The organism is Cupriavidus sp. FW305-3-2-15-C-LB2, from assembly GCF_058787575.1.
On the sequence record NZ_JBYSZW010000045.1, the window covers coordinates 1 to 57671 of the forward strand.

47 protein-coding genes and 1 other RNA gene are annotated in these 57671 nt (G+C 67.6%); 36 read left to right on the forward strand and 12 right to left on the reverse strand.

What is annotated here, in order from left to right; genetic code table 11:
* Positions 1-139 precede the first annotated feature (139 nt).
* From AC3WRR_RS26455 to trxA, 6 genes are all read right to left on the reverse strand, one after another.
* Positions 140-1492 (reverse strand): MATE family efflux transporter, encoded by a 1353-nt coding sequence (locus tag AC3WRR_RS26455; RefSeq protein ID WP_010814270.1) that lies wholly within the window; start codon positions 1490-1492, stop codon positions 140-142.
* Positions 1493-1604: 112 nt separating this feature from the next.
* Positions 1605-3392, reverse strand: a complete 1788-nt coding sequence (locus AC3WRR_RS26460; protein ID WP_492298571.1) for an ArnT family glycosyltransferase — start codon at positions 3390-3392, stop codon at positions 1605-1607.
* Between the two features lie 246 nt (positions 3393-3638).
* Entirely contained in the window at positions 3639-3899 is a 261-nt protein-coding gene (locus AC3WRR_RS26465; RefSeq protein ID WP_010814268.1) for a type B 50S ribosomal protein L31, read from the reverse strand.
* Between the two features lie 201 nt (positions 3900-4100).
* Entirely contained in the window at positions 4101-4952 is an 852-nt protein-coding gene (locus AC3WRR_RS26470; RefSeq protein ID WP_010814267.1) for a M90 family metallopeptidase, read from the reverse strand.
* A 125-nt stretch (positions 4953-5077) separates the two neighbouring features.
* On the reverse strand, positions 5078-6340 hold the full coding sequence (gene rho, locus AC3WRR_RS26475) for a transcription termination factor Rho (protein WP_010814266.1): 1263 nt from the start codon (positions 6338-6340) through the stop codon (positions 5078-5080).
* 179 nt (positions 6341-6519) lie between these two features.
* On the reverse strand, positions 6520-6846 hold the full coding sequence (gene trxA, locus AC3WRR_RS26480; RefSeq protein ID WP_010814265.1) for a thioredoxin TrxA: 327 nt from the start codon (positions 6844-6846) through the stop codon (positions 6520-6522).
* Positions 6847-7289: 443 nt separating this feature from the next.
* Here trxA and AC3WRR_RS26485 point away from each other — a divergent pair, with 443 nt between their 5' ends.
* The 3 genes from AC3WRR_RS26485 (at position 7290) to AC3WRR_RS26495 (ending at position 14179) form a co-directional block, all read left to right on the forward strand.
* Positions 7290-7568 carry a hypothetical protein gene (locus AC3WRR_RS26485; RefSeq protein WP_010814264.1) on the forward strand — a complete coding sequence of 93 codons (279 nt, stop codon included), beginning with the start codon at positions 7290-7292 and terminating at the stop codon, positions 7566-7568.
* A gap of 138 nt (positions 7569-7706) precedes the next feature.
* Positions 7707-10574 carry a PD-(D/E)XK nuclease family protein gene (locus AC3WRR_RS26490; protein ID WP_439668044.1) on the forward strand — a complete coding sequence of 956 codons (2868 nt, stop codon included), beginning with the start codon at positions 7707-7709 and terminating at the stop codon, positions 10572-10574.
* Positions 10571-14179, forward strand: a complete 3609-nt coding sequence (locus AC3WRR_RS26495; RefSeq protein ID WP_492298574.1) for a UvrD-helicase domain-containing protein — start codon at positions 10571-10573, stop codon at positions 14177-14179. Before AC3WRR_RS26490 ends, AC3WRR_RS26495 begins: the two co-directional genes overlap by 4 nt.
* Before the next feature lie 159 nt (positions 14180-14338).
* Here AC3WRR_RS26495 and ffs read toward each other — a convergent pair.
* Positions 14339-14437, reverse strand: an RNA gene (ffs, locus tag AC3WRR_RS26500) — signal recognition particle sRNA small type.
* Between the two features lie 167 nt (positions 14438-14604).
* On the opposite strand from ffs, the gene AC3WRR_RS26505 reads away from it, so the two are divergent.
* From AC3WRR_RS26505 to AC3WRR_RS26555, 11 genes are all read left to right on the forward strand, one after another.
* Positions 14605-17088, forward strand: coding sequence for an adenosylcobalamin-dependent ribonucleoside-diphosphate reductase (locus AC3WRR_RS26505; protein WP_058697194.1), 2484 nt, complete (start codon positions 14605-14607; stop codon positions 17086-17088).
* Between the two features lie 120 nt (positions 17089-17208).
* Positions 17209-19491, forward strand: coding sequence for a DNA polymerase III subunit gamma/tau (locus tag AC3WRR_RS26510; RefSeq protein WP_041687440.1), 2283 nt, complete (start codon positions 17209-17211; stop codon positions 19489-19491).
* A gap of 70 nt (positions 19492-19561) precedes the next feature.
* On the forward strand, positions 19562-19894 hold the full coding sequence (locus AC3WRR_RS26515; protein WP_010814258.1) for a YbaB/EbfC family nucleoid-associated protein: 333 nt from the start codon (positions 19562-19564) through the stop codon (positions 19892-19894).
* Between the two features lie 8 nt (positions 19895-19902).
* On the forward strand, positions 19903-20517 hold the full coding sequence (gene recR / locus AC3WRR_RS26520) for a recombination mediator RecR (RefSeq protein ID WP_010814257.1): 615 nt from the start codon (positions 19903-19905) through the stop codon (positions 20515-20517).
* 76 nt (positions 20518-20593) lie between these two features.
* On the forward strand, positions 20594-21499 hold the full coding sequence (locus tag AC3WRR_RS26525; protein ID WP_010814256.1) for a LysR family transcriptional regulator: 906 nt from the start codon (positions 20594-20596) through the stop codon (positions 21497-21499).
* A gap of 178 nt (positions 21500-21677) precedes the next feature.
* Entirely contained in the window at positions 21678-22874 is a 1197-nt protein-coding gene (locus AC3WRR_RS26530; RefSeq protein WP_010814255.1) for a CaiB/BaiF CoA transferase family protein, read from the forward strand.
* Positions 22871-23839, forward strand: coding sequence for a hydroxymethylglutaryl-CoA lyase (locus AC3WRR_RS26535; protein WP_492298576.1), 969 nt, complete (start codon positions 22871-22873; stop codon positions 23837-23839). Before AC3WRR_RS26530 ends, AC3WRR_RS26535 begins: the two co-directional genes overlap by 4 nt.
* A 48-nt stretch (positions 23840-23887) precedes the next feature.
* Positions 23888-24904, forward strand: coding sequence for a Bug family tripartite tricarboxylate transporter substrate binding protein (locus AC3WRR_RS26540; protein ID WP_011615631.1), 1017 nt, complete (start codon positions 23888-23890; stop codon positions 24902-24904).
* A gap of 180 nt (positions 24905-25084) precedes the next feature.
* On the forward strand, positions 25085-26128 hold the full coding sequence (locus AC3WRR_RS26545; protein WP_492298577.1) for an ABC transporter substrate-binding protein: 1044 nt from the start codon (positions 25085-25087) through the stop codon (positions 26126-26128).
* A gap of 133 nt (positions 26129-26261) precedes the next feature.
* On the forward strand, positions 26262-27074 hold the full coding sequence (locus tag AC3WRR_RS26550) for an ABC transporter ATP-binding protein (protein ID WP_010814251.1): 813 nt from the start codon (positions 26262-26264) through the stop codon (positions 27072-27074).
* A gap of 30 nt (positions 27075-27104) precedes the next feature.
* Positions 27105-27896: an ABC transporter permease gene (locus AC3WRR_RS26555; protein ID WP_010814250.1), complete on the forward strand. Its 792-nt coding sequence runs from the start codon at positions 27105-27107 to the stop codon at positions 27894-27896.
* Positions 27897-27974: 78 nt separating this feature from the next.
* On the opposite strand, the gene AC3WRR_RS26560 is transcribed toward AC3WRR_RS26555, so the two are convergent.
* On the reverse strand, positions 27975-29393 hold the full coding sequence (locus AC3WRR_RS26560; protein WP_010814249.1) for a sensor histidine kinase: 1419 nt from the start codon (positions 29391-29393) through the stop codon (positions 27975-27977).
* A complete protein-coding gene (locus AC3WRR_RS26565) occupies positions 29390-30064 on the reverse strand; it encodes a response regulator (RefSeq protein WP_010814248.1) in 675 nt (224 codons plus the stop codon). The genes AC3WRR_RS26560 and AC3WRR_RS26565 overlap by 4 nt, the downstream gene beginning before the upstream one ends.
* 220 nt (positions 30065-30284) lie before the next feature.
* Between AC3WRR_RS26565 and AC3WRR_RS26570 the strand changes: the two genes are divergently transcribed.
* Positions 30285-31343, forward strand: a complete 1059-nt coding sequence (locus AC3WRR_RS26570; RefSeq protein ID WP_037024946.1) for a porin — start codon at positions 30285-30287, stop codon at positions 31341-31343.
* Positions 31344-31539: 196 nt separating this feature from the next.
* Here AC3WRR_RS26570 and AC3WRR_RS26575 read toward each other — a convergent pair whose 3' ends face one another.
* Entirely contained in the window at positions 31540-32514 is a 975-nt protein-coding gene (locus tag AC3WRR_RS26575) for an NADPH:quinone oxidoreductase family protein (protein ID WP_010814246.1), read from the reverse strand.
* A 207-nt stretch (positions 32515-32721) separates the two neighbouring features.
* Between AC3WRR_RS26575 and surE the strand changes: the two genes are divergently transcribed.
* Genes surE through AC3WRR_RS26600 form a run of 5 tightly spaced genes read left to right on the forward strand, consistent with a single transcriptional unit; the run spans position 32722 to position 37310 of the window.
* On the forward strand, positions 32722-33474 hold the full coding sequence (gene surE / locus AC3WRR_RS26580) for a 5'/3'-nucleotidase SurE (protein ID WP_010814245.1): 753 nt from the start codon (positions 32722-32724) through the stop codon (positions 33472-33474).
* A gap of 28 nt (positions 33475-33502) precedes the next feature.
* The gene (locus tag AC3WRR_RS26585) at positions 33503-34423 is read left to right on the forward strand and encodes a protein-L-isoaspartate(D-aspartate) O-methyltransferase (RefSeq protein ID WP_058697190.1); all 921 of its coding nucleotides are present in this window, start codon (positions 33503-33505) and stop codon (positions 34421-34423) included.
* Between the two features lie 8 nt (positions 34424-34431).
* The gene (locus AC3WRR_RS26590; protein ID WP_058697189.1) at positions 34432-35292 is read left to right on the forward strand and encodes a peptidoglycan DD-metalloendopeptidase family protein; all 861 of its coding nucleotides are present in this window, start codon (positions 34432-34434) and stop codon (positions 35290-35292) included.
* Positions 35293-35298: 6 nt separating this feature from the next.
* The gene (rpoS, locus tag AC3WRR_RS26595; RefSeq protein ID WP_011615628.1) at positions 35299-36477 is read left to right on the forward strand and encodes an RNA polymerase sigma factor RpoS; all 1179 of its coding nucleotides are present in this window, start codon (positions 35299-35301) and stop codon (positions 36475-36477) included.
* Entirely contained in the window at positions 36474-37310 is an 837-nt protein-coding gene (locus AC3WRR_RS26600; protein WP_058697188.1) for a 3'-5' exonuclease, read from the forward strand. Before rpoS ends, AC3WRR_RS26600 begins: the two co-directional genes overlap by 4 nt.
* Positions 37311-37340: 30 nt before the next feature.
* On the opposite strand, the gene AC3WRR_RS26605 is transcribed toward AC3WRR_RS26600, so the two are convergent.
* A complete protein-coding gene (locus tag AC3WRR_RS26605; protein WP_492298581.1) occupies positions 37341-38195 on the reverse strand; it encodes an endonuclease/exonuclease/phosphatase family protein in 855 nt (284 codons plus the stop codon).
* Between the two features lie 227 nt (positions 38196-38422).
* On the opposite strand from AC3WRR_RS26605, the gene rlmD reads away from it, so the two are divergent.
* Entirely contained in the window at positions 38423-39751 is a 1329-nt protein-coding gene (gene rlmD / locus AC3WRR_RS26610) for a 23S rRNA (uracil(1939)-C(5))-methyltransferase RlmD (RefSeq protein WP_041687438.1), read from the forward strand.
* A 69-nt stretch (positions 39752-39820) separates the two neighbouring features.
* Here the strand turns inward: rlmD and AC3WRR_RS26615 are convergent, their stop codons facing one another.
* Positions 39821-40525, reverse strand: coding sequence for a Bax inhibitor-1/YccA family protein (locus tag AC3WRR_RS26615; RefSeq protein WP_010809421.1), 705 nt, complete (start codon positions 40523-40525; stop codon positions 39821-39823).
* A gap of 372 nt (positions 40526-40897) precedes the next feature.
* Here AC3WRR_RS26615 and ndk point away from each other — a divergent pair, with 372 nt between their 5' ends.
* From ndk to AC3WRR_RS26690, 15 genes are all read left to right on the forward strand, one after another.
* Complete coding sequence (gene ndk, locus AC3WRR_RS26620) at positions 40898-41323, forward strand: nucleoside-diphosphate kinase (RefSeq protein ID WP_010809422.1); 426 nt, start codon at positions 40898-40900, stop codon at positions 41321-41323.
* A 53-nt stretch (positions 41324-41376) separates the two neighbouring features.
* Entirely contained in the window at positions 41377-42531 is a 1155-nt protein-coding gene (gene rlmN, locus AC3WRR_RS26625) for a dual-specificity RNA methyltransferase RlmN (protein WP_010809423.1), read from the forward strand.
* A complete protein-coding gene (gene pilW, locus AC3WRR_RS26630) occupies positions 42528-43307 on the forward strand; it encodes a type IV pilus biogenesis/stability protein PilW (RefSeq protein WP_010809424.1) in 780 nt (259 codons plus the stop codon). The genes rlmN and pilW overlap by 4 nt, the downstream gene beginning before the upstream one ends.
* Positions 43300-44265: a RodZ domain-containing protein gene (locus tag AC3WRR_RS26635; RefSeq protein WP_492298583.1), complete on the forward strand. Its 966-nt coding sequence runs from the start codon at positions 43300-43302 to the stop codon at positions 44263-44265. The genes pilW and AC3WRR_RS26635 overlap by 8 nt, the downstream gene beginning before the upstream one ends.
* A gap of 38 nt (positions 44266-44303) precedes the next feature.
* Positions 44304-45596 (forward strand): flavodoxin-dependent (E)-4-hydroxy-3-methylbut-2-enyl-diphosphate synthase, encoded by a 1293-nt coding sequence (gene ispG, locus AC3WRR_RS26640; protein WP_058697184.1) that lies wholly within the window; start codon positions 44304-44306, stop codon positions 45594-45596.
* Between the two features lie 39 nt (positions 45597-45635).
* A complete protein-coding gene (gene hisS / locus AC3WRR_RS26645; protein WP_010809427.1) occupies positions 45636-47006 on the forward strand; it encodes a histidine--tRNA ligase in 1371 nt (456 codons plus the stop codon).
* A gap of 68 nt (positions 47007-47074) precedes the next feature.
* Positions 47075-47707 (forward strand): tetratricopeptide repeat protein, encoded by a 633-nt coding sequence (locus AC3WRR_RS26650; protein WP_010809428.1) that lies wholly within the window; start codon positions 47075-47077, stop codon positions 47705-47707.
* A 68-nt stretch (positions 47708-47775) separates the two neighbouring features.
* Positions 47776-48951 (forward strand): outer membrane protein assembly factor BamB, encoded by a 1176-nt coding sequence (gene bamB / locus AC3WRR_RS26655; RefSeq protein WP_011615625.1) that lies wholly within the window; start codon positions 47776-47778, stop codon positions 48949-48951.
* Positions 48952-49171: 220 nt separating this feature from the next.
* Positions 49172-50515, forward strand: coding sequence for a ribosome biogenesis GTPase Der (gene der, locus AC3WRR_RS26660; RefSeq protein ID WP_010809430.1), 1344 nt, complete (start codon positions 49172-49174; stop codon positions 50513-50515).
* A 211-nt stretch (positions 50516-50726) separates the two neighbouring features.
* Positions 50727-50966: an RNA chaperone Hfq gene (hfq, locus tag AC3WRR_RS26665; RefSeq protein WP_010809431.1), complete on the forward strand. Its 240-nt coding sequence runs from the start codon at positions 50727-50729 to the stop codon at positions 50964-50966.
* Between the two features lie 225 nt (positions 50967-51191).
* Complete coding sequence (hflX, locus tag AC3WRR_RS26670; protein WP_010809432.1) at positions 51192-52454, forward strand: GTPase HflX; 1263 nt, start codon at positions 51192-51194, stop codon at positions 52452-52454.
* A 152-nt stretch (positions 52455-52606) separates the two neighbouring features.
* Positions 52607-53968, forward strand: coding sequence for an FtsH protease activity modulator HflK (gene hflK, locus AC3WRR_RS26675; RefSeq protein ID WP_010809433.1), 1362 nt, complete (start codon positions 52607-52609; stop codon positions 53966-53968).
* Between the two features lie 10 nt (positions 53969-53978).
* Positions 53979-54887 (forward strand): protease modulator HflC, encoded by a 909-nt coding sequence (hflC, locus tag AC3WRR_RS26680; protein WP_010809434.1) that lies wholly within the window; start codon positions 53979-53981, stop codon positions 54885-54887.
* A gap of 200 nt (positions 54888-55087) precedes the next feature.
* A complete protein-coding gene (locus AC3WRR_RS26685; RefSeq protein ID WP_010809435.1) occupies positions 55088-56239 on the forward strand; it encodes an ATP phosphoribosyltransferase regulatory subunit in 1152 nt (383 codons plus the stop codon).
* Positions 56240-56324: 85 nt separating this feature from the next.
* Positions 56325-57665 (forward strand): adenylosuccinate synthase, encoded by a 1341-nt coding sequence (locus AC3WRR_RS26690; RefSeq protein WP_010809436.1) that lies wholly within the window; start codon positions 56325-56327, stop codon positions 57663-57665.
* The last annotated feature ends 6 nt before the right edge of the window (positions 57666-57671 follow it).

Sequence of the window (57671 nt, forward strand, 5' to 3'; positions counted from 1 at the left end):
TGCAAGCGCAGCCGCGGCCCGCGGCATGTGGGCGAGTCCCGTCCACTCCGCCAAATTAGAACGCCCGCGCAAGCGGGCGTTTTTCTTTTCCGGTTACTGAAGATGCGGCCGCCGCCCTTGAGAGCGGCCAGTGCCAGAGTCAGTTTTCCGGATCCTTGCTGACCCGGCTGAAATACCGCACCAGCAGCACGCCTGCAATCGCCAGGCTGATGCTGTTGGCCAGCCAGAAGCCGCTGGCGCCGCGTGTGAAGTCGGGCATGCCCTCGATCAGCCCGAAGCCCAGCACATAACCCCCGCCCAGTCCGATGCCCCACAGCGAGCCGGCATAGATCAGCGTCGGAATCAGCGCGATCTTGTACGCGCGCAGGATAAACGCCGTCATCACCTGCACCGCGTCGAAGGCCTGGTAGAACGCCACGAACAGCACCAGCGGCAGCGCTGCCGCGACCACCGCGGGATCGCTCGCGTAGGCATGCAGCACCGGCTTGCGCAGCAGCCACAGCAGGGCACCGGTCAGCACCGCCAGCGTCACCGCCATGCGGATACCTCGCCAGGCAAGGCGGCTGGCGCCGGCCAGGTCGCGCGCGCCGAGATGCTGTGCCACCAGCGTCGAGGTGGCAATCCCCAGCGACAGCGGCAGCATGTAGGCCACTGCGCCCAGGTTGGCGATGATCTGGTGCCCGGCCAGCGTGACCGTGCCCAGGCGCGTGATGAAGATCGACATCAGCGTGAACGAGGTGATCTCGATCAGGTAGGTCAGGCCCATCGGCACGCCCAGCCGCAGCAGTGCGCGCAGCGGGGCGGCAGCCGGCCAGCTCCACATACTGAAGATCCGCAGCGGGTGATAGGCGCTGCCGTAGCGCAGGATCAGCAGCCCGGCGATGCACCAGGCCCAGCTGATCAGCGTCGAGGCCAGGCCGCAGCCGGGGCCGCCCATCGCCGGCACGCCCAGGCCGCCGTGGATGAACCAGGCATTGAGCGGCACCTTCAGCGCCAGCCCGCCGATCTGCAGCACCGTCACCATGATCGGGCGCGACAGCGCATTGTTCAGCGCCGAGTAGATGCGGAATGCCAGCGCCGCCGGCAGCCCGAAGGCACCGAAATGCAGGTAGGCGGTGGCTTTCTCGACCAGTTCGGGCGGCGCCTTGGCGAAAGCGAGCAGCGGGGCCGGGAAGGCCAGCAGCAGCACGCCCGGAATCGCCAGTGCGGCGCCCAGCCATGCGGCCTGCCGGACCTCGGCGCCGATCGCCTCGATGCGGCCGGCGCCATAGAGCTGCCCGGCGATGGGCGACAGCGCCTGCAATACGCCCATCAGGCTGATATAGATGGTGACGTAGATCGAGCCGCCCAGGCCCACGGCGGCCAGGTCGGTCGCCGAGGCGCGCCCGGCCATCACGGTATCGATGACGCCAAAGGCGATAACGGCAAGCTGGCCGGCCAGCACAGGGCCGGCCAGGCTGGCGATACGGCGAAGGTCTTGGAACAGGGTCATTCAGGGCTCGGCAGGCTTGGTCAGGGCTGGATGGTCAGCCCCGCAGCCGCCTGCGGCCGGAATGGTTCGATGGCGCGACAGGCGCTGCGGTGGTGGTGACGCCGGAAAGGGCTCAGGGCTGGCGCGGCAGGCGGCGCCGCGGCAGGTCGGGGCGCGGATGGATGGCGCGCGCGGTATCGACCAGCCGGTACATGCGGAAGCGCTCGTCGCGGTCCGCGGGGCGGCGGCCTTCCCAGATCAGCCGCCACTCGAAATGCGAGATATTGCCCGGCTCGCCATAGTCGACCGCGTCATGGCGCAGCAGCACGTCGCAGCCGTCGTTGGGGCCGCCAAAGCGGATATGGCCGAAATAGGCGAACGACGCCAGCTGCGCATCGCCCATGCGGATCGGCTGGACGCACTGGTAGGCAGGCGGCAGCGCCATCGCCGCGGCCTGGGCCACGTCGCGGTAGGTCTTGCCGTAGTTGATCGAGGGCAGCCACAGCGTCATTGCCATGACCCACATCAGGGTGGTGCCGGCGGCGGAAATCACCACCGGGCGCCAGATCTGCTTGGGCGCGCGCGACAGCCGCCAGCGCACGATCAGCACCCACGCGACCGTGGCCGCCAGCGCGAACACCACCGCGGCAATGGTGAACTCATGCTGGTAGCCGGGCAGCTGGCGGAAGACGTTGCGTGCGATGCGCGGCGGCCAGCCGGTGGTCTTGGCGATCCACATGAACCAGACCGTGCCACCGAAGATGGTGAAGAACAGCAGCGCGAACCAGTCGATCGCGTTGATCACGCCGCGCGCCAGCGTGGGCAGCGCGAATGCGGCCAGCACGGCCATCGGCGGCAGCAGCAGGATGAACTGCACGTCGCCGGCACTGCGCTGCAGGAACAGCAGCACCAGCACCGGCAGCAGCAGCGCCAGCGGCGCCGCCACATGGGGGGCGCGGCGCATGCCGGTCCACGCGATCCAGGCCCAGCCCGCGATCGGCCAGACCGGCCACGTGTACAGGAACAGGTTGCGCACGTTGAAGCCGAAGGTCGCCACATTGGGCGAGCCGTAGCTGCGGCGGTCATAGCGCGACCATTCGCGGATGAAGGTCACCGCCTCGTCGCGGTCGGCCGCGCCGAAGTAGGCGGCCGCCAGCCACGCCGACACCATCAGCAGCGCCAGCGGAATGCCGATGGCGGCCAGGCGCCGCCACGGCAGCGGCTTGCACACCAGTGCGCAGACCGCGCTGCCACCCAGCAGCGCCAGCGGCAGCAGGGGCCCGCTGGCCAGCGCCAGCCCGCCCAGCGCGGCACCATAGACCAGGCTGCCCTGGATGGGCTTGTCGAGGCTGCGCACCATGCCGTACAGGGCCAGTGCGATAAAGGCGACCTGGCCGACCTGCGGCGTGGTCTCGTGCCCGCGCATGGCCAGGCCCACGCAGGCCAGGAAGATCAGCAGCGCGCCGTCAGCCAGCGTGCGGCCGTAATCGCGCGCGTTGGGCTGGCCGCCGAAGGCATAGGCAAATGGCTGGACCTCGTCGCGCCGGCCCAGCAGGTAGGTGGTGTACCAGATGCAGGCGCAGGTCGCGAAGAAGAACAGCGCCGTGGCCAGCCGCGCGGCGTCGGCCGCGCCCAGCCAGCTGCCGAAGCCGCGGATCATCAGCGCGCCGATCCAGAACACCAGCGGGCCGTCCTCGCTGTACGGGCGGCCGACGATATTCGGCATCAGCCAGTCGTGCAGGTTGCCGGTGGCCAGCTGCCACATCACGCCAAAGCCGGCGGCGTCCTCGTTCTTCCACGGGTCGCGGCCGAACAGGCCGACCAGGCCATAGATGATGCAGATCGCCAGCAGCAGCGCGCGCGGCAGGGCGCCGGTCGCGGCAGCGGTCAACTGGACGGGGGAGGTATTGGCTTGACGCATCGATGCTCAGGTCGGGCCGTGGCGCAATGGCGCGAAGGCCACAGTATCGCGCATGCGGCGGCCGCGCGGGCCGTGGCATGGCGTGGAAGCCTCACGGGGTGTGGGGTAAATCCAATGAATGCGGCGGTACCGGTCGTGGTCCGGCACAAAAGCAAAGAGGCAGCCGATGCTGCCTCTTTGCTGTTTCGCACAGGCCCCGGAGCATCTGTCCGCAGGCCTTGCGAAGCGGGGTTCGCTGAAAGCGATTTACTTCGCAGCCTTGCCCAGCTTGTTGCCGAACTTCTGGCGGAACTTTTCCACGCGGCCGGCCGTGTCCATGATCTTCTGGGTGCCGGTGTAGAACGGGTGCGATTCCGACGAGACTTCGATCTTGGCCAGCGGGTATTCCTTGCCGTCCTTCACGATCTTGTCCTTGGTCTGGATGGTCGAGCGGGTGATGAAGCTGAAGTCGCTGGACATGTCCTGGAACACGACTTCGCGGTAATTCGGGTGAATGCCTTCTTTCATGATGAGTCCTTTCTGGTTGGGTAGCCAGTCCGTTGCAATCCGCTGTTCTCCGCCGAGGGCGAGAGCGTGCATGGCGCGGCGACGAACGAACCACTTGCCGGTAACGGGCAAACCGGGATTATGGCAGAAAAACAAATACTTGGGGAAGAGGCTGCGCCACGCGAGGCACAGAAAGTGTTGTGCATGAATATGGCAAAAGCATCACATGGAGGCCGGGTCCTGGCGATAGAAGGCGGCCAGCGACTGGTATACAACCGGCCAGTGCCGCGCCAGCCCGGTCGGCTCGACAAAAAATGCCTCTGACGTCACGGCAAAGAACTCGCTCGGCGCCTCGGTCCCATATGGGTCGATGATGCGCAGCGCCGGCGGCAGCCGCTCCGGGTGCTCCCAGTCGGCCTCGTCGCGTGCCTCCCAGGACTCGGCAAAGCGGTCGTACTCGGTCAGGAAGGTCTCGGCCCAGGCTTCCGCGTCGATGTCCGGGTGCAGCACGCGCGAGAAGGGCGGCACGCCGTCGGGCTCGCCGTCGAGCATGTCCAGCTTGTGGGCGAACTCGTGGATGACCACGTTGTAGGTATCGGCCGGCAGTTCGTGGTCGCTGTCGATGCCGGCCCCGGGGGTGTGCACGTCGGGCCAGGACAGGATCACCGGCCCGTGCTCCCAGGCCTCGCCGCTGGCTTCCTCGACCACGCCGTGCACCAGGCCGATCTCGTCCTGCACGGTCCGGCGGATGATGAACTCGCCCGGGTAGAGCACGATGCCGTGCCAGCCCCGGTACCAAGGCAGCCCCAGCTTCAGGATCGGCACGCAGGCCTGCACGGCAACGCTGGCCACCATGTCGTCGGCCAGCGGCAGGTCGTGCGCGGTGGAGTATTCCTTGTCGGCGATGAACAGCGTGGCCAGTTCGCGCAGCGCCGCCAGGTCTTCGCTGCCGTAGCGCTGCACGAACGGCAGCGTGGCGACCGTGCGCGCCCACAGCGCATCGGGGATGGCGTAGTGTTCCAGCTTGCGGGCCCGCGAGCGGGTGCGCAGGAATGAGGTCAGTTTGCCGAGCATGGGCGTAGCGCGGTGCGCTGTGAAATGGTCCGGCAACAAAAAAGGTCGGGCAACAAAAAAGGCGTGCCGTGGCACGCCTTCCTGTCCGCCTTGCGGCGATGCTGCGTTGACGCTGCAGCGAGGGCTCAGCCGCCTCTGCGCATCATATCGAAAAACTCGGCGTTGTTCTTCGTGGCCTTCATCTTGTCCATGATGAATTCCATCGCCTGCACTTCATCCATGTCGGAGATGAACTTGCGCAGGATCCAGATCTTCTGCAGGATTTCCGGCTTGATCAGCAGCTCTTCGCGGCGCGTGCCCGACTTGTTCAGGTTGATCGACGGGTAGACGCGCTTCTCGGCCAGGCGGCGTTCCAGGTGCACTTCCATATTGCCGGTGCCCTTGAACTCTTCATAGATCACGTCGTCCATGCGGCTGCCGGTTTCGATCAGCGCGGTGGCGATGATGGTCAGCGAACCGCCTTCTTCCAGGTTGCGCGCGGCACCGAAGAAGCGCTTCGGGCGCTGCAGCGCGTTGGCGTCCACACCACCGGTCAGCACTTTGCCCGAGGCCGGCACCACGGTGTTGTAGGCACGCGCCAGACGGGTGATCGAGTCCAGCAGGATCACGACGTCGCGCTTCAGTTCGACCAGGCGCTTGGCCTTCTCGATCACCATTTCGGCAACCTGAACGTGGCGGATGGCCGGTTCGTCGAAGGTCGACGCAACCACTTCGCCGCGCACCGAACGCATCATCTCGGTCACTTCTTCCGGGCGCTCGTCGATCAGCAGCACGAACAGGTCCGCTTCCGGATGGTTGTTGGCAATCGCGTGGGCGATGTGCTGCAGCATCACGGTCTTGCCGGACTTGGGCGACGCCACCAGCAGCGCACGCTGGCCGCGGCCGATCGGCGCGATCATGTCGATGATGCGGCCGGTGATGTTCTCTTCAGCCTTGATATCGCGTTCGAGCGTGAGCGGCCGGTTCGGGTGCAGCGGCGTCAGGTTCTCGAACATGATGCGGTTCTTGACCGCTTCGGGCGGCTGCCCGTTGACCTTGTCCACCTTGACCAGTGCAAAGTAGCGTTCGCCGTCCTTGGGCGTACGCACTTCACCCTCGATCGAATCGCCGGTGTGCAGGTTGAAGCGGCGGATCTGGGACGGACTGATGTAGATGTCATCCGTGCTGGCCAGATACGAGGTTTCGGGCGAGCGCAGGAAGCCGAAGCCGTCGGGCAGCACCTCCAGCGTGCCGTCTCCAAAGATGGTTTCGCCCATCTTGGCGCGCTTCTTCAGGATCGCAAACATCAGTTCCTGTTTGCGCATCCGTTGTGCGTTGTCGATCTCGAGCGTAGCCGCCATTTCGAGAAGCGCAGACACGTGAAGCGATTTGAGTTCTGTCAGGTGCATAGACGAGGGGTACAGATGGGCCCGGACGGGCGAGACCTAAAGGGAAGGGGGGAAATGAGCGAACGCTCGGGGAGTTGTTGGTGGCATCTTAGCACAATCCGACCGGGCCGCCAGGATGTGGCGCACGCACGTCGGATCGTGACAAAACCGGGACCGTGGGTCAGGTCCCGGCGCGCAGCTTACAGGTTGCCGTCGAGGAAGGCGGTCAGTTGCGACTTGGACAGCGCGCCGACCTTCTGGGCCGCGACCGCGCCGTTCTTGAACAGGATCAGCGTCGGGATGCCGCGGATGCCGAACTTGGCCGGCACCTGCTGGTTTTCATCGACATTGATCTTGGCGATCTGCAGCTTGTCGCCATAGTCCTTGGCGACTTCGTCCAGGATCGGCGCGATCATCTTGCAGGGGCCGCACCATTCCGCCCAGAAGTCGAGCAGGACGGGTTTGTCGGACTGGAGGACGTCAGCATCGAAGGAGGCGTCGCTCACATACTTGATTTGTTCGCTCATGGCGGAAAACCTCTGGTTTCGCTCTGTTTATGTTGAAGGCTGGAGACTTCGGAGGGCCGAACCGTTACCTTACACGAGATTGCGCGGACCCGTCGGGCTGCCTCCGCAGCCCGCAAACAGGCCGTGGGGGCCGCTGCCGCGCCCGGTGCTGCCGATATGTTACCAGTTTGCCGATTTTCAAGACCGGCCTGGCAAACACTCGAAAGCGCGCCGGCACGGAAATGATTCTGCTGCAATCGGAGGATTCATTGAAATGCTTATTTTCTATGGCGCCGAGAGATTCGGGTAATCGCTTGCGGCGTGCGGGAGGGTGTGTCATAGAATGCACTTGTGCGCGCCGCGCGGTGCCGATTGAGTGTGGCGTGCGCGTAGAATAGAAAGCGGTCCGCAGGCGGCGCCAGCGGACCAATCTTGCATCCTGCGCCACTGACTAGGTCATCGACATGAACACCGATCCCCGCAAGCCTTCGCAGCCCGAGCCCGAGCCCGGCCAGGCGCCGGACGTGGACCACCTGAGCGATGCGCTGGACCATATCAGCAGCGCCGTGGAGACCAACAGCATCGCCAGCGGTGCCGCACGCGGCCTGGTCTACAGCATCATCGAGACCCTCGGTACCCTGGTGGGCGACCCGGACCTGCCCGAGCATGCGCGCTCCGGCTATGAGGGCCTGCTCGAGACCGCGCGCGAAATCCGCGCCCGGCTGGAAGGCGGTTCGGACTGAGCCGGTTCCGCCTGCCCTGCATCACACTTGCCGCCAGCCGCCCAGGCCGGCGGCGCCCGTATTGTTTCCGTTGCATCCTGACGCTTTCGCCGACCGACGCAGTTCGCGCAGCCATTCCGGGCTGCGCCCCACGCGCCCATGACGTCGCTACGTTTCCGCCCTGGCCCTGATTTCCTCGACCAGGCGGCCACGGCTGCCTGGTATTTCCTCGACCGCTGCGGCGCGCCGGAGGCGGGCGCGCACGTGGTCGTGCCCACCGCGGCGCAGATCCCGGGCGTGCGCCAGGCACTGGACGCCGCCGCGCGCGCGTCGGGCAGCCCGCGGCTGCTGCCGCGCGTGCTGACGCTGGGCCACTGGCTGCTCGACCTGCCGCCCGAGGGCGCCCCGGTGCGCAGCCCGGCCGCACGCCTGCTGGCCGTGCAGCAGGCGGTGCGCGGGCAGGATTGGCTGCGCCGCGCCTTCGGCGCCCAGAACGAGACCGCCGCATGGGGCCTGTCGCAGACGCTGCTGTCGATCTGCGACGAGCTTAACGCGCGCTGGCTCGAAGACGCCGCCATCCGCGACGATGACGAGATCGACGGCGACGATCGCGCCGGCCTGCTGCAGGGCGCGCTGGAACGGACCTATTCGCATCTGTCCGAGCGCTTCCTCGGCGAAGAGGCGCGCATCGTGCTGGCATTCTGGCAGGCGCTGTCCGGCCCGGACGATCCGCTGCCGGCGCGGCGCCGCGCCTTGCGCGAGCTGTCGCAGCAGCTGCGCGGCCCGGTGATCTGGATTGCCCCGACCCCGCCCACGCCGCTTGAAGCCGCGTTCCTGCGCGATGCCGCCGAGTTGGTGCCGGTGCTGCAGGTCGGCTATGACTGGACCGGGCAGGGCGAGAGCGATGCCGACTGGTACCAGACCCTGCTGGCGCTATGGCCGGAAGCAAGGATCGTCGATGATGCCGAAGCCGTCGCCCCCGCGCCGGCCATGCCTGCGCTGCCGCCGCAGCGTCCGTCGATCCGCGTGGTCGGCAGCGCGCGCTTCGAGGATGAAGCCGCCGCGGCAGCCGCGCAGCTGGTGCAGTGGCTCAATGAAGGCCGCCGCCAGGTGGCGCTGGTCGCGCACGACCGCGTGGTGGCGCGGCGCGCCCGTGCCCTGCTGGCGCGCGCCGGCGCACCGGTGCGCGACGAGACCGGCTGGAAGCTTTCCACCACGCGCGCGGCCGCCGCGCTGATGCGCTGGTTCGACCTGTTGGTGCGCGACGGCGACACCGCTGCGCTGCTGGACCTGCTCAAGAGCCCGTTCTGCCTGCCGGAGGTTGCCGGGCGCGGCGCGGCCATCGCGCTGCTGGAGCGCCAGGTGCGGCGCGAGGGCATCACCGGCGGCTGGGCGCGCCTGCGCCAGCTGTTCGGCCACGCACCGACCGCGGCGCAACAAGCTGCCACGGAAGACGAGGATGCCGCCGAAGCGCCGCGCCACGCCGCGCACGCGCTCATCGCCGTGCTCGCCGACGAGGCGGCGCGCTGGCCGCGCGGCCTCGCGCAGCATCCGCTGGCAACCTGGCTGGAACGGCTCGACGGCATGCTCGACGGCCTCGGCATGCGCGCAGCGCTGGCCGCGGACGATGCCGGCAGCCAGCTGCTCGATGCGCTGGCGCGGCTGCAGGAGTTGCCGCTGGACGAGACCGGCGGCCATGCCACGCTGTCGCAGGGCGAGTTCCGCGCGATGCTGTCGGCGCTGCTGGAATCGGTCGCCTACAAGGAGCCCTCGGCCAGCGGCCCGGCGCGCATCACCATCCTGCCGCTGAACGGCGCGCGCATGCGCCGCTTCGAGGGCGTGGTGATCGTCGGCTGCGATGACGCGCAACTGCCGTCCAGCGCCGCCGAGCTGATGTTCTTCTCCAACCAGATGCGGCGCGAGCTGGACCTGGAAGACCGCGAGGCCCGCTTTGCGCAACAGGCGCGCGACCTGGCCGAGGTGCTGCTGAACAACGACGACGTGGTGCTGACCTGGCAACGCTACGGCAGCCGCGGCGAGCCGCATCATGTGTCGGGCTGGATCGAGCGCCTGGCGGCGTGCTGCGCGCGCGCGGGCGTCAGCATCGAAGCTTCCGCCGCAGCACAGGCGCACGAGACCTTTGCCGATCCGCAGGGCATGCCGGCGCCGGCGGCGGAGCCCGCGCTGGTGCCGGTGCGCTGGAGCGCGCAGGCCTACAACATGCTGCGCCGCTGCCCCTACCAGTTCTTCGCCGGCCGCATGCTGGGCCTGGCCGGGTTGGAGACAGTCAGCGACGAGCTGGAGAAACGCGAGATCGGCGAACACCTGCACCACGTGCTGCTGCGCTACCACAAGGACCTGCAGGCGCGCCGCGAGCGTGGCGAGACGCTGGCGGAAGACCGGCGCCTGGCCCGCCTGGCCGAGATTTCCGAAGCCGTGTTCGGTGCGCTGATGGCCGAGGACGGCAATGCCATTGCCTACTACCGGCGCTGGCGCGAGGTGATGCCGTCGTATGTCGCCTGGCAATCCGCGCGCGAGGCCGAGGGCTGGTTCTGGCGCGGCGGCGAGCTCGACGCCGGCATCGACCTGCCGATGCCCGACGGCCAGCCGCTGCGCCTGACCGGGCGCATCGACCGGCTTGACCAGGGCCCGGGCGGGGCGCATGCCGTGCTCGACTACAAGACGCAGAGCGCCACCCGCCTCAAGCGCAAGCTGGCCGAGGTCGGGGAAGACTGCCAGCTGCCGTTCTACGGCCTGCTGCGCGCCGATGCGGCAGCGGGCAGCTGGGTATCGCTCGAAGGCGCGCGCGAGGGCGCAGCGGCGGCGCAGCGCGAAGTCGGCCTGCCCGATTTTGAAGCCGCCGTCATCTGGCTGGAACGGCAGATGCGCGACGACGTCATGCGCCTGCGCCAGGGTGCCAGGCTGCCGGCCTTCGGCGATGCCTCCGCCTGCCTGTATTGCACCGCCCGCGGCCTGTGCCGCAAGGGCTTCTGGGAATCCACCGCCGTGCCGGCGCTGACATCATGACGCCCCACGATCCGCACCACGTCCAGCCTTACCAGCGCGACGGCGAGCCCGTTTCCGAGGCCGAGTTCACGCGCGCCGCCTGCGATCCCGCGCGCTCGGTGGTGGTAGAGGCCTGTGCCGGCAGCGGCAAGACCTGGCTGCTGGTGGCGCGGCTGGTGCGCCTGCTGCTGGCCGGCGCCGCGCCGCACGAGATCCTGGCCATCACCTTCACGCGCAAGGCCGCCGAAGAAATGCGCGACCGCCTGCTGGAGGTGCTGGCACAGATGTCGCGCGACAGCGATGAAGACGTGGTCGCAGCGCTGGTGCAGCGCGGCCTGACGCATGACGCCGCGCGCGAGGCGCTGCCGCGTGCGCGGCGCCTGCATGCGCAGGTGCTGGCCGCGCCCGGGCGCATGGCCATCGATACCTTCCACGGCTGGTTCGGCACGCTGCTGCGTGGCGCGCCGCTGGCCTCGGGCATCGTGCCGGGCGCGGCGCTGCGCGAAGATGCGCTGCGCATGAAACGCGAAGCCTGGGCCCCGGTCTGGCGCGCGCTGGCCACGGAGCAATACACCGACTTGCGCGCCGCGTGGGAAACGCTGGTCGATGCCGTGGGCGACTTCCAGGCACGCGCGCTGCTGGACGCGATGTTCCATGCCCGCAGCGAATGGTGGGCGATGCAGGAGGGCGGCGACCCGCTGCAGGCGCTGTCCGACTGCCTGGGCGAAGACGCCCGGGGCGACGTGCTGCTGCAGGCGCTGTCCGACGAAGGCTGGCGCGATGCCTGCGAGTCGCTGGCGCTGCGCCTGGGCGCGGCCGGCAAGACCGAGCAGACCCACGCCGCCCGCATCACCGATGCGCTGATGGCGATCACCGCGTGGCGCGAAGCGGGCGCGGCGCCCGGCAAGCCCGCCGAACGGGCGTTCGCGCAGTTGCGCGCCGCGTTCTTCACCACCACCGGCGGCCCGCGTTCGCTGCGGCGCACCGCGGCGCTGGTCAAGGCCGCCGGCGGCGAAGGCATGGTCGATGCGTTGCTGGACGAGCATGCCTCGATCTGCGCCATGCTTGACGACATCAGCGCGCGTTGTTGCGAAGCCGCGGTGCTGGCGATCAACCGCGCGCTGTTCTGTATCGGCGATGCCTTGCTGACGCGCTACCAGCGGCACAAGGACGAGCAGCGCGCGATGGACTTCGCCGACCTGGAATGGCAGGCCGCGCGCCTGATGTCGGACGAAGAGACCGCCACGTACCTGCAGGTGCGGCTGGACGCGCGTTACCGCCATCTGCTGCTCGACGAGTTCCAGGACACCAACCCGCTGCAGTGGCGCATCCTGCAGGGCTGGCTGGCCGGCTATGCGGGCCTGGGCGAGCGGCCGACGGTGTTCCTGGTGGGCGATCCCAAGCAGTCGATCTACCGCTTCCGGCGCGCCGATGCACGGCTGTTCGGCGCGGCCGGCGAGATGCTGCGCGATACGTTCGGCGCCACCGTGCTGCGCACCAACCGCACCCGGCGCAACCGTGCCGAAGTGCTGGACTGGGTCAACGCCGTGTTCGACACCGCACGCGCCGAGGGCCGCTATCCGCTGTACGCGACCCAGACCACGGCACTGGCCGGAGGCAACGGGCCGGTCTGGCTGCTGCCGCTGGTGGAGCCCGAGGACAAGGCCGAAGACGCCGTTGACGATGGTGCAGAGGACAAGTCCGCCGAAGCCGCCTCCGCCCATCGCGACACGCTGCTGCAGCCACGCCGGCAGGCCGGCGATTCGCTGCGGCTGGAAGAGGGCCGGCGCGTGGCCGCGTGGCTGCGCCTGGTGCGCGACACCGTGCCGGTCCATGAGGGCGGCGAACAGCGCCCCGCGCGCTGGAGCGACATGCATCTGCTGGTGCGCCGCAAGACCCATCTGGCTGACTATGAGCGCGCGCTGCGCGAGGCCGGCATCCCGTGCCTGAGCCCGCGCCGCGGCGGCCTGCTGGCCACGCTCGAGGCGCTGGACCTGTCGGCGTTGCTGGCGTTCCTGATGACGCCGGAATCGGACCTGGATCTCGCGCACGTGCTGAAGAGCCCGCTGGTGGGAGCGACAGACGACGACCTGCTGGCGCTGGCCCGGATCGAAGGCGAGGGCGGCTGGTGGGCACGCATCGAGTCAGGCGGCCTGCCCGAACACGTATCCGATGCGCTGCGCGAAGGCGTGCAGCGCTTGCGCCAGTGGTTGCGCGTCGCGCCGCACCGGCCGGTGCATGACCTGATTGACCAGATCTTCCACGGCGGCGAAGTGCGGCGCCGTTATGCCGAGGCCGCGCCGCCGGATATCCGCGAACAGGTGCTGGCCAACCTCGACGCCTTCCTGAAGCTGTCGCTTGACCTCGACGGCGGGCGCTATCCGAGCCTGCCGAAATTTATCGACGAGCTGCAGGAAATCCGCCGCGGCGACGAGGGCGAAAGCCCCGATGAAGGCGGCATGGGCGAGAGCGCCGAAGACGTGGAGCCGGCCGAGGACGATCCGGCGTTTGCCGGCCTCGACGCGGTCCATATCCTGACCGTGCATGCGGCCAAGGGCCTGGAGGCGCCGTTCGTGGTGCTGCTCGATGCCAACCACAGTGAGCCGGCCGCGGACCGGGGCGGCATCCTGGTCGACTGGCCGCCGTCGTCGCCGGTGCCTCGGCATTTCTCGGCCTACGGCAAGCGCAGCGAGCGCGGGCTGGCGCGGGCGCCGTTGTTCGAGGCGGAGGCGGCGCTGGGCGAGCGCGAGAACTGGAACCTGCTGTACGTGGCCATGACGCGCGCGCAGCAGGGCCTGCTGGTCAGCGGGGTCAAGGGCCGTGCCAGCCGCAGCGGTTCGGGCGAGGGCAATGCCGAGATCGCCGGCAGTTGGTATGTGCGGCTGCAGGCCGCAGGCGTCGGCGAGATGGTGCCGGCCTATCCGGGCGAGCTGGCCGATGCGCAGGACCAGGCTCCGATGCCCGCGCGCCTGAGCGAGCCGGTGCGCTTTACCGACTTCCGGCTGCGCTATCGCGATGCGGCGGATGCGCGGCAGGGGATCGGGTTTGAAGAAGAGGGCGAGGCCGAAGCCGAAGACGAGTCCGACGGCATCGTCTTCAACGCTGCGGCCGCCCGCCACGGCGAGCTGGTGCATGCCTTGCTGGAACGCCTGACGCGCTATCCCGAAGCCTTTGCCGGCGTGCCGGGGATCGACACCGTATTGCGCTGGTTCCCGCTGACGGGCGCGCACACCGGGGCGGCACGGCAGGCGTGGCGGCAACAGGTGGCGCAAGCGCTGGAGGCGGTGGCTGCGATGCTGCGCGCGCCGGCACTGGCGCCGTTGCTGGGGGCGGGGGACGCCCGCAGCGCGCGCAATGAAGTCGAACTCTATGACGCGCGCGGCAGGCTGCTGCGTATCGACCGGCTGGTGGAGTTCGACGACCGCGTGGTGATCGTCGACTACAAGCTGCGGCTCCTGCCGCAGGAGCATGAAGCCTACCGCGCGCAGCTGGGCCGCTATGCGGCCGCGCTTGCGCCGATGTTCCCGGGCAAGCGTATCGAGGCCGGCGTGGCCACCGCGGACGGCGAATGGATTCCCGCCGAGCGTCTGGCGCCGCCGATGCCGCAGCAGGGCTCGCTGTTCTGACGGCTGGCGTGGCACCCGGACAGGGTGCCAGAATCGGCGCAAAATGGGATATGCGGCGCGCGCGCTCGTGGCCCGGCTGTACTAAAGTGACAGGGACTGCGCTGCAAACGACTCGTGCGTGCGGAGATAGCGGGAGGGGTACGGCAGGAGGGGTGTGAGGTGGACGAGCCTGGCCCTCGGCACTGGCGGAAAACGGCTGTGGCTGCTTCGTTCCCGACCTGACCAGGTTGACCGCGCCACCATGCGAGGAGGCCCGTCCGAGCGGCATTGTACCCCAGACCGCGATACCGCGGAGAAATTGCGTTGAATGCCCTTTGCAGTGGTGGGTCATTGCCCGCGGCAAATGCGTCGGCTTGATCTGGCGCAGGTAACGCGGGCCGCGGCGGCCCGACCATTCACCGACCCAGACCGTGGTGAGCCAATACATGAACGCAAACGACCAGATCATTCGCGGCGCCCTGGCGCCGCAGGAAATCTCCACCGAAGTCCTGATCGAGAAATACGCCAAGGGCGAAGAGCGCAGCATTGCCGATGTCAGGCAACGCGTGGCGCGCGCGCTGGCCCAGGCCGAACCCGAGGACCAGCGCGAGGCCTGGAGCGCGCGCTTCCTGTGGGCGCAGGAAAACGGCTTCGTGCCGGCCGGACGCATCAACTCGGCGGCGGGCACCGGCATCCAGGCCACGCTGATCAACTGTTTCGTGCAGCCGGTGGGCGATTCGGTGTCGGAGCCGCGCGAAGGCCGCCCCAGCATCTACACGGCGGTGGCGCAGGCCGCCGAAACCATGCGCCGCGGCGGCGGCGTGGGCTATGACTTCTCGGCGATCCGACCGGCCGGCGCGCTGGTGCGGGCCACGCATTCGCGCGCCTCGGGGCCGGTGTCGTTCATGAAGGTGTTCGACGCATCGTGCGCCACCGTGGAATCCGCCGGCGCGCGCCGCGGCGCGCAGATGGGCGTGCTGCGCTGCGACCATCCGGATATCGAGAGCTTTATCCACGCCAAGGACAAGGGCGACCTCAGCAACTTCAATATCTCCATCGGCGTCACTGACGCCTTCATGCAGGCCGTGCAGGCCGACGGCGAGGTCGAACTGGTGCATGAGGCCGAGCCGGGTGCCGACATGATCGCCGCGGGCGCCTATCGCCGCGACGACGGCCAGTGGGTGTACCGGCGCGTGCCGGCCCGCAACCTGTGGGACCAGGTCATGCAGGCCACCTACGACCATGCCGAGCCGGGCATCCTGTTCCTGTCGCAGATCAACGCCGACAACAACCTTTATTACTGCGAGCGCATCGAGGCCACCAACCCATGCGCCGAGCAGCCGCTGCCGTCCTATGGCTGCTGCTGCCTGGGCTCGATCAACCTGACGCGCTTCGTGCGCCAGCCGTTCTCGCCGCAGGCCGAATTCGATTTCGATGCCTTTGCCGAAGTGGTGCGCGTGGCCACGCGCATGCTCGACAACGTGCTCGACGTGACCTTCTGGCCGTTGCCCGAACAACAGGCCGAGGCCCACGCCAAGCGCCGCGTCGGGCTGGGCTTCCTGGGGCTGGGCAGCGCGCTGGTGATGCTGGGCCTGCGCTATGACACCGAGCCGGCGCGGCAACTGGCGGCGCGGATCTCGGAACGCATGCGCGACGATGCCTACCTGGCGTCGACCGAACTGGCGGTGGAGAAGGGCGCCTTCCCCCTGCTCGATGCCAATGCCTACCTGCAGAGCGGATTTGCCGGGCGGCTGCCCGAACGCTTGCGCGATGCCATTGCGCGCAACGGGCTGCGCAATTCGCACCTGCTGTCGATCGCACCCACCGGCACCATCACGCTGGCCTTTGCCGACAATGCGTCCAATGGCATCGAGCCCGCCTTCTCGTGGACCTATAACCGCAAGAAGCGGATGCCGGACAACAGCTACCGCAGCTTCGAGGTGGCGGATCATGCCTGGCGGCTTTACCGTCACATGGGGGCCGACATGGCACAGTTGCCGGATGCCTTCGTCACCGCGCTGCAGATGTCGGCGCTGGACCATATGCGGATGCTGGAAGCGGTGCAGCCGTATATCGACACCAGCATCAGCAAGACCGTCAACGTGCCGGAGGATTATCCGTACGAAGCCTTCCGCAACTTGTACCTGGAGGCGTGGAAGGCCGGCCTGAAGGGGCTGGCGACCTATCGCCCCAATTCGGTGCTGGGGGCCGTGCTGTCAGTAGAGGCGCCGGCGGTGGCTCCCGCTGCCGTGGCCGACGATAATCCGTTGGTTCGCCCCTTCGGCAGCCGGCCGGTGGGCGACCTGGAGGGGGTGACGTCCAAGGTCGAATACCTGACCTACGAGGGCCACAAGACCGTCTACCTGACCGTCAACTTCATGCGCGTCGCCGGCGTTGCCGACGGCAAGCCGGTGGAGATCGAGCGCCCGGTGGAGTTCTTCATGCCGGCGGGGCAGCGCAGCGAGGGCCAGCAGTGGATCACCTCGACCATGCGGCTGTTGTCGATGGTGGCGCGCTCTGGCGGCTCGGTGGCCAAGGCATTGGCGGATATGCGCAACGTGGTGTGGGACAAGGGCACGGTGCGCTACGGTACGCTGCTGCGCCAGGACGGTACCGAGGTGCCGCGCTTCCATGACTCCGAAGTGGCCGCGCTCAGCTACGCGCTGCAGCGCATCCTGATCAAGCGCGGCTTCCTGGATGCCGAGGGCGGCCAGGTGCCGGTAGCCGCGCTGGCGGCCAGGCTGGCCCAGCGCGAAGGCGGGGGGCAGGCGCCGGATGCCGGGGCGGATCTCGCCAGCCCGGTCCGAGCCCCCGGCACCCCCGGTGTCGGCACCGGCAAGCCGTGTCCGGAGTGTGGCGCGCACGCCCTGCACAAGGTCGACGGATGCGCCAAATGCGCTAATTGCGGCTACGTGGGCGAGTGCGGCTGAGCCACGCCGCGGGCTGGTTGCGGCCACCGGAGCCAGCCCGCGCGGCGCGTGGCGAATAAAGACCGCGAGGTCGGGGCGGCGGCGGCCGGAGGGGGGCTGCATTTTGCTACAATCGCCGCCATGAGTTATCAAGTTCTAGCGCGCAAATGGCGCCCCAGGGATTTCACCACGCTGGTCGGCCAGGAGCACGTGGTCCGCGCGCTCACGCACGCGCTGGAACAGCAGCGGCTGCACCATGCCTACCTGTTCACCGGCACGCGCGGGGTCGGCAAGACCACGCTGTCGCGGATCCTGGCCAAGGCCCTGAACTGCACCGGCCCTGACGGCAACGGCGGCATCACCGCCCAGCCGTGCGGACAGTGCAAGGCCTGCCAGGAGATCGACAGCGGCCGCTTCGTCGACTACATCGAGATGGACGCCGCCTCCAACCGCGGCGTCGACGAGATGGCGCAGCTGCTGGACAAGGCGGTCTACGCCCCGACCTCCGGGCGCTTCAAGGTCTACATGATCGACGAAGTGCATATGCTCACCAACCACGCCTTCAACGCCATGCTGAAGACGCTGGAAGAGCCGCCCGGGCACGTCAAGTTCATTCTCGCCACCACCGATCCGCAGAAGATTCCGGTCACGGTGCTGTCGCGCTGCCTGCAGTTCAACCTCAAGCAGATGCCGCCGGGGCATATCGTCTCGCACCTGGACCATATTCTGGCGCAGGAAGGCATCGGCCACGACGGCAATGCGCTGCGCCTGCTGGCCCAGGCCGCGCACGGCTCGATGCGCGATGCGCTGTCGCTGACCGACCAGGCCATCGCCTACAGCGCGGGCCAGGTCTCGGAAGACGCGGTGCGCGGCATGCTGGGCGCGATCGACCAGGGCTACCTGGTGCAGTTGCTCGATGCGCTGGCCGCCGAGGACGGCGCCGCCATGCTGGCGATTGCCGATGCCATGGCCGACCGCAGCCTGTCGTTTGCCGGCGCGCTGCAGGACCTGGGCTCGCTGCTGCACAAGGTGGCGCTGGCGCAGGCCGTGCCGGCCTCGGTGCAGGACGAATGGCCCGAAGCCGATGAGGTGCGGCGCCTGGCCGGGGTGTTCGACGCGCAGGAAGTGCAGCTGTTCTACCAGATCGCCAACCTCGGCCGCAGCGAGCTGGCGCTCGCGCCGGACGAGTACGCCGGCTTCACCATGACGCTGCTGCGCATGCTGGCGTTCCGGCCGTCGTCTGAACCCACTACGGCGCAAGGGCAGGGCGGTGGTGCCGCGCCTGCGCGCCAGCGTGGTGCCGAAGCCGCGCAAACCGTTGATACCCGCCATGCGACGGCTGTGGCCAATGCCGCCGAACAGGCCAAGGCCGGTGCTGCGGCGGCCCCGGTCCCTGCCCCTATGCCCGCACGGGCGGTCCAGCCCGTGGCAGTGGCTGAACCCGCTGCCGCACCTGCCGCTGTCCCTGCATCCCCTGAAGCTGCGCCGGCACGGCCGGCCGCTGGCGCCGGCAACGGGGCAATGTCGCCCGCCGCCGCCGCGCTGGCGGCCGCCCGCCAGGCTTCCGCTGCCCGTGGGGGCGGCCGCAAGGCGCCGCCGCCGGCCATGGCGCCAGCGCCGGCTGCCGCGCAGCGCCCGCCGGCCCAACCCTTGCGCGCGCCCGGCGCGGCAGCCGTGAGTCGGCCGCCGGCACCGGTTGCGAAGGCGCCCATGCAGTCGCCGGCAGCGCCGGCACGGCCCGCCGCGCGCCAGGCGGAGCCGGAATCCGTGCCGCCCTGGGAGCTGGCGGGTGGCAGCGACGTGCCGCCGTGGGAAGAGCTGCCGCCTGACCTGCCGGTCATCGGCCCCTATGACAGCGATCCTGGCTACCGCGACAACGGTTTCAACGAACCGGCAGCGCGTGCCGCCGGGCCGCGCCGGGCGCCCGCGCGCGAGGCCGAGCCGGCGCGCGAGACCGCTCCGGTGCAGCCAGCCGCGGCGCCGGCAGAGTCCGCCAAGTTCGTCGCCCCGCGCCCGCCAGCAGCGGGCGAGGATGGCACCCCGCCGGCCTTCACCGGCGAATGGCCGGTGCTGGCCGCCGGCCTGCCCTTGAAGGGCCTGGCGCAGCAGCTGGCCTACCAGAGCGAACTGACCCAGGTGGTCGGACGTACCTTCCACCTGCGCATCCCGGTCGCGGCCCTGGGCGAGAACGGCGTGTCCGAGCGGCTGCAGCAGGCGCTGTGCGACCACTTCGGCGAGCCGGTGCGCGTGGTCTGCGAAGTCGGCGGGGTTTCCATCACGGCCGCGGCCGCCGATGCCGAGGCGCGCGCCGAGCGCCAGCGCCAAGCCGAGGCCGTGATCGAGGCCGATCCCTTTGTCCAGGGCCTGCTGCGCGATTTTGGCGGCCAGATCGTGCCGGGCTCGATCCAGCCGCGCGCCGCCTGATCCGCGGCCTGCGTTTGCTTTACCGAACTTACTTCACCGAATTTCTTACCGAATCCAGGAGCATTCCATCATGATGAAAGGTCAACTCGCCGGGCTGATGAAGCAAGCCCAGCAGATGCAGGAAAACATGAAGAAGATGCAGGAGCAGCTGGCCCAGATCGAGGTCGAGGGCCAGTCCGGCGCCGGTCTCGTCAAGGTGGTCATGACCTGCAAGAACGACGTCAAGCGCGTCACCATCGACCCCAGCCTGCTGGCCGAGGGCGAAGACAAGGACCTGCTGGAAGACCTGGTCGCCGCCGCCTTCAATGACGCCGTGCGCAAGGCCGAAGCCACCTCGCAGGAAAAGATGGGCTCGATGACCTCGGGCCTGCCGCTGCCCCCGGGCTTCAAGCTGCCGTTCTGAACGCCACTGTGAAGGCATCGTCCCCGACCTCGCTGCAGGCACTGGTCGAAGCGCTGCGGGTGCTGCCCGGCGTCGGGCCCAAGTCCGCCCAGCGCATGGCCTACCACCTGCTGCAGCACGACCGCGAGGGCGCGCGCAAGCTGGGCGATGCGCTGCGCGGCGCGGCGGACCATATCCGCCATTGCCAGCGCTGCAATACCTTCACCGAGCAGGAGATCTGCGAGACCTGCCTGGACGACCGCCGCGACGCCTCGGTGCTGTGCGTGGTGGAAACCCCGGCCGACCAGGTCATGATCGAGCAGACCCTGACCTACCGCGGCAAGTACTTCGTGCTGATGGGCCGGCTCTCGCCGCTGGACGGCATCGGCCCGCGCGAGATCCATCTTGACCGGCTGCTCGCGCGCGCCACCGAGCCCGAGCTGGGCGGCCCGGTCGGCGAAGTCATCGTCGCCACCAACTTCACCAGCGAAGGCGAGGCCACCGCGCACTACATCGGCGAAATGCTCAAGGCGCGCGGCCTCAAGGTGTCGCGCCTGGCGCGCGGCGTGCCGGTGGGCGGCGAGCTGGAGTACGTCGATGCCGGCACCATCGCGCGTGCGGTGATGGACCGCCGCAACCTCTGAGCACGATCGCGCGGGGCCGATTGCCCGCGCGCCGGTCACCGCGTTCTTCCGCCTTCTTCAGCCGCCTGCCTCTCCCATGAACCTGGCCCGCTTCGATCTCGTCACGCTTGGCTTGTTCGTCGCCGTGGCCCGGCAGGGCAGCATCTCGGCCGGCGCGCGCCAGTCGCACCTGGCCGTGGCCGCCGCCAGCAAGCGCATCTCCGACCTGGAAACCGCGGTCGGCGCGCCGCTGTTCTTCCGCCATGCCGCCGGCGTGCAGCTGACCGAGGCCGGCCAGGCCTGCTTCCACCATGCGCTGACCATCCTGCAGGACGTCGAACGCATGGCCGGCGTGATGTCGGACTACGCCTCGGGCGTGCGCGGGCAGGTGCGGGTGTGCGCCAACACCTCGGCGATCACGCAGTTCCTGCCCGACGACCTGGCGTCGTTCATGCAGCGTCATCCCACCATCCGCATCGAGCTGGAAGAGCAGAACAGCCGCGATATCGTCGCCGCGCTGGTCGAGAACCGTGCCGACGTGGGCATCTTTGCCGACCGCACCCCCGCGGCCGGGCTGATGACGATCGAGTACCGGCAGGACGAGCTGGTCATCATCACGCCGCCCAACCATCCGCTGGCCGCGCGCGGCCCGGTGCACTATGCCGATACGCTGGAATTCGACTTCGTCAGCCTGCCGCAGGAAACCTCGCTGGCCGCACGCCTGCTCGAGGAGAGCAGCCGGCTCGACCGGCCGTTCCGGCTGCGCATCCAGGTGCGCAGCTTCGATGCCATGTGCCGCATGGTGATGGCCGGCCTGGGCGTGGGCGTGCTGCCGCGCATCGCTGCCGAGCCGCACGTCAAGTCGATGGGGCTGTCGCTGGTGTCGCTGCAAGACGCCTGGGCGCGCCGCTCGCTGCTGATCGGGCTGCGCGACCCGGCCGGGCTGACAGTCTCGGCCCGTCTGCTGATCACCCACCTGTGCGGGGACCGGGCGCCGTTCTGACGCGCCCGCGCTGAGGCGGCTCCGCAGCCTTTCGCGTTCCGAGAAAGCCCGCTTCTCCGATTGCCGATTCCTGGCAGGCCCCCTGCTGGGGCACACTCCGTTCGAACGCAATGTATGACAAGCCAGTCATTGGGCTTGCCGCACTGCAACAAGACACCGCATCGCACGGAGACACCCCATGGCGCAACAGATCCTCGAGGGCATTCGCGTCCTCGAACTCGGACAACTCATCGCCGGCCCCTTTGCCGCCAAGACCCTGGCCGACTTTGGCGCCCACATCATCAAGGTGGAGCCGCCGGGGCAGGGCGACCCGCTGCGCAAATGGCGCATGCTGCATGAAGGCACCTCGGTCTGGTGGGAGGCGCAGTCGCGCAACAAGGAGTCGATCTGCATCGACCTGCGCCAGCCGGAAGGCCAGGCACTGGTGCGCAAGCTGGCCGCCGAGGCCGACGTGCTGATCGAGAACTTCCGCCCCGGCACCATGGAGAAGTGGGGCCTGGGCTGGGACGTGCTGCATGCCGACAACCCGCGCCTGATCATGCTGCGCGTGTCGGGCTATGGCCAGACCGGGCCGAAGAAGGATGAGCCCGGCTTTGCCGCGGTGGCCGAAGCCATGGCCGGCCTGCGCCACCTGACCGGCGAGCCCGGCCGCGCGCCGGTGCGCGCCGGCCTGTCGCTGGGCGACACCATCGCCGGCCTGCACGGCGCCATGGGCGTGCTGCTGGCGCTGTACCAGCGCGACGCGCGCGGCGGCGAAGGCCAGGTCATCGACGTGGCGCTGTACGAGTCGCTGTTCAACCTGAGCGAAAGTCTGCTGCCGGAATACTCGGCCTTTGGCGCGGTGCGCCAGCCCGCCGGCGGCGCGCTGCCGGGGATCGCGCCGTCCAACGCGTACCCCTGTGCCAGCGGCGAATACGTGCTGGTGGCGGCCAATGGCGACGCCATCTTCAAGCGCATGATGCTGGCCATCGGCCGGCCCGACCTGGCCGACGATCCGTCGCTGGCGCAGAACGATGGCCGCGTGAAGCGCGTCGACGAGATCGATGCCGCCATCGCCGACTGGACCCGCACGCAGACGGTGGACTCGGCGCTGGCGCTACTGCGCGACGCGCAGGTGCCGTCGGGCCGCATCTATACCGTCAAGGACATTGCCGAAGACCCGCACTACCGCGCCCGCGGCGTGATCGAGTCGGTGACCTCGGCCGGCGGGCTCACGGTGGAAGTGCCGGGCGTGGTGCCCAAGCTGTCGGCCAGCCCCGGCGAGATCCATGACCGCGCGCCGACGCTCGGCGAGCATACCGATACGGTGCTGAAGCAGGCAGGCTTCGACGACGCCGCCATCGCCGACCTGCGTGCGCGCAAGGTGATCGCATGAGCGCCGCCACCAAACTGAGCGGTCCCGCCCGCGTCGAGATCAACGAAGTCGCGCCGCGCGACGGCCTGCAGATCGAGCCGGTGGTGGTGCCGACCGATGCCAAGGTCGCCTTTCTCGACGCGCTGTCGGCCTGCGGCTTTGCCCGCATCGAAGCCACCTCGTTCACCTCGGCCCGCGCCATCCCGGCGCTGGCCGACGCCGAGGCACTGATGCACCGCATGCGGCGCCACCCGGGCGTTCGCTACACCGCGCTGGTGCCCAATCTGCGCGGGCTGGAGCGTGCGCTGTCGTGCCGGCCGGACGAGGTCAACCTGGTGATGTCGGCCAGCGAGACCCACAACCGCGCCAACCTGCGCATGACGCGCGAGCAGTCGCAAGCGCAATTGCTGGCGATGATCGAGGCGGCGCGCGGCGCCGGAGTGCCGGTCAATATTTCGCTGTCGACCGTGTTCGGCTGTCCCTTCGAGGGCGAGGTCGACAGCGCCGCGGTGATGGCACTGGCCACCCGCTTCGCCGAGGCCGGCGCGGACGGCATCACGCTGTGCGACACCACCGGCATGGCCTACCCGGACCAGGTCGCGGCGCTGTGCGAGGCCTTCCAGGCCGCGCTGCCCGATACCGGCCTGACCATCCACCTGCACAACACCCGCGGCATGGGCCTGGCCAATGCCCTGGCTGCCTGGCAGACCGGCGTGACGCGCTTCGACGCGGCCGCCGGCGGCCTGGGTGGCTGCCCTTACGCCCCCGGTGCCAGTGGCAACGTCAGCACCGAAGACCTGGTCCACATGTTCGACTGCATGGGCGTGGAGACCGGCGTCGACCTGGGCGCGCTGCTCGAGGTGGTGGCCGGCATGCCGGCGCTGGTCGGGCGCGACCTCCACAGCCAGCTGCTGAGCGCCGGCCCGCGCCTGCGCACGCACCAGCCGCCGGCCTGGATGGCGGAGCATTTCGCCGGGCAGGCATAGCCGGCACCCAGACAAGAACAACACATCCAACAGATAACGGAGACCCTCATGAAGCAAGCCCTTCAACGCAAGTCCGCCATGCCCGCACGGCGCAAGGCCGTAGCCGCCACGCTGGCGGCACTCGGTGCGGCATGGTTCGCGCCCGTCGCCCTGGCGCAGGACGGTACCTATCCCGCCCGTCCGGTGACGCTGGTGGTATCGGCCGCGGCCGGTGGCACCACCGACATCGCGGCGCGCATGATTGCGGAACCGCTGTCCAAGGCGCTCGGCCAGCCGGTGGTGGTGGACAACCGTCCCGGCGGCAACGGCAGCATCGCCGCGCAACTGGTGGCGCGGGCCAAGCCGGACGGCTACACGCTGATGCTGCAGTACTCGGGCTTCCACGTGATCACGCCGCTGCTGGTCAAGAACCTGTCGTGGGACCCGGTCAAGGACTTTGCGCCGGTGGCCAACATCCTGTCGGCGCCGCAGGTGCTGGTGGTGCGCCCGAGCCTGCCGGTCAAGTCGCTGAAGGAACTGGTGGCCTACGCCAAGGCCAATCCGGACAAGCTCAACTACGCCTCGTCGGGCAACGGCTCGCTGCAGCACGTCTCGACCGAGCTGCTGAACCAGATGGCCGGCACGAAAATCACGCACGTGCCCTACAAGGGTACCGGTCCGGCCATGACCGACCTGCTGGGCGGCTCGGTGGACCTGACCATCACCACGCCGCCGCCGCTGATGGCCCATATCGCCGCCGGCAAGCTGCGTCCGCTGGTGGTGACCAGCAAGACCCGCCTGCCCAGCCTGAAGGACGTGCCGTCGGCGCCCGAGGCCGGCTACCCCGACCTGGACGTGTCGTCGTGGTTCGCGATGTACGCACCGGCAGGCACGCCCAAGCCGGTGATCGACAAGCTGACTGGCGAAATCGACAAGATCATGCGCACCGAAGCCTTCCGCAAGAAGGCCGAGGACCTGGGCGCCGAGGCCAAGTACATGAACCCGCAGCAGCTGGGTCAGTACCAGAAGGCGGAACTCGCGCGCTGGGGCAAGGTGATCAAGTCTGCCGACATCCACGCGGAATGATGGCGCGGGCTGCGGCAAGGTGATCGAAAGGTAAGGGCGTTATGCTGGCGGGTTTGCTAGGTGTTGATACCGATGCGGTGCATCGCACCGTCCGGTAGCATCGCAATTTGCCGCACCGCGGCGCGCCCCCTTCGAGCGCATGTCGCCGCAGCGCCAGTCCACACGGGTAGGAGATCTCGCATGTATAACAAGAAATTCTGGAAGCAATTCCTGATCGCGCTGGCGCTGTTCCTGGCCGGCTGGTTCACCTTCGGCCAGGCGCAGGCACAGGGCAAGCCTGAGAAGACCAAGGTCACCATCGCGGTGGGCGGCAAGAACCTGTTCTATTACCTGCCGCTGACCATTGCCGAGCGTCTCGGCTACTTCAAGGAAGAAGGGCTGGACGTCGAGATCGTCGACTTCGCCGGCGGTGCCAAGGCGCTGCAGGCCGTGGTGGGCGGCAGCGCCGACGTGGTCTCGGGCGCCTACGAGCACACCATCAACCTGCAGGCCAAGGGCCAGCGCTACCAGGAATTCGTGCTGCAGGGCCGCGCCCCGCAGATCGTGCTGGTGGTGTCGAACAAGACCATGCCCAACTTCAAGTCGATCGCCGACCTGAAGGGCAAGAAGATCGGCGTGACCGCGCCGGGTTCGTCGACCAACATGATGGCCAACTTCGTGCTGGCCAAGTCCGGGCTGAAGCCTTCGGACGTGTCGTTCATCGGCGTGGGCGCCAGCGCCGGTGCGGTGGCAGCGATGCGCTCGGGCCAGATCGATGCGATGGCCAACCTGGACCCGGTGATCTCGATGCTGACGCAGAAGAACGAAGTGCGCATCGCCTCGGATACCCGCACGCTCAAGGACACCCAGGCCGTGTTCGGCGGCAACATGCCGTCGGGCTGCCTGTATGCGTCGCAGGCGTTTATCCAGCAGAACCCCAACACCACGCAGGCGCTGACCAATGCCATGGTGCGCGCGCTCAAGTGGCTGCAGAAGGCGGGCCCGTCGGACATCGTCAAGACTGTGCCGGAAAGCTACCTGCTGGGTGACCGCGCGCTGTACCTGGCCGCGTGGGAAAAGGTCAAGGAAGCGATCTCGCCGGACGGCACCATGCCGGCCGACGGCCCGCGCACCGCGTTCAACGCGCTGGGCCAGTTCGACGCCGAGCTCAAGGGCAAGCCGGTCAAGCTGGAAGAGACCTACACCAACGCCTTCGTGCAGAAGGCCAACGCCAAGTACAAGTAAGACCCTCGCCGTCGATGCCATCGGCCCGCTGTCCGCAGCGGGCCTTTGCTTTGAATCCTTGACGGCCAATCCATCATCACCCGCCCGCGCCGCGCCCCCCGGCGCCGCCACGGCGGGACCGAGACGGTTCACCATGAGCACTCCCGCACTTTCCCTCGACAAGGTCACCTGCACTTTTGTCTCGCGCGATGACCGCAGCCAGCGCTATACCGCGGTCCAGGACGTCACGCTGTCGATCCAGCCCGGCGAATTCGTCTCCGTGGTCGGCCCCACCGGCTGCGGCAAATCCACGCTGCTCAACGTCGGCGCCGGCCTGCTGGAACCCTCCAGCGGCGAGATTCGCGTGTTCGGCGAGCCCCTGCGCGGCATCAACCGCCGCGCCGGCTATATGTTCCAGACCGAGGCGCTGATGCCCTGGCGCAGCGCGCTGGACAACGTCGTCGCCGGCCTGGAGTTCCGCGGCGTGGCGCGCGCCGAGGCCGTGCAGCAGGGCGAGGAATGGCTGCGCCGCGTGGGCCTGGGCGGCTTTGGCGACCGCTATCCGCACCAGCTCTCGGGCGGCATGCGCAAGCGTGTTGCGCTGGCGCAGACGCTGGTGCTGGACCCGGACATCATCCTGATGGACGAGCCGTTCTCGGCGCTGGATATCCAGACCCGCCAGCTGATGGAGAACGAGGTGCTGGAGCTGTGGGCCGCCAAGCGCAAGGCCGTGCTCTTCATCACCCACGACCTGGACGAGGCCATTGCCATGAGCGACCGTGTGGTGGTGCTGTCGGCCGGCCCCGGCACACACCCGATCGGCGAGTTCGAGATCGACCTGCCGCGCCCGCGCGACGTGGCCGAGATCCGCAACCATCCGCGTTTTGTCGAGCTGCACGCCGCGATCTGGGACGTGCTGCGCGAGGAAGTGCTCAAGGGCTACGCCCAGCAGCGCAAGGTGGCGTGAGCCCTCCAACCTAACAAGACCTGAATCCCGATGGCATTCCGTACTGATTCCAAGGGCATGTTGCGCGTCTGGCAGCTGCTCGTCCTGGTGGTGATCCTCGGCGTGTGGCATATGGCCACGCGCTCGCAGCAGGTTGCCTTTTTCTTCGGCGAACCGCTGATGGTGGCGCAGCGCATCTGGAGCTGGTTTATCGTCGAGCGCGATATCTACCTGCACCTGGGCGTGACGCTGATCGAAACCGTGCTGGCCTTCGGCATCGGCACGGTGGCGGGGCTGGGCGTGGGCCTGTGGCTGGCGCTGAGCCCGATGACCTCGGCCATCCTCGACCCCTACGTCAAGGCCATGAACTCGATGCCGCGCGTGATCCTGGCACCGATCTTCGCGGTCTGGTTCGGCCTGGGCATCTGGTCGAAGGTGGCGCTGGCGGTGACGCTGGTGTTCTTCATCGTCTTCTTCAACGTCTACCAGGGCGTCAAGGAAGTGAGCCCGGTGGTGCTGGCCAACGCGCGCATGCTGGGCGCCAACCAGAAGCAGCTGCTGCGCCATGTCTACCTGCCCAGCGCCACCAGCTGGGTGTTCTCGTCGCTGCATACCTCGGTGGGCCTGGCCTTCGTGGGCGCGGTGGTGGGCGAATACCTGGGCTCGGCGCGCGGCGTGGGCTACCTGATCCTGCAGGCCGAAGGCACCTTCGACATCAATACCGTGTTTGCCGGCATCGTGGTGCTGACGGCGTTTGCGCTGGTGCTGGACTGGATGGTCGGCATGGGTGAGAAGCGGCTGATGAAGTGGCAGCCGAAGAGCGGGGAGACGGAGAAGCTTTGATGCAGGACTTGCCGGTAAGCGTTGCTGGCCGGCGGTTTGCCCCCTCTCCCGCTTGCGGGAGAGGGAGCGCCCAAGCGGTCAAGAGCAAGTCTCGGGTTTGTGGCCGGCAGCGCTGAAGTTTACCGACACCGTCAGCCCGCCTCCGGGCGTATCCGCAAGCTCCACCGCTGCACCATGCAGCCGCGCGATCTCGCGCACGATCGACAGCCCCAGCCCGGTCCCTTCCACGGACTGTCCGCTCTCGCCGCGATAGAAGCGCCGGAACACCGCATCGCGCTCTGCCGGAGCAATGCCGGGGCCGTTGTCGATCACCTGCAGCCGCGGCACGCCGCCGTGCAGCGCCACGCGCACCGTGACCACCGCACCGCGCCCCGCATAGCGGATCGCGTTGTCGATCAGATTGCCCGTCAGCTCCTGCAGCAGCTCCGCCTGCCCGGCGACCTCCACCGACCCTTCCTGCTCGAAGCCCAGGTCGACCTCGCTGCCACGCGCCACCGGCGCCCAGTCCAGTGCCACGCCTTGCGCCAGCGCATCGAGCCGCAGCGGCCCGAGCGTGGGCATATAGCCCGCATCAGGCTCCAGCCGCGACAGCGACAGCAGCTGCTGTACGCCCTTGGAGGCATGGCGCACGGTGCCGTGCAGCAGCCGCATATGCTCGCGCACGCGTTCTGCGTCGCGCTCGCGCAGCGCCAGCTCGGACTGCGCCTGGATGATCGCCAGCGGCGTCTTGAGCTGGTGCGCAGCATCGGCAAAGAAGCGCTTGCGCGCCTGCACCATGCCGTGGAGCCGGTCCATGTACTGGTTCAGCGCCTGCACCAGCGGCTTCATCTCGGCGGGCAGGTCCTTCTGCTCGATCGGGTCGAGCTGCGTGCCGCGTCGCGCCACCGTGTCGGAGAGCCGGTTCAGCGGCCGCAGCCCGCGCCGCACGCCGAGCCAGACGATGCCCAGCGCCAGCGTCACCAGCATCAGCTCCTGCAGCAGCGAGCCGATCAGGATGTCGCGCGCCAGCAGCTGGCGCGGCTCGATGGTTTCGCCCACCAGCACCCACACCAGGCGCGTGCGCGCCGAGCCCACGTCGTGCACCGGCAGCGCCTGGGCCGCCATGCGCAGCGGGTGCTCGCGGAAGACAGTGTCGTAGAACTCGGTGCGGTACAGCCGCAGCGGCGCCTCGGCCGGCATCGGCAGGTCGTCGTAGCCGGTCACGGTTGCGCCGTCCTCGTCGCGGATGCGGTAGAAGATGCGCGGGCCGGCCTGGTCGTCGAAGAGTTCCAGCGCGAGGTTTGGCACGTCGACCTGGAGCCGCCCCTCGCGCAGGCGGATGCCTTCGCGCATTGCGCGCAGCGACGCCTCCAGCGTGCGGTCGAAGGCGATATGCGCGGCAGACATGGCGCGCTCATAGGTCAGCCACGCATCGAAGGCGAGCAGGGCCATCAGCGGCAGCAGCAGCCATAGCGACAGCTGCAGGCGCAGGCTGGGCGCCTGTCGTGGAAGCCTCATGCCGCCGGCCGCGCTTCGAGCAGATAGCCCAGCCCGCGCAGCGTGACGATGGCCACGCCGCTGCCGTCGAGCTTCTTGCGCAGCCGGTGCACGTAGATCTCGATCGCATCCGGGTTGACCGATTCGTCGATGCCGAAGATCTTCTCCGACAGCGCCGCCTTGTTCACCGCGCGCCCATCGCGCAGCAGCAGCACCTCGAGCACGGCGCGTTCGCGCCCGGTCAGCGGCAGCAGCTCGCCGTGCAGCAGGACGGCACGGCTGACGCTGTCGTAGTGCAGCGGGCCGCAGGCGATCTGCGTGCTCTCATGCCCGTGGGCACGGCGGATCAGCGCGCGGGCGCGCGCTTCCAGTTCGGACAGGTCGAAGGGCTTGGCCAGGTAGTCGTCGGCGCCCAGGTCCAGGCCGCGGACGCGGTCTTCGACCGAGCCGTGCGCGGTCAGGATCAGCACCGGCAGCGGGTTGCGGCGCTGGCGCAGGCGGCGCAGCACTTCCAGGCCGTCCAGTCCGGGCAGGCCCAGGTCCAGGATCAGCAGCGCGTAGTCCTGCGTGCTGAGCAGGTTGTCGGCGCTGCGGCCGTCGTGCATGCAGTCGACCGTGAAGCCGGCCTGGCCCAGGGCCTGGCTCAGGGAATTGGCCAGCATCACATTGTCTTCGGCAAGCAGGATACGCATGGGGCAGGGCAGTCAGGCGGCAATACGGAAATCCGGCCGGAACGGCCGAGGCCAGACAGATACAGGGAAGTGCGCCGGCTTAGAAGCTAGGGAAACCCCCAATCCCGCAGCGGCGCCGTGCCCGCGAAAAGCCTGCATTCCGAAAGCGAACTGAAAGTGCGCGTCCCCTACCATCCGGCCGGCTAATGATTCACACAACAAGCACAAGCAAGGAGATAGCATGAAGCGTAGGGCAATGGCATTCGCAGCGATGGGTCTGGCTGCGGCCGGATCGGCATCCGCCCAATCGAGCGTGACCATGTATGGCCTGGTGGACGCCGGCATCGAATATGTCAGCCACGCGGGTCCGGACGGCTCGGCGGTCAAGCTGACCTCGGGCGGCAAGAACACCTCGCGCTGGGGCATCCGCGGCAGCGAAGACCTGGGCGGCGGCCTGAAGGCGATCTTCGCCCTGGAAAGCGGCATCGCCATCGACACCGGCAGGCTGGACACCGACAACACGCTGTTCGATCGCCGTGCCACGGTGGGCCTGGCAAGCCGCTACGGCCAGGTGGTGCTGGGCCGCACCTTTACCACGACCTACGACTTCATGCTGCCGTTCGACCCGATGGGCTACGCGCCGGCCTATTCGTGGGCTACTTCGTCGACCGCCACCGGCGGCCGCAAGGACGGCCTGTTCTCGCGCGCCTCGAACGCGGTCCGCTATGACGGCAGCTTCGGCGGCCTGAAGCTGGGCGCCACCGTGGCCATGGGCGAGGTGGCGGGGGACTTCAAGAGCTCGTCCAAGTACGCGCTGGGGGTGGGCTACAGCGCCGGCAAGTTTGCCGCGGCCGCCACCTGGGACCGCCAGAACGGCGCCGGCAGCAGCACCACGCCGGCCGACAGCACCGACTACATCCAGGGCATCCATGCCGGCGCCAGCTATGACTTCGGCGACCTGAAGCTGTTTGCCGGCTACCGCAACTACAAGCGCACCTTCACCACCGGCGCGGCGACGGACCGCAGCGACATGTACTGGGGCGGCGCCAGCTATGACTTCACGCCGGCCTTCACGCTGTACGGCGCGGTCTACAAGCAGAACATCAAGGGCGGCAACAACGCCGACCCGATCCTGTTCTCGCTGCGCGGCCAGTACGCGCTGTCCAAGCGCACGCTGGCCTACCTGTCGGTGGGCTATGCCGATGCGCGCAACGGGCAGAACGTCAGCGTCTCGCGCGACCTGGTCGGCTTCGCCAACAACCAGACCGGCGTCATGGCCGGCCTGCAGCACCGCTTCTGAGGAAGGGGCGGCCTGAATGGCCGGAATGGCCTCATCGGCCTGTTGGGGACTGCCGGCCGCCTGGCGCATGGGTGTGCGCCATCGAGGGCGGCTGGCAGCTTGAGGCGCGTTGCCTCAGCCGGGCGCAGGGCGTAGCCGCACGCCTTGCGCCCTTCTTTTACCGGCGGGCAGGGCGCGCCGCCGGCCTGCGTGCCGCTCAGGGCACGATCACGATCTTGCCGGTGACCTTGCGCGCTTCCATGTCCTTGAGCGCCTGCGGAGCCTGCTCCAGCGGATAGCGCGCCGAGATATGCGGGCGGATCTTGCCTTCCTTCATCCAGCCCAGCATCTGCGCCATATTGGCCTGGTTGGCCTTGGGCTCGCGCCGCACGAAGTCGCCCCAGAACACGCCCACCAGCGAGGCGCCCTTGAGCAGCGCCAGGTTCAGCGGCAGCTTGGGGATCTCGCCGTTGGCAAAACCCACTACCAGGTAGCGGCCGCGCCAGCCGATCGAACGGAAGGCCGGTTCGGCATAGATGCCGCCCACCGGGTCATAGATCACGTCCGGACCCTTGCCATCGGTCAGCGCCTTGATGCGTTCGCGCAGGTCCTCGGTGCTGTAGTTGATCAGCGCGTCGGCGCCGTGCTCCTTGCACACCGCCAGCTTCTCGTCGGTCGAGGCGGCGGCGATCACGCGCGCGCCGATGGCCTTGCCGATCTCGATCGCCGCCAGGCCCACGCCGCCGGCCGCGCCCAGCACCAGCATGGTCTGGCCGGCCTTCAGCTCGCCCCGGTCGATGACCGCGTGGTGTGAGGTGCCGTAGGTCAGCGTGAACGCCGCCGCGGTCTCGAAGTCGATGCCGGGCGGCATCGGCACCACCGACGCCGCAGGCGCCTTGGCCTGGCTGGCGAACGCGCCGTTGCCCAGGTAGGCGATCACCTTGTCGCCGGGCTTGACGTGGGTGACGCCTTCGCCGACCGCATTGACCACGCCGGCCAGCTCCGAGCCCGGGCTGAACGGCAGGGCAGGCTTGGCCTGGTATTTGTTCTGGATGATGAGCACATCCGGGAAGTTGACGGCGGCCGCCTTGACGTCGATGACCACTTCGCCCTTGGCCGGCACCAGGTCAGGCAGGGTTTCGATGGTCAGCGAATCGGGCGGGCCCCAGGCTTTGCACAGTACGGCTTTCATCTTGTCTCCGGTGATGTTGGTGGCATTTCACGCCAGTCAAGCTTATGCGGGCGGGCAGGGCAAGTGTAGCGTAGAAATAGCACGGTCGTTCTGTTCCATGTCCAAGCTATGGAGGTGGTTATTTGCGGGCTGCATACAGCGCCAGAAACGTGCTTTCAGGGCGGCGCACGGGCCGCTTGCGCGCGCGCGCTCAGGTACAATCGCGCCATGCATATCCTTCTCGCCAACGACGACGGTTATCTCGCGCCGGGACTGGCCGTTTTGCATGCCGCGCTCGCGCCGCTGGGCCGGATCACGGTCATCGCGCCGGAGCAGAACCATAGCGGTGCCTCCAACTCCCTGACCCTGCAGCGGCCGCTGTCGATCTACGAAGCGCGCGAAGGCGTGCAAAAAGGTTTTCGCTTCGTCAACGGAACACCGACCGACTGCGTGCATATCGCACTGACGGGCCTGCTGGAAGAGAAACCCGACCTGGTGGTGTCCGGCATCAACCAGGGACAGAACATGGGCGAAGACGTGCTGTACTCCGGCACCGTCGCCGCCGCCATCGAGGGCTACCTGCTGGGCATTCCGTCGGTCGCCTTCTCGCAGGTGGACAAGGGCTGGGAGCACCTGGACGCCGCGGCACGCGTGGCGCGCACCGTGGTGGAGCGCATCATCGGCACGCCGCCGGCCGAGCCGTTCCTGCTCAACGTCAATATCCCGAACCTGCCGTTCGAACATATCAAGGGCTACCGTGCCACGCGCCTGGGCAAGCGCCATCCGTCGCAGCCGGTGATCACGCAGGTCAATCCGCGCGGCGACACCAACTACTGGATCGGTCCGGCGGGCGATGCGCGCGATGCCAGCGAGGGTACCGATTTCCATGCAGCTGCGGCGGGCTATGTTTCGCTCACGCCGTTGCAGCTCGACCTGACGCACCGCGGGCAGCTCGACGCGCTCGACCAGTGGTTGAAGTAGGCCACCGATCCGCAGTGTCGCGCCCCCGATGAGCACCACGCCCCCTCGCAACAAGTTTCCGCTGCCGCTCGACGCGGTAGTCGAGCGCAAGCCCGCACCGGCCCGCACCGCCGGCTTGCCTGCCGTGGGCACGCCGCGGCCGGCCGCGCCCACACCGGCGCCAGCCAAGCAGGCCAAGCCGCGCCTGCCGCGCACCGCCGCACCGGCGCCCGCGCCGGTGCCTGCAAGCGCGGTCGAGCAACGCGCCTCGGCGGCCACCGCGGGCGGCGGCGGCATGGCCTCGGCGCGCGCGCGCGCGGCGCTGGCGGCGCGGCTGCGTGCCGCGGGCATCCGCGACGAGCGCGTGCTGTCGGCCATTGCCACCGTGCCGCGCCACCTGTTCGTCGAGCCGGGACTGGCATCGCAGGCGTATGAGGACGCCGCGCTGCCGATCGGCCACCAGCAGACCATTTCCAAGCCGTCGGTGGTGGCGCGCATGATCGAGCTGCTGCGCGAGGGCCTGGCCGCCGACGCGCCGCTGGAGCGCGTGCTCGAGATCGGCACCGGCTGCGGCTACCAGGCTGCGGTGCTGAGCCAGGTCGCGCGCGAGGTCTTCTCGATCGAGCGCATCCGCCCGCTGCACGAGCAGGCCAAGGCCAACCTGCGGCCGCTGCGCGTGCCCAACCTGCGCCTGCACTACGGCGACGGCATGCTGGGGCTGCCCCAGGCGGCGCCGTTTTCGGCCATCATCCTGGCCGCGGCCGGCATGGAGGTGCCCGAGGCGCTGCTGGAGCAGCTGGCCATCGGGGGGCGCCTGATCGCCCCGGTGGCGGTGATGCCGCCGGCGGGCGTGCCAGGCCAGACCGTCACGCAGCAGCTGTTGCTGATCGAGCGGCGCAACCGCCATCGATTTCACAGAACCGCGCTTGAAGCCGTTTTCTTTGTGCCCTTAAAATCGGGCACCATCTGAGTCGAACTATGCACAACATCGTGAAATCGCAATATTTCGCACGCGCCGGACAACTTTTTGCGGCCTCGGCGCTGACGGCCCTGCTGGCCGCCTGCGCCAATTCGCCGATGCCGGCACCTGTGGTTGACCGTACCTCCACTTCCGGTACCACGGCCGCGACGCTGGAACCGGCACCCCCCGGATACTATCGGGTCAAGCGAGGCGATACCCTTTACCGAATCGCGCTGGAGAACGGCCAGTCGTATCGCGATGTGGCAACGTGGAACAACCTGACCAATGTGAACCAGATCGAGGTCGGCCAGCTGCTGCGCATCGTGCCGCCGGGTGCCGACGTCAACACTGCGCCCGGCGTGGCCACCATGCCGGTGGCGCCGGGCACGGTGCAGGCGCAGCCGATCGACCAGGCCCGCCCGGCCGCCACGCCGGTGCCTCCGGCCGCGGCCGCTTCGGCGCCTGCGGCAACGCCCGCCGCGCCCGCCGCGGCCGCCGCGCCGGTCACCGATGGCTCGATGAAGCTGGCCTGGCCGGCAACCGGCCAGACGGTCGGGAAGTTCGACGACAAGGGTAATAAAGGCATCGATATTGCGGGTAAGAAGGGCGATGCGGTGCTGGCCGCGGACGATGGTCGGGTGATTCACGTTGGCCCCTTGCGCGGCTACGGGAATCTTGTCATCATCAAACACAACGAGACATTTCTTACTGCTTACGGGCACAACGACAAGGTGCTCGTGGCTGAGCAATCCGCGGTCCGAAAAGGCCAGAAGATTGCGGAGATGGGCAACAGCGATACCGACCGGGTAAAGCTTCACTTCGAAGTCCGCAAGAACGGAAAACCGGTTGATCCGATGCGGTACCTGCCGCCACAGTGAGGGTTCATGCCACGCCAGAAAACTGTCTCCTCCGGAACCGTAAGCAGGGCTCGCCGTCCCAAGCAGCCGGAAGTGAAGGCTGGTGTGGCACATCCCGACGCGCGCGCCGATGCTGAAGGCTTCGAGCCTGATCTCGCCGCCGAACTGATTCCCGTGACCGACGAGCCCATCGCCACGTCCACTTCGGTGGGCCTGCGCGAGGCCGACCTGCTTGCCGACGACAGTGAGCGCATCGTGCGCGACGACGACGAGGACGAGTCGGAAGACGAGGAAGAAGAGAGCGCGGAAAATGGCACCGACAGTGCCGCCCCCGAGCATGATGATTTCCGCACCGTGCTGCATACCGAGCTGGCCGCGGACACCGTCCAGCACTACCTGAACCGCATCAGCATCAAGCCGCTGCTGTCGGCCCCGGAAGAGCTGCATTTCTCCACGCTGGCCAAGGACGGCGACTTTGCCGCGCGCCAGGTCATGATCGAGCGCAACCTGCGGCTGGTGGTCAGTATCGCCAAGGGCTACCTCAATCGCGGCGTGCCGCTGCTCGACCTGATCGAGGAAGGCAACCTGGGCCTGATGCACGCGATTGAAAAATTCGATCCGTCGCGCGGTTTCCGCTTCTCGACGTACGCGACCTGGTGGATCCGCCAGAGCATCGAGCGCGCCATCATGAACCAGGCGCGCACGGTCCGCCTGCCGGTCCACGTGATCCGCGAACTCAACCAGGTGCTGCGCGCCAAGCGCCATCTGGAGAAGGGCGGCACCGACGGGCGCGACGCCAGCCTTGAAGACATCGCCCACCTGCTGGGCAAGACGCCGGACGAAGTGCAGGACGTCCTGGCACTCAACGAACATACCACCTCGCTCGATACGCCGTTCGATCTCGATCCCGGCTCGAGCCTCCTGGATTTCCTCTCCGACGAGCACAACGCCGCCCCCGACCAGGAGGTGGCGCACCGCGAGCTGGAAGGGCTGATGAAGCTCTGGCTGGCGCGCCTGTCGGAAAAGCATCGCTATGTGGTGGAGCGCCGCTTCGGCCTCAACCATATCGAGCCCGCGACGCTGGAAGAGCTGGCCGAGGAAATGGGCCTCACGCGCGAGCGCGTGCGCCAGATCCAGCAGGAGGCGCTGGTCAAGCTCAAGCGGCATTTCGCTTCGCAAGGTGTCAGGAAGGACGCTGTTCTATGACCCCTGTGCTGGTATTCGACATCGAGACCATTCCCGATGTTGCCGGCCTGCGCCGTTTGCATGACCATCCCGATGCGATGAGCGACGCCGAAGTCGCCGAGCATGCGTTTGCCGCCCGCCGCGAAAAGACCGGCAGCGATTTTCTCCCGCACTACCTGCAGCGCATCGCGGCGATTTCCTGCGTGCTGCGCCGCACGCACCGCGACGGCTCGGCGGTGTTCCACGTCGGCTCGCTCGGCACGCCGGAAGACGGCGAGGCCACGCTGATCCAGAAGTTTTATGAACTGATCGCGCGCTACAGCCCGCAACTGGTTTCATGGAACGGCGGCGGCTTTGACCTGCCGGTGCTGCATTATCGCGGCCTGGTCAACGGCGTCACCGCGCCGCGCTACTGGGAGATGGGCGAGGGCCGCGACGACGACAGCCGCGACTTCAAGTGGAACAACTACATCAGCCGCTACCACATGCGGCACCTGGACCTGATGGACCTGCTGGCCATGTACCAGCCCCGCGCCAGCGCGCCGCTGGATGACCTGGCCAAGCTGTGCGGCTTTCCGGGCAAGATGGGGATGGACGGCAGCAAGGTCTGGCAGGCGTTCCAGGCCGGCCAGCTCGACGAGATCCGCGCCTATTGCGAGACCGACGTCGTCAACACCTACCTGATGTACTGCCGCTTCCAGCTGATGCGCGGCGGCATGTCGCCGCGCGAGTTCGACATCGAGATGGAGTTCGTCCAGGAGTCATTGGCCGAGCTGCCCGGCGAGCAGTGGATGGAATACCTGCAGGCATTCCGGCTGCAGCGTCTCACGCCCGAAGCCGAAGACCTCGACTGAGCACGGCGGCGACGCGCCGCCGACACGAATTCACAAATCCAGCGACAGCAGGATCGGCTGGTGGTCCGAGTTGGCCGTATCGGCATCGACCTCGCAGCGCCGGATCCGCCCGGCGAGATTCTCGGTCACGAACATGAAATCGCAGGCGAACGGCGGCTCCGGCCATTGCTCCTTGTCGTACAGGGCGCAGGTCGGCGCATGCGGCTGGCCTGGGTGTTTGTGCAGCCAGGCATCGCGCCAGGGCGGCGTGGCATCGTCAAAGGGCTCGAGCACACGGCGGTAGGCGATATCGTCAGGCTTGCTATTGAAGTCGCCGCACAGGACGGCCTCGGCCGGGCGCGGCTCCGGCGTGAACGGGCCCGGCCATTTCTCGCTGCGGCCTGGGCGGCGCGCATGGTCGCAGGCTTCGGCGTGCCAGGTGCGCAAGGCTTCGGCCTGGGCGGCGCGCTGGTGTGATGAGTAATACTCCAGGTGCGTGCAGATCACGCGCAGCCGCCGGGTGCTGACTTCGACCGAGGCTTCCAGCGCCACGCGCGGCATCGAGGCCACCTGCGGGTCCGCCGGCCAGGGCAGGGCGTGGCGGAAGACTTCGCGCACCGGCAGGCGCGTGGCGATGAGGTTGCCGAACTGCTTGCGTCCTCCGGTGGCGGTGCGCCGGTCGACACCAGGCGCGTAGAGCAGGTGGTAGCCGGGCAGCAGGGCAGTCAACTCCGTCACCTGGTCTTCCCCCGGGCTGCCACGCAGTTCACCGAAGCCGCGCGTGACCTCCTGCAGGCAGATGACGTCGGCATCGGCAATGCCGCGCAAGGTGTCGACCTGCCGGCCCAGGTCGACATGCCCGTCGGCGCCGCGACCCCATTGGATATTCCAGGAAATCAGTTCCATTTGCCGTCTCCGTCACGTCGCCGGGAAGCAGCCGCCGATGCCGGCCTGGTCTGGCATACAATCCCGCTTTCACAAAACAATACGTCAGGTTTCGTCTGGTGTCCCAAGCCGTGTCCTCCCCACAAGAAACGCCGGCAGCCCCGGCCGCTGTTGCCGATCAAGGTGCTGCTCCCGTCGCAAAAGAGTCCCGTGTCCGCGCCGACGCTGGCGCCCCCGCGGCCGATCCCGTGGTGTCGATCGACAGCCTCGACATGGAGGCCCGCGGCGTTGGCCGCCTGCTGAATGAGGACGGCACGCCCGGCAAGGTGATCTTCGTCGAAGGCGCGCTGCCCGGCGAGACCGTCAGCTACCGCAGCTTTCGCCGCAAGCCCAGCTACGAGCAGGCCCACCTGGTCGAGGTCCGGCAGGAATCGGTGATGCGCGTGAAGCCCGGCTGCCAGCATTTCGGGGTCTGCGGCGGGTGCTCGATGCAGCATCTCGATTCGCGTGCCCAACTGGCGATCAAGCAGCGCGTGCTGGAAGACAACCTGTGGCACCTGTCCAAGGTGAAGCCCGACGTGGTGTTCCGTCCCATCGCCGGGCCGGACTGGGGCTATCGCTACCGCGCGCGGCTGACTGTGCGCCATGTGGCCAAGAAGGGTGGGGTGCTGGTCGGCTTCCATGAGCGCAAGAGCAGCTATGTGGCCGACATGACCCGTTGCGAGATCCTGCCGCCGCACGTGTCGGCCATGCTGGTGCCGCTGCGCGAGCTGGTCGGCGGCCTGTCGATCCGCGACCGCATGCCGCAGATCGAGCTGGCCGTGGGGCAGGAAGTCACCGCGCTGGTGCTGCGCATCCTGGAGCCGCTGACCGATGCCGACAAGGACCTGCTGCGCGCCTTCGCCGACCAGCACAAGGTGCAGTTCTGGCTGCAGCCCAAGGGCCCGGATACGGTCTACCCGTTCTACCCGGCCGATGCCGAGCTGGCCTATACGCTGCCGGAATTCGGCATCCGCATGCCGTTCAAGCCGACCGATTTCACCCAGGTGAATCACCAGATCAACCGTGTGCTGATCGGCCGCGCGCTGCGCTTGCTGGATGCGCAGCCGCAGGACCGCCTGCTCGACCTGTTCTGCGGCATCGGCAACTTCACGCTGCCGCTGGCCACGCAGGGCAAGTCGGTGATGGGCATCGAAGGCAGCGAGGCGCTGACCACGCGTGCGCTGGCCAACGCCGAATACAACGGGCTGGCGGCCAGGACCGAGTTTGCATGCCGCAACCTGTTCGAGGTCACGGCCGAGGACATTGCCGCGCTGGGCCGCTTTGACCGCTGGCTGGTCGATCCGCCGCGCGAAGGCGCGCTGGCCGTGTGCAAGGCGCTGGGCGAACTGGCGCAGCAGGGCAGCAACGTGCTGCCGCAGCGCATCGTCTACGTCTCGTGCAGCCCAGCCACGCTGGCGCGCGACGCCGGCCTGCTGGTGCACGGGGCGGGCTACCGGCTCGCCGGCGCGGGCGTGGTCAACATGTTCCCGCACACCTCGCACGTGGAGTCGATCGCGGTGTTCGAGCGCGGCTGATCGCGCAAGTCGCACCAAAGAAAAACCGGCCATCAGGCCGGTTTTTTCATGCTGCAGGGGAGGTTGCCGTCACTCGCGGCTGCCGCCGAAGATGCCCAGCAGCGCCAGCAGGTTGACGAAGACATTGTACACGTCCAGGTAGATTGCCAGCGTGGCGGTGATGTAGTTGGTCTCGCCGCCGTTTACCACGCGCTGCACATCGAACAGGATGTACGCCGAGAAGATACCGATGGCGATCACCGACACCGTGATCATCAGCGAGGGCAGCTGCAGCCAGATATTGGCGACGCTGGCCAGGATCAGCAGGATCACGCCGACGAACAGGAACTTGCCCAGGCCGGAGAAATCACGCTTGCTGACCGTGGCGATGGTCGCCATTGCGCCGAATACCGCCGCCGTGCCGCCAAAGGCATACATGATCAGCGCCGGCCCGTTGGAGAACTGCAGCGTCACGCCGATCAGCCGCGACAGCATTAGCCCCATGAAGAACGTGAAGGCCAGCAGCAGGACCACGCCCATGCTGCTGTTCTTGGTCTTCTCGATACCGTAGAAGAACCCGAACGCAATGCCCAGGAACAGGATCAGCGACAGGAACGGGTTGCCCGCCATGAAGCTGAAGCCGGTGGCCACGCCGATCCACGCGCCGAGCACGGTGGGGATCATCGAGAGGGCCAGCAGCCAGTAAGTGTTGCGCAAGACCCGGTTGCGAACGACGACGTCAGTGACGGTCGACGCACTGTTGCCGAAACCGTAGGTGTTCAGCTTGTTATCCATGGTGACTCCTGTCTCAAAACGGTGAGGCGCCGGGCTGCGAGGCTTCGGATGCGAAGATTCGTATGGAACCCGGACGGAACCATCGTCAATGTGGCACCTGGGAGGCTAAATTGCAAGGGCGAGGTAACCCATGAGTCACCTATTGCATGCTTTGCGCCGTTCGGTGCCGCTCACATTGGATGTTAGCCGGGGCGGCGTGTTCCTGGCATGACAAGCTTGTAATGTGCTTACTGGCGCACTTTGCGCCCGGTTGTGCGGCAAGGGCGGCCCGACACACGCCAGAGCAGGGAAGACCCTCGAAAGCGTCATAGTCTTCGTGCTAGAATCGCACGTTTAATCCATTTGTAACCCCTTCATTTTTCGGAGTTTTTCATGGCGATCGAACGCACCCTGTCGATTATCAAGCCGGATGCCGTGGCCAAGAATGTCATTGGCCAGATCTACGCCCGTTTCGAGGCCGCCGGCCTGAAGATCGTTGCTGCCAAGATGGTGCACCTGTCGCGCGGCGAAGCCGAGCAGTTCTACGCTGTCCACAAGGAGCGTCCGTTCTTCAAGGACCTGGTGGATTTCATGGTTTCCGGCCCGGTCATGATCCAGGCCCTGGAAGGCGAGAACGCCATCGCCAAGAACCGTGACCTGATGGGCGCCACCGACCCGAAGAAGGCCGAGAAGGGCACCATCCGCGCCGATTTCGCCGACAGCATCGACGCCAACGCCGTGCACGGCTCGGACGCCGCTGAAACGGCTGCCGTGGAAGTGTCGTTCTTCTTCCCGGGCATGAACGTCTACAGCCGCTGATTGTCCAGCGCTGCTGCCAGGACTAGACTGACACCGAAGCTGAGTTTGCCGTCATGAACGCTCTCGTCAACCTGCTCGACCTCGACGCGGACGCGCTCACCGCTTATTGCGGCGAGCTCGGCGAGAAGCCGTTCCGTGCGCGGCAACTGCAACGCTGGATCCACCACTACGGTGCCAGCCGCTTCGACGCCATGTCGGATCTCGCCAAGTCGCTGCGCGAAAAGCTCGCGACGCGGGCCGAGATCCGCGCGCCTGCCGCCATTACCGACCACCTGTCGGCCGACGGCACGCGCAAGTGGCTGCTCGACGTGGGCCAGGGCAACGCGGTGGAAACGGTCTACATCCCCGAGGAAACGCGCGGCACGCTGTGCGTTTCCTCGCAGGCAGGGTGCGCCGTCAACTGCCGCTTCTGTTCCACCGGCAAGCAAGGCTTCTCGCGCAACCTCAGCACCGGTGAAATCATCGGCCAGCTGTGGATGGCGGAGTTCGCCATGCGCGAACAACTGGGCCGCGGCCCCAAGGACGACCGCGTCATCTCCAACGTGGTGATGATGGGCATGGGCGAGCCGCTGCTGAACTACGATGCTGTCGTGCCGGCCATGCGCCTGATGCTCGACGACAACGCCTACGGCCTGTCGCGCCGCCGCGTGACGCTGTCCACCTCCGGCGTGGTGCCGATGATGGACCGGCTGTCCAAGGATCTCCCGGTGGCTCTCGCCGTGTCGCTGCACGCGTCCAATGACGCCTTGCGCGACGTGCTGGTGCCGCTGAACAAGAAGTACCCGCTGGCCGAACTGATGGCGGCATGCCGCCGCTACCTGGAATTCGCGCCGCGCGATTTCATTACTTTCGAATACTGCATGCTGGACGGCGTCAACGACGGCGTCGAGCATGCGCGGGAACTGCTGAAGCTTGTGGCCGACGTGCCGTGCAAGTTCAACCTGATCCCGTTCAATCCCTTCCCCGAATCGGGCCTGAAGCGCTCCAACAACGATCAGATCCGGCGCTTTGCGCAGGTGCTGATGGACGCAGGGATCGTGACCACCATCCGCAAGACCCGCGGCGACGATATCGACGCCGCCTGCGGCCAGCTTGCCGGTGAGGTGAAGGACCGCACGCGCCTGGCCGAGCGCGGCAAGTTCGGCAAGATCACGCCACTGGTGCCGGTCGCTGCTTCCGGCCAGCCTCGGGAGGTTCGCCCTGCATGATCCGTCTGATCGCTGCGGCCCTGCTGGGGCTGCTGATGTTGTCCGGCTGCCAGCTGCCGCATGCGCCGGCGCAGGATCCCCAGACCGCTTCCGACCAGACCGATGCAAGGCGCCGTGCCGGCATCCGGCTGCAGCTCGCCACCAACTATCTGGAGGCCGGCCAGAACGCGGTCGCCCTTGACGAGATCAAGCAGGCCATTGCCATCGATCCGGCGCTTGCCGATGCCTACCATGTGCGCGCGCTGATCTACATGAACATGAATGAGCGCACGCTGGCCGACGACAGCTTCCGCACGGCGGTGTCGATGCGTGCCAACGACGGCGACCTGCTCAACAACTACGGCTGGTTCCTGTGCCAGGAAGGGCGCTACGGCGAGGCCGTGCCGATGCTGCAGCGCGCGATGGCGGCGCCGTCAGCAGGCGGCCCCGCCAAGCCGCTGATCAGCCTGGGCGCGTGCGAACTGCGCCAGGGCCACAGCGCCGAAGCGGAAAAGAACCTGAAGGCCGCGCTCGGCTACGACCGCAACAACCCGGTGGCCAACACCAACCTCGCGCTGGTCTTCTACCGGCGCGGCGACTTCGCGCAGGCCCGGCAATATATCCAGCGCGTCAACAACAGCCAATATGTCAATGCGCAATCCCTCTGGCTGGGAGCGCGCATTGCCCACCGTCAGGGCGACAGCCGCACGCAGGATGCGCTTGGGGCGCAACTGCGCAGCCGCTTCCCCGACTCGCGTGAGTTGACCGCCTACGAACAAGGAGCATGGGATGAGTGAGCACGACCGCGCCGCAGGCCAGGCCGTACCGACGCAACAAGTCGGCGGGGGCGCGCACGAAGGAGAACGCGAAGCTGCCGCACGCGAGATCGGCGCAGCGCTGGCGCGCGAGCGCGAGGCGCAGCGCATGTCGGTGGAAGACGTCAGCGCGCGCCTGAAGGTGGCTGCAGGCAAGCTGCGCGCGATCGAGGCCGGCAACCTGCAGGCACTGCCCGACGTGACCTTCGCCAAGGGCGTGATGCGTGCCTATGCGCGCATGCTGCACGTCGACATCGACCCGCTGCTGGCACGCTTCCAGCCGCGCCCGGTGGCGCAGGTGGCGGAAATTGCCCGGCAGCGCGAAGGTGGCATCAATGCGGCCTTCGACGACCGCAACCGCTTCCGCTCGGGCGGCAACGGCGGCCGCTGGGTCTGGCTGGCGCTGGTGGCCGTGCTGGTGGCCGCGGGCGGCTGGTTCGGGCTTGACCATATCCGCGCATGGATCGATGCGCGCAGCAGCGCTGCCGAGACCGTAACGGCTGAAGCGCCTGCCGTGATCCAGAGCACGGAAGCCGGCACCGTGACGGCGGTGCTGCCGCCGGTCATGGCCGCCAGCGATTCGCCGGCGCCGTCTGCCGAAACCGCTCCGGCCAGTGCCGCCGCGGCCTCCGTGGCCGCGCTGGCGCCCGCAGCCGCATTCGCGCCTGCAGCTGCCGCGGCACCGGCTGCGCCAGCAGGAGAGGGCGAACTGCAGATCCGCTTTGCCGCCGATACCTGGTATGAGATCCGGGACAATAGCGGCAAGATCGTCATGGGCGGTACCGCCAAGGCTGGCCAGACCGTGGCCGGTGGCGGCACGGCCCCGTACAAGGTGGTGATCGGCAACGTCAAGGGCGTCGAGTCGCTGACGCGCAATGGCACGCCGGTCGACCTGAAGGCAGCCAACCGCAACAACGTGGCGCGCCTGACGCTGCCCTGACGCGGGCGCGAGGTGCGTCTTTGCAAGGTGGTAACGCTATGAACCAACAGCTCTGTCTCCCGGTCCTGCCCGGTCCGCTGCCGCGCCGCCAGACGCGCCAGGCGCGCGTTGCGTGGGGCGACAATGTGGTGACCATTGGCGGCGGTGCGCCGGTGCGCGTGCAGTCGATGACCAACACGGATACGGTCGACGCCATCGGCACGGCCATCCAGATCAAGGAACTGGCGCGTGCGGGCTCGGAGATCGTGCGCATCACGGTGAACACGCCCGAGGCCGCCGCCGCGGTGCCGTCGATCCGCGAGCAGCTCGACCGCATGGGCGTGGACGTGCCGCTGGTGGGCGACTTCCACTACAACGGCCACAAGCTGCTGCAGGACTATCCGGCCTGTGCCGAGGCGCTGTCCAAGTACCGGATCAACCCCGGCAATGTCGGCCAGGGCGCCAAGCGCGACACGCAGTTCGCGCAGATGATCGAGATGGCGTGCCGCTACCACAAGCCGGTGCGCATCGGCGTGAACTGGGGCAGCCTGGACCAGGACCTGCTGGCACGGATCATGGACGAGAACGCCGGGCGCGCCGAGCCGTGGCCGGCGCAGAGCGTGATGATCGAGGCGCTGATCACCTCGGCCATCGACTCGGCCAAGAAGGCCGAGGAAATCGGCCTGCCGGGCGACCAGATCATCCTGTCGTGCAAGGTGTCGCAGGTGCAGGAACTGGTCGCGGTGTACCGCGAGCTGGCACGCCGCTGCGACTACGCGCTGCACCTCGGGCTGACCGAGGCCGGCATGGGCAGCAAGGGCATCGTGGCGTCGACCGCGGCGCTGTCGGTGCTGCTGCAGGAAGGCATCGGCGACACCATCCGCATCTCGCTGACGCCTGAACCCGGCGCGCCGCGCGAGAAGGAGGTGTACGTGGGGCAGGAGATCCTGCAGACCATGGGCATGCGCAACTTCACCCCGATGGTGATTGCGTGCCCGGGCTGTGGCCGCACCACCAGCACCGTTTTCCAGGAGCTGGCGGCAAGCATCCAGGCCTACCTGCGCGAGCAGATGCCGCAATGGAAGACCGCCTACCCGGGCGTCGAGGAAATGGATGTGGCCGTGATGGGCTGCATCGTCAATGGCCCGGGCGAGAGCAAGCACGCCAACATCGGCATCTCGCTGCCGGGCTCGGGTGAATCGCCGGCGGCGCCGGTGTTCGTCGACGGCGTCAAGGTGAAGACGCTGCGCGGCGAGCGCATTGCAGAAGAATTCCAGGCGATCGTAGATGAATACGTTCGCACGCATTACGGCCCGGGCGCTGCGCGGGCCGACAAAGAAGTGGCAGCCTGAGCCGGACCGGCCGGGTGCCAGCAGCCTGACAAGAACAGAATGACGCAATCCGAGAACGTTGCCGCCGCAGGCGGTGCCAAGACCGAACCGAAGGTGCGCCCCGCCAAGGCCCTGCAGGGCGTGAAGGGCATGAACGACATGCTGCCGGCGGACGCGCCGCTGTGGGAGCATTTCGAGAATGCCGCACGCGCCATGCTGCGTGCCTACGGCTACCAGCAGATCCGCACGCCGATCGTCGAGCATACGCAGCTGTTCGTGCGCGGCATCGGCGAGGTCACTGACATCGTCGAGAAGGAGATGTACTCCTTCACCGATTCGCTCAACGGCGAGCAGCTGACGCTGCGCCCCGAAGGCACCGCCGCGGCCGTGCGCGCCACCATCGAGCACAATCTGCTGTACGACGGCCCCAAGCGCCTGTGGTACACCGGCCCGATGTTCCGCCACGAGCGTCCGCAGCGCGGCCGCTACCGCCAGTTCCACCAGCTCGGCGCCGAGGCGCTGGGCTTTGCCGGCCCGGACGTGGATGCCGAAATCATCCTGATGTGCCAGCGCCTGTGGGACGACCTGGGCCTGGTTGGCGTGCGCCTGGAGCTCAATTCGCTGGGGCAGGCCCATGAACGCGCCGCGCACCGCGAACAGCTGATCAAGTACCTGGAAGGCTTCCAGGACATCCTGGACGACGACAGCAAGCGCCGCCTGTACACCAATCCGCTGCGCGTGCTGGACACCAAGAACCCGGCGCTGCAGGAGATGGCGGCGAACGCGCCCAAGCTGATCGATTTCCTGGGCGAGGAGTCGCTGGCGCACTTCGAGGGCGTGCAGCGCCTGCTCAAGGCCAACAACATCCCGTTCAAGATCAATCCGCGCCTGGTGCGTGGCCTGGACTACTACAACCTGACGGTGTTCGAGTGGATCACCGACAAGCTGGGTGCGCAGGGCACCATCGCCGGCGGCGGGCGCTATGACCCGCTGATCGCGCAGATGGGCGGCAAGCCGGCGCCGGCCTGCGGCTGGGCCATGGGCATCGAGCGCATCATCGAGCTGATCCGCGAAGAGGGCGTGGTGCCCGACGCGGCGGGCTGCGACGTCTACCTGGTGCACCAGGGCGAAGCCGCCGCGCAGCAGGCGATGATCGCCGCGGAACGGCTGCGCGACGCAGGCCTGGACGTGGTGCTGCACGCCAGCCCCGACGGCAAGGGCGGCAGCTTCAAGTCGCAGATGAAGCGCGCCGACACAAGCGGCGCGGCCTATGCCGTTATCATTGGCGACGACGAAGTGGCTGCCGGCGTGGTCCAGGTCAAGGAACTTCGCCAGCGCGAGCAGGCCGAAGGCGGTGGACAACAGGCCACCGTGCCGGCCGAGGGACTGGTCGATTACCTGATCGACGCCATGGTCGGCGCCAGCGAATAAATCGCGCACCGGCCACCCGGAAAACCCAGTACACGAGTACCTAACCCAACGCAGGTGATTGCCTCGACATGGCTTACGATCTAGAAGAACAGGAACAGCTTGAGAATCTGAAGGCCTGGTGGCGCCAGTACGGCAATGCGCTGACCTGGGTGCTGATCGTCGCGCTGCTGGCGTTCGCCGGCTGGAACGGCTGGAAGTACTGGGAACGCAAGCAGGCCGGCGAGGCCGCGGTGCTGTACGAGCAGGTGCTCAAGGCCGCCGAGGCGCGCGACATCGAGCGCATCAAGCGCGCCGCGACCGACCTGGAAGACAAGTACGGCCGCACCGCCTATGGCCAGATGAGCGCGCTGGTCGCGGGCCGCGTGCTGTACGATGCGGGCGACCTCGCCGCGGCCAAGAGCCAGCTGCAATGGGCCATCGACCATGGCGACCAGGAGTATTCGCACCTGGCGCGCGTGCGCCTGGCCGGCGTGCTGCTCGACGAGAAGGCCTACGACAAGGGCCTGGCGCTGCTCAAGGATGAACCGCCGGCAGCGTTCGTGGCGCTGTATGCCGACCGCCGCGGCGACCTGCTCGCCGCGCAGGACAAGCGCGACGATGCGCGCACGGCCTATCGCAAGGCGCTGGACAAGCTGGGCCAGGAAGAGCCGGCGATGCGCCAGATCATCCAGTTCAAGCTTGATGCGCTGGGCACGGCCTGATCCGGCCGCTCCCGAACGCATGCAAACACCGCATATCCAGCGGATCGTATAAACAGGACCGTAACCCTATGACGTCAGTGCTTTCCCGTGCCGTACATCGCCAGCCCGCCCGCGCCATGACCCGTGCGCTGGTGGCGGTTGCCTGCCTGGCCACACTGGGCGGCTGCTCGCTGTTCAGCAAGGAAAACAAGCACCCGCCCGCCGAGCTCAAGCCGGTCTCGGGCACGCTGTCGGTGCGCCAGGCCTGGAAGGCCGACGTGGGCAAGAGCGGCCCCTATTCGATGCAGCCGGCCGCGGCGGGCAACAACGTCTACGTGTCGTCCAATAACGGCAACGTGATGGCGCTGGAAGGCGCCAGCGGGCGCGTGCTGTGGAAGTCCAAGGCCGACCTGGACCTGACCTCGGGTCCGGGCAGTGATGGCTCGGTGACGGCGGTCGCCGGCGAGAAGGGCGCCATCTATGCCTTTGACGCCAGCGGCAAGCAGATCTGGAAGAAGCAGGTCAACGGCGAGGTGCTGTCGGCGCCGCTGGTCGGCAATGGCCTGGTGGTGGTGCGCACCACCGACACGCGCGTATTCGGCCTGGACGCCGAGACCGGCGAGCGCCGCTGGATCTACCAGCGTTCGCAGACGCCGCTGAACCTGCGCGCGGCGATGGGGATGGTGTTTGCCGGCGACGGCATCGTGATGGGCTTCCCCGGCGGCAAGCTGGGCGTGCTGACGCCGGGCAACGGCGTGCTGCGCTGGGAGAGTGCGGTCTCGTACCCGAAGGGCGTGTCGGAGATCGAGCGCCTGAACGACGTCACCGGCCTGCCGATGGTGAGCGGGCGCCAGGTCTGCGCCACCACCTTCCAGGGCCGGGTGGCCTGCCTGGAACTGGCCAGCGGGCAGCCGCAGTGGGGCAAGGATTTCTCGTCGCCGAGCGGCCCGGCGCAGGATGACAATGCAATTTACGCCAGTGACGAGCAGTCGGTCGTGCATGCGTTCGACCGCCAGAACGGCAACGAGCGCTGGAAGAACAACGACCTGCGCAATCGCCGCCTGGGCGCGCCGCTGGCCCTGGGCCGCTCGGTGGTAATGGGCGACTTTGAAGGTTATGTACACTTCCTGTCGCGCGAAGACGGCCAGGTCATCGCACGCATGAAGACCGATGGCAGTGCCATCACCGCCGCGCCCGTGGTGGCGGGGCAGACCCTGGTAATCCAGACCCGCGACGGCGACGTCTACGGTTTCCAGCCTGGCTGACAGGAATCCAATGCGCGCTGCCGTACACCTGTCGGTACGGCCAGCGCCGAATCCGGTAGCATGATCCTTAGCGCGGCAATTGCAGCGGGTCCGTTGACCCGGCGCCGCGCCCGACAGGACAAGCGGCAGACCGCGCCCTAGGTGGCGCGGCGTGCCGTCGGATCCATTGACTCCGGAGTTACCGGGGGGCGGCGTGCCGGCCCCCGTTTCCGTTTATTGCATGAAACCAGTTATCGCACTTGTCGGCCGCCCCAATGTGGGCAAGTCGACGCTATTTAACCGCATGACCCGATCGCGCGACGCCCTTGTCGCCGACCTGCCGGGCCTGACGCGCGACCGCCATTATGGGGAAGGGCGCATCGGCGAACGTCCGTTCATCGCCATCGATACTGGCGGCTTCGAGCCGGTGGTCAAGGAAGGCATCGTCGCCGAGATGGCCAAGCAGACCAAGCAGGCCGTGGTCGAGGCTGACGTGGTGATCTTCATCGTCGACGGCCGCCTGGGCCTGGCGCCGCAGGACCGCGCCATCGCCGACTACCTGCGCAAGACCGGACGGCGCATCATGCTGGCGGTCAACAAGGCCGAGGGCATGAAGTACACCTCGGTGGCGGCCGACTTCTATGAGCTGGGCATGGGCGATCCGTACGCGATCTCCGCTGCCCACGGCGACGGCGTGAGCGAACTGGTCGACGAAGCCATCGAACTCGCGGTCCAGGAGCGCCCCGAGCTGGGCGAAGAGATTCCGGACGAAGGCAAGGGCGTCAAGATCGCCATCGTCGGGCGCCCCAATGTGGGGAAATCCACGCTGGTCAACACGCTGATCGGCGAAGAGCGCGTGATCGCGTTCGACATGCCCGGCACCACCCGGGATGCCATCTACGTGGAGTTCGAGCGCGGCGGCAAGCCCTACACGCTGATCGACACGGCAGGCTTGCGCCGGCGCGGCAAGGTGTTCGAGGCGATCGAGAAGTTCTCGGTGGTCAAGACGCTGCAGTCGATCGCCGATGCCAATGTGGTGATCCTGCTGCTCGATGCGCAACAGGATATTTCCGACCAGGACGCGCATATCGCCGGCTTTATCGTGGAATCGGGCCGCGCACTGGTGGTGGGCGTCAATAAATGGGATGGGCTGGACGGCCATACCCGCGACCGCATCAAGCATGACCTGGAACGCAAGCTGCAATTCCTTAGCTTCGCGAATTTCCATTTTGTCTCGGCACGCGAGCGTACCGGCATTGGCGCGCTGATGCGTTCGGTCGATGACGCGTTCGCCGCGGCCATGGTCAAGCTGCCGACGCCGCAGCTGACGCGTGTGCTGCAGGAAGCGGTGGAATTCCAGCAGCCCAAGCGGGTCGGCGCGTCGCGGCCCAAGCTGCGCTACGCGCACCAGGGCGGCTCGAATCCGCCCATTATCGTGATCCACGGCAATGCGCTCTCGGGCGTTGCGGAAACCTACCGGCGCTACCTGGAAAATCGTTTCCGTACGGCATTCAAGCTAAAGGGCACCCCTCTTCGCATCGAATTTCGTACGAACAAAAATCCGTACGCGGACTCGAAGGATTGAGTCCGGAATCGGATTCCTGGCGGGGCAAGTTTTCGTTTGCGTTCGTTTGGAACTGCGGCTAAATTTGCGGTAGCAGGGGGTTCCCTGTGCATTGACGCCGACTTGGTACCGTTTTTGATCTTTTTTCTGGCGCGTTTTTGCGCCGCCTGACTTGAACCGGGGATTTCCATCCCCATCATTCACCACTAAACCTATAAATTTGGAGTGTGCCATGAGCAACAAAGGGCAACTGCTACAAGACCCGTTCCTGAACGCGCTGCGCAAAGAGCACGTGCCGGTTTCCATCTACCTCGTCAATGGCATCAAGCTGCAAGGCAATATCGAATCGTTCGACCAGTATGTCGTCCTGCTGCGCAACACCGTGACGCAGATGGTCTACAAGCATGCGATTTCCACTGTCGTTCCTGCGCGCGCGGTCAATTTCCGCGTGGATGACGCCGCCGAGGCCTGATCTCCTTGCGGGCATCGTGCGGGCGCCCCGCGGCGCCGCACCGATGCCCGGCGCCGGTGCGCCATTGCGCCCGGTGCCGCGCGGCCTGGCGGTTGCCAATGCCGCCACCGCTGCCGCCACGTTCCGCATCATGCGGCGGCCTGTCCCGGCAGGGGCCGGGACAGTGTCCGACATCCGCCCGCCTTCCCCCTGAACCCGTTTTTCCCTGCGCTTTCGCGCCCGCCCTTGGACCCCAGAGCCACTTCAAATACCGCCCCTTCGCGCGCCATTCTGGTCGGCGTCGACTTCGGCAAGCATGATTTCCAGGAAAGCCTCAGCGAACTGGCGCTGCTGACCTCTACCGCTGGCTCTGTGCCGGTGCATACGTTGACGGGCCGCCGCTCGCGGCCGGATCCGGCGCTGTTCATCGGCTCGGGCAAGGCCGAGGAGCTGAAGGAGGCCGCCGACGCGCTGGATGCCGACGTGGTGGTGTTCAACCACGCCCTGAGCCCGGCACAGCAGCGCAACCTGGAGCGCTTCCTGAACCGCCACGTGATCGACCGCACCGGCCTGATCCTGGACATCTTCGGGCAGCGCGCGCAGAGCCACGTGGGCAAGGTGCAGGTGGAGCTGGCGCAGGTCCAGTACCGCGCGTCGCGGCTGGTCCGCGCGTGGAGCCACCTGGAGCGGCAGAAGGGCGGCATCGGCATGCGCGGCGGCCCCGGCGAGCGCCAGCTCGAGCTGGACCGGCGCATGCTGGACGAGCGCGCCAAGCGGCTCAAGTCCGATCTGTCGCGGCTGCAGCGCCAGCACAGCACGCAGCGGCGCGCGCGCGCGCGCAATGACACGCTCAGCATTTCGCTGGTGGGCTATACCAACGCGGGCAAGTCGACGCTGTTCAATGCGCTGACCAAGGCTGGCGCCTATGCGGCCGACCAGCTGTTCGCCACGCTCGACACCACCTCGCGCCGCCTGTTCCTGGACGGGCTGGGCAACGTGGTGCTGTCCGACACGGTCGGCTTTATCCGCGACCTGCCCACGCAACTGGTGGCGGCATTCCGCGCCACGCTGGACGAGACCGTGCATGCCGACCTGCTGCTGCATGTGGTGGATGCATCGAGCCCGGTGCGCCACGAGCAGATCGAGCAGGTCAACCGCGTGCTGGCGGAAATCAACGCGCTGGACATCCCGCAGATCGTGGTGATGAACAAGATCGATGCCGCGCCCGAGCTGCTGGAGCAGGGCCCGCGCCTGGAGCGCGACGAGGACGGCATCCCCACCCGCGTGTTCCTGAGCGCGCGCGAGGGCATGGGCCTGGATGCGCTGCGCGAGGCCGTGGTCGAGGTGGCGCAATGGCTGGCCAGCCGCCCGCCCGAGCCGCAACCCTATGACCCGCGCCTGGCCGACGTGCCCCAGTACGCCGATGCCGGCGATGATGGCAGTGCAGATGAGGGCGGCGTGGCTGACGGCAGCGACGACGCTGATGCGGGGGATTCGGACAGGCTGTAGCCTGTCAAGTTGCCGTCAGTTCGCCGCCAGTGCTCCGGCCGTTCTGCCCAATCCCGGTGCGATTGCTGCCGGGATTGCGCGAATTGGCCAAAAGTGGCTCGGATGACTGCTAGAATCCCCCTGTTACAAACTTCCCCGGACCCGTGCACTTCATGCCCCAGTTTCCCCGGAATGCTGATTCGAGCCTGACACCAGGCGGCCGCTTCGCGCTGCGCGCGGGCTGGCAGCGCCTGCGCGCCATCTTCTCGCTGAACGATCCGCGCTGGGGTCGCAACGGTCAGGACGACGACGACAAGAAGGACGGTCGCGACGACAACCGCCAGCAGAACCAGCGCCCGCAGCAGGACGGCGGCCCGCCCGACCTGGACGAACTGTGGCGCGACTTCAACCGCCGCCTGAACGGCCTGCTCGGCCGCAAGGACAACGGCGGCGGCAACAACCAGGGCTTTGGCGGTCCGCGCACGCCGGGCAAGGGCTCGGGGGTGGGCGCTGGCGTGATCGTCGCGGCCGTGGTCGGCATCTGGCTGGCCAGCGGCTTCTTCATGGTTCAGGAAGGCCAGACCGCGGTGATCCTGCAGTTCGGCAAGTTCAAGTACTCCACCGGCCCCGGCATCAACTGGCGCATGCCCTGGCCGGTCCAGTCGGCCGAGATCGTCAACCTGTCGGCGGTGCGTTCGGTCGAGGTGGGGCGCTCCACCTCGATCAAGGACAGCAACCTGAAGGACTCGTCGATGCTGACGCAGGACGAGAACATCATCGACGTGCGCTTTACCGTGCAGTACGTGATCCAGGACGCCGGCGAATTCCTGTTCTTCAACAAGACCGACCGCGGTGGCGATGAAGAGCTGGTGACGCAGGCCGCCGAGACCTCGGTGCGCGAGATCGTCGGCCGCAACAAGATGGACGCGGTGCTGTACGAGAGCCGCGAACAGATCGCGCAGCAACTGGCCAAGTCGATCCAGGCCATCCTGACGGCGTACAAGACCGGCATCCGCGTGCTGTCCGTGAACGTGCAGAGCGTGCAGCCGCCCGAGCAGGTGCAGGCCGCGTTCGACGACGTCAACAAGGCCAGCCAGGACCGCGAGCGCGCGATCAGCGAAGGCCAGGCCTATGCCAATGACATCCTCCCGCGCGCCAAGGGTACCGCGGCGCGCCTGAAGGAAGAGTCCGAAGCCTACCGCTCCCGCGTGGTGGCGCAGGCCGAGGGCGATGCCTCGCGCTTCCGTTCGGTGCAGACCGAATACGCCAAGGCGCCGCAGGTGACGCGCGACCGCATCTATCTGGAAACCATGCAGCAGATCTACACCAATTCGACCAAGGTGCTGGTGGACGCGCGCCAGGGCAACAATCTTCTCTACCTGCCGCTGGACAAGCTGATGGCACAGGCCGACGGCCGCGCTGCGCCGCAGCCGGGCCAACCGGGTGCGGCCAGCCCGCCGGCGTCCGCGCCGGATGCATCGACGGACGCCCGCTCGCGCGAAGCGCTGCGCAACCGCGACCGCGACTCGCGCTGAGGAGACCGTCATGAACCGACTGATTTCCTTCGCGATTGGCTTTTTCATCCTGCTGGCCGTGGTTTCGTCCATGCTGTTCGTGGTCGACCAGCGCCAGTACGCCGTGGTGTTCGCCTTCGGCCAGATCAAGCAGGTGGTGCGCGAGCCCGGCCTGCACTTCAAGCTGCCGCCGCCGTTCCAGAACGTGGTGTTCATGGACCGGCGCCTGCAGACCATCGACGTCGCCGCCAACGAGCGTTTCCTGACCGCCGAGAAGAAGAGCATGGTGGTGGACTGGTTCGTCAAATGGCGCATCACCGATCCGCGCAAGTTCTTCGTGGCCTTCGGCGGCAACCTGCGCGGCGCGCAGGACCGCATGACCCAGCGCATCGACTCGGTGGCGCGCGAGGAGTTCGGCAAGCGCACCGTGGCCGACGTGGTCGCCGGCGAGCGTGAGCAGGTGATGCAGGCCATCCGCAACGGCATGGCTGAATATGCCAAGTCGGTCGGCGTCGAGATCCTGGACGTGCGCCTCAAGCGCGTTGACCTGCTGCCCGCGATCAGCGAATCGGTGTACCGCCGCATGGAGGCCGAGCGCAAGCGCGTGGCCAACGAACTGCGCTCAACCGGCGCCGCGGAGGGCGAGAAGATCCGCGCCGATGCCGACCGCCAGCGCGAAGTGGTGCTGGCCGAGGCCTACCGCGACGCCCAGGTGATCAAGGGCCAGGGCGATGCCAAGGCCTCGCAGATCTATGCCGACGCGTTTGGCCGCGATCCGCAGTTCGCGCAGTTCTGGCGCAGCATGGAGGCTTACCGCAACACCTTCCGCGACAAGCGCGACGTGCTGGTGCTTGAGCCCAACTCCGAGTTCTTCCGCTACATGCGTTCCAGCGGTGGTGCCGCCGCGGCCGCCTCGGGCGGATCCGGAGGCAAGCGCTAGCACCGTCGCTTGTCCGTGTGGCGAATTGACGAAACCCCGGCTTGCCGGGGTTTTGTCCGGCTGGAGCCATCCTCGCCGAGTGATGGCGCGGGCGCGTGGCGCCTGCGATGACGTTTCTGGTCAAGGACCGGTGCCTTGGAGCATTGCCTCGCGAGGTGGTCCGAATGACTGAGAAGAGATTGACTGAGAAGAGATTCACTATGTCCAACCATTGGCTGCTGCCAGAAAACATTGCCGACGTGCTGCCGTCGGAAGCGCGCAAGATCGAAGAACTGCGCCGCCGCATGCTGGACCTGTTCCGCACCTACGGCTATGAGCTGGTGATGCCGCCGATGCTGGAATACCTGGAGTCGCTGCTGACCGGCACCGGCCATGACCTGGACCTGCGCACGCTCAAGCTGGTGGACCAGCTGTCGGGCCGCACCATGGGCCTGCGTGCCGATATCACGCCGCAGGTGGCGCGCATCGACGCGCACCTGCTGAACCGCCCGGGCGTGACCCGCCTGTGCTACGCGGGCAACGTGCTGCATGCGCGCCCGGCGGGCTTCCACGCCACGCGCGAGCCGATCCAGATCGGCGCCGAGATCTATGGCCATGCCGGCCTGGAAGCCGACATCGAGATCCAGGACCTGATGCTGGCCGCGCTGCAGGCGGCGGGGTTGTCCGATGTCCGCATCGACATGTGCCATGCCGGCATCCTGGAAGCGCTGCTGGCGGGCCTGCCGTCGATCCGCAAGATCGAGGACGCGCTCTTTGCCGCGCTGGAAACCAAGGATGTGCCGGCCCTGCGCGAACTGACCGTGGGCATGCCGCAGACCGAGCGTGATGCGCTGCTGGCGCTGCCGACGCTGTACGGCGGCGTGGACGTGATCGATCGCGCGCGCGCGACGCTGCCGGCCAGCCCGGCCATCGGCCGCGCGCTGGACGAACTGGCGGCACTGGCGGTGCAGGTGCGCGGAGCCAGCGTGAATATCGACCTGTCGGATTTGCGCGGTTACCACTATCACAGTGGCGTGATGTTCGCGGCCTATGTTGCTGGCCTGCCCAATTACGTGGCGCGCGGCGGCCGTTACGACAAGGTGGGCGAGGCCTTCGGCCGTGCGCGCCCGGCCACGGGTTTCTCGCTGGATCTGCGAGAAGTGGCGGCGCTGTCGCCCGTGGAAGTGCGCGCCCAGGCGATTTTTGCGCCCTGGGATGCGGATCCGGCACTCCGGGCCGCGATTTCCGCGCTGCGCGCGGCCGGCGAGATCGTGATCCAGTCGCTGCCCGGCCATACCCACGAGCTCGATGAATTCAACTGCGACCGGCAGCTGGTGCGCCAGGATGCCGGCTGGGCCGTGGTGCCGCGCTGACGCTTGGGCGCCGGGCGTGCCCAAAAATCGAGAATCGCCCGGCAACAAGAGTAGAATACGTTTTTAACCTATTGACCAAAGCAATATGTCCGCATCCGCAGTAGGCCAGGGACGCAATGTCGTCGTGATCGGCACCCAATGGGGTGACGAAGGCAAAGGAAAAATCGTCGATTGGCTTACCGACCAGGCACAGGGTGTGGTGCGGTTCCAGGGTGGCCACAACGCTGGCCACACGCTGATCATCGGTGGCAAGAAGACCATTCTCCGCCTGATTCCGTCCGGGATCATGCGCGACGGCACGGTCTGCTACATCGGCAACGGTGTGGTGCTGTCGCCCGAAGCTTTGTTCCGTGAAATCGAAGAGCTCGAAGGCGCAGGCCTGCAGGTGCAGAGCCGCCTGCGCATTTCCGAGGCTGCCACGCTGATCCTGCCGTACCACGTTGCCATCGACAAGGCGCGCGAAGCGCGCCGTGGCGCCGCCAAGATCGGCACCACCGGCCGTGGCATTGGCCCGGCCTATGAAGACAAGGTGGCCCGCCGCGCGCTGCGCGTGCAGGACCTGTTCGATCCGCAGCAGTTCGCCGAGCGCCTGCGCGAGAACCTGGACTACCACAACTTCATGCTGACCCAGTACCTGGGCGCCGAAGCCGTGGACTTCCAGCAGACCCTGGACGAAGCGCTGGCCTACGCGCCGCGCCTGGCGCCGATGGTGGCCGACGTGTCGGCCGAGCTGTACGCGGTCAATGCCGCCGGCGGCAACCTGATGTTCGAAGGCGCGCAAGGCACGCTGCTGGACGTGGACCACGGCACCTATCCGTTCGTGACCTCGAGCAACTGCGTGGCCGGTGCTGCCGCGGCGGGCGCCGGCGTCGGCCCGGGCCGCCTGAACTACATCCTGGGCATCACCAAGGCCTACTGCACGCGCGTGGGCGCGGGCCCGTTCCCGAGCGAGCTGTACGACAACGACAACCCGTCGCGCCAGGACCCGGTCGGCGTGCGCCTGGCCAACGTCGGCAAGGAATTCGGTTCGGTCACCGGCCGTCCGCGCCGCACCGGCTGGCTGGATGCCGCCGCGCTCAAGCGCTCGGTGCAGATCAACGGCGTGTCGGGCCTGTGCATGACCAAGCTGGACGTGCTCGATGGCCTGGAAACCATCAAGCTGTGCGTGGGCTACGAGCTCGACGGCAAGACCGTCGACATCCTGCCGCGCGGCTCTGATGCCGTGGCTCGCTGCGTGCCGGTCTACGAGGAATTCCCCGGCTGGAACGAGTCGACCTTCGGCGTGAAGACGTGGGACGCGCTGCCCGAGCAGGCCCGCGTCTACCTGAAGCGCGTGGAAGAAGTGGTCGGCATTCCGATCGACATGATCTCGACCGGCCCGGACCGCGACGAGACCATCCTGCTGCGTCATCCGTACAAGGCCTGACCCGGC

Coding starts and splice junctions, on each gene's coding strand:
- AC3WRR_RS26615 (WP_010809421.1), bottom strand. CDS start 40,525: ATGGATAACAAGCTGAACACCTACGGTTTCGGCAACAGTGCGTCGACC.
- AC3WRR_RS26560 (WP_010814249.1), bottom strand. CDS start 29,393: ATGAGGCTTCCACGACAGGCGCCCAGCCTGCGCCTGCAGCTGTCGCTA.
- AC3WRR_RS26600 (WP_058697188.1), top strand. CDS start 36,474: ATGACCCCTGTGCTGGTATTCGACATCGAGACCATTCCCGATGTTGCC.
- AC3WRR_RS26505 (WP_058697194.1), top strand. CDS start 14,605: ATGAACGCAAACGACCAGATCATTCGCGGCGCCCTGGCGCCGCAGGAA.
- AC3WRR_RS26590 (WP_058697189.1), top strand. CDS start 34,432: ATGCACAACATCGTGAAATCGCAATATTTCGCACGCGCCGGACAACTT.
- AC3WRR_RS26650 (WP_010809428.1), top strand. CDS start 47,075: ATGGCTTACGATCTAGAAGAACAGGAACAGCTTGAGAATCTGAAGGCC.
- AC3WRR_RS26575 (WP_010814246.1), bottom strand. CDS start 32,514: ATGAAAGCCGTACTGTGCAAAGCCTGGGGCCCGCCCGATTCGCTGACC.
- AC3WRR_RS26455 (WP_010814270.1), bottom strand. CDS start 1,492: ATGACCCTGTTCCAAGACCTTCGCCGTATCGCCAGCCTGGCCGGCCCT.
- rlmN (WP_010809423.1), top strand. CDS start 41,377: ATGAACGCTCTCGTCAACCTGCTCGACCTCGACGCGGACGCGCTCACC.
- hfq (WP_010809431.1), top strand. CDS start 50,727: ATGAGCAACAAAGGGCAACTGCTACAAGACCCGTTCCTGAACGCGCTG.
- AC3WRR_RS26690 (WP_010809436.1), top strand. CDS start 56,325: ATGTCCGCATCCGCAGTAGGCCAGGGACGCAATGTCGTCGTGATCGGC.
- AC3WRR_RS26570 (WP_037024946.1), top strand. CDS start 30,285: ATGAAGCGTAGGGCAATGGCATTCGCAGCGATGGGTCTGGCTGCGGCC.
- ispG (WP_058697184.1), top strand. CDS start 44,304: ATGAACCAACAGCTCTGTCTCCCGGTCCTGCCCGGTCCGCTGCCGCGC.
- trxA (WP_010814265.1), bottom strand. CDS start 6,846: ATGAGCGAACAAATCAAGTATGTGAGCGACGCCTCCTTCGATGCTGAC.
- hflC (WP_010809434.1), top strand. CDS start 53,979: ATGAACCGACTGATTTCCTTCGCGATTGGCTTTTTCATCCTGCTGGCC.
- rho (WP_010814266.1), bottom strand. CDS start 6,340: ATGCACCTGACAGAACTCAAATCGCTTCACGTGTCTGCGCTTCTCGAA.
- AC3WRR_RS26470 (WP_010814267.1), bottom strand. CDS start 4,952: ATGCTCGGCAAACTGACCTCATTCCTGCGCACCCGCTCGCGGGCCCGC.
- surE (WP_010814245.1), top strand. CDS start 32,722: ATGCATATCCTTCTCGCCAACGACGACGGTTATCTCGCGCCGGGACTG.
- AC3WRR_RS26510 (WP_041687440.1), top strand. CDS start 17,209: ATGAGTTATCAAGTTCTAGCGCGCAAATGGCGCCCCAGGGATTTCACC.
- AC3WRR_RS26490 (WP_439668044.1), top strand. CDS start 7,707: ATGACGTCGCTACGTTTCCGCCCTGGCCCTGATTTCCTCGACCAGGCG.
- AC3WRR_RS26465 (WP_010814268.1), bottom strand. CDS start 3,899: ATGAAAGAAGGCATTCACCCGAATTACCGCGAAGTCGTGTTCCAGGAC.
- AC3WRR_RS26495 (WP_492298574.1), top strand. CDS start 10,571: ATGACGCCCCACGATCCGCACCACGTCCAGCCTTACCAGCGCGACGGC.
- AC3WRR_RS26540 (WP_011615631.1), top strand. CDS start 23,888: ATGAAGCAAGCCCTTCAACGCAAGTCCGCCATGCCCGCACGGCGCAAG.
- hisS (WP_010809427.1), top strand. CDS start 45,636: ATGACGCAATCCGAGAACGTTGCCGCCGCAGGCGGTGCCAAGACCGAA.
- AC3WRR_RS26605 (WP_492298581.1), bottom strand. CDS start 38,195: ATGGAACTGATTTCCTGGAATATCCAATGGGGTCGCGGCGCCGACGGG.
- der (WP_010809430.1), top strand. CDS start 49,172: ATGAAACCAGTTATCGCACTTGTCGGCCGCCCCAATGTGGGCAAGTCG.
- pilW (WP_010809424.1), top strand. CDS start 42,528: ATGATCCGTCTGATCGCTGCGGCCCTGCTGGGGCTGCTGATGTTGTCC.
- AC3WRR_RS26565 (WP_010814248.1), bottom strand. CDS start 30,064: ATGCGTATCCTGCTTGCCGAAGACAATGTGATGCTGGCCAATTCCCTG.
- AC3WRR_RS26460 (WP_492298571.1), bottom strand. CDS start 3,392: ATGCGTCAAGCCAATACCTCCCCCGTCCAGTTGACCGCTGCCGCGACC.
- bamB (WP_011615625.1), top strand. CDS start 47,776: ATGACGTCAGTGCTTTCCCGTGCCGTACATCGCCAGCCCGCCCGCGCC.
- ndk (WP_010809422.1), top strand. CDS start 40,898: ATGGCGATCGAACGCACCCTGTCGATTATCAAGCCGGATGCCGTGGCC.
- AC3WRR_RS26525 (WP_010814256.1), top strand. CDS start 20,594: ATGAACCTGGCCCGCTTCGATCTCGTCACGCTTGGCTTGTTCGTCGCC.
- AC3WRR_RS26530 (WP_010814255.1), top strand. CDS start 21,678: ATGGCGCAACAGATCCTCGAGGGCATTCGCGTCCTCGAACTCGGACAA.
- AC3WRR_RS26515 (WP_010814258.1), top strand. CDS start 19,562: ATGATGAAAGGTCAACTCGCCGGGCTGATGAAGCAAGCCCAGCAGATG.
- AC3WRR_RS26555 (WP_010814250.1), top strand. CDS start 27,105: ATGGCATTCCGTACTGATTCCAAGGGCATGTTGCGCGTCTGGCAGCTG.
- AC3WRR_RS26585 (WP_058697190.1), top strand. CDS start 33,503: ATGAGCACCACGCCCCCTCGCAACAAGTTTCCGCTGCCGCTCGACGCG.
- AC3WRR_RS26535 (WP_492298576.1), top strand. CDS start 22,871: ATGAGCGCCGCCACCAAACTGAGCGGTCCCGCCCGCGTCGAGATCAAC.
- rpoS (WP_011615628.1), top strand. CDS start 35,299: ATGCCACGCCAGAAAACTGTCTCCTCCGGAACCGTAAGCAGGGCTCGC.
- hflK (WP_010809433.1), top strand. CDS start 52,607: ATGCCCCAGTTTCCCCGGAATGCTGATTCGAGCCTGACACCAGGCGGC.
- AC3WRR_RS26485 (WP_010814264.1), top strand. CDS start 7,290: ATGAACACCGATCCCCGCAAGCCTTCGCAGCCCGAGCCCGAGCCCGGC.
- AC3WRR_RS26545 (WP_492298577.1), top strand. CDS start 25,085: ATGTATAACAAGAAATTCTGGAAGCAATTCCTGATCGCGCTGGCGCTG.
- AC3WRR_RS26685 (WP_010809435.1), top strand. CDS start 55,088: ATGTCCAACCATTGGCTGCTGCCAGAAAACATTGCCGACGTGCTGCCG.
- AC3WRR_RS26635 (WP_492298583.1), top strand. CDS start 43,300: ATGAGTGAGCACGACCGCGCCGCAGGCCAGGCCGTACCGACGCAACAA.
- AC3WRR_RS26550 (WP_010814251.1), top strand. CDS start 26,262: ATGAGCACTCCCGCACTTTCCCTCGACAAGGTCACCTGCACTTTTGTC.